This window comes from Kitasatospora sp. NPDC051914, assembly GCF_040680995.1.
GTDB lineage: Bacteria > Actinomycetota > Actinomycetes > Streptomycetales > Streptomycetaceae > Kitasatospora.
This window is the reverse complement of sequence record NZ_JBFAXX010000058.1, coordinates 1-54,339: the sequence shown is the minus strand read 5'-3', so window position 1 is coordinate 54,339 and position 54,339 is coordinate 1. Positions and strand designations below refer to the sequence as shown.

Here is a 54,339-nt window from a genome sequence, read left to right as displayed (position 1 = left end):
CCGGACGAACTCCGAGGCCTGCACCATCGACACGAAGGTGCCGGTGTCCAACCAGGCCGTACCGCGGTCGAGTCGGGTCACCTGGAGCTCACCGGTCTGCAGATAGGCGTCGTTGACCGCGGTGATCTCCAACTCGCCCCGGGCGCTGGGCTTCGGACCCCGAGCGATCTCCACCACGCGGTTGTCGTAGAAGTACAGCCCGGGCACCGCGTACCGGGACTTGTATGAAGCCGGCGGCCGGGCGTCAAGACGCGCTCGACGACCAGCTCATCGGGCAGCTGGTCGACCGGACGAGGGCCGAGGGTCCGAACCTGACCGGCACCGGCGGGCTGCTGCAGCAGCTCACGAAGAAGATCCTGGAGTCCGCCCTGGAGGGCGGGCTCACCGACCACCTCGGCCATGAGAAACACGACCCGGCCGGAACCGGCTCCGGGAACTCGCGCAACGGCGCCCGCTCGAAGACCGTGCTGCCGAGGTCGGCCCGGTCGAGATGGACGTGCCGCGCGATCGGGAGGGCACGTTCGAGCCGCAGATCGTGCGCAAGCGCCGGCGGCGGCCGAGGAAGCCGCGATGACCCGCGGGAAGGCGGCCCTCAACGCCTTCGAGATCGCCTTCGAAGGCCGCCTCTCCGCAGGCCGCTGACCATCAACTGACCAGGAGATTTGCACCATTGATTTGACACTCCCCGTGGGCGCGGGCTGCCCGGGGGGGCGGGAGGCGTGTTGCGCCACTGGAGGGCGCGCGGTCCTCGTGAGCGCGACTTTGGGAGCGTCCGAGTGTGATGGCATGTCCGGGACCGGAGACGATTCGGCCGGCGCCGCGAGGCGCGAGGGTGTGGCGGGCGATGACGGCTCCCCGGGTGGTGGAGATAGACAGGTAGGGCTCGTCCAGGCGCCAGCTGACTTCGACTCCGGCGCCCACGAGGCCGGGTGAGACGGCGTAGTGGTTACCGCGGAAGGGGACGAGGTCGTGGGAGGTGACGGTCCGGGCGACCTGGATCCAGGCGGGGAACGGGGCGGGAGGCAGTGCGAGGTCGCGCTTGTCGGCATCACGGATCTCGCTGACCACGTCACCTGCGCGGTCAGGGTGTTCGACTTCCGGGTGGCGTAGGTCGAGCCAGGCGGCAAGGTGGTCCAGGCTCCCCTGCGCAGTCTGAAGGCGAGTGTCCGGGTCGACGGTGCGCCACCAGAAGTCTTCGATGGGGCGCAGCGGGTCCAGGAGGGGAGAGGGCGGGATGCTGTGGCAGGGGCAGCCGTTACTGATGGCGGTGCCGTAGTACCGGGCGACCTTGAGGAGTTCGGGTTTGACCCTGCCGTTGGTCTGGCATTTCGCTGCGGGTAGGGAGTCGAACCGCCAGGAGCAGCCGGTCCGGCCCAGACGTCTGAGAACCAGGTCGATGGCCTCGATGACCTGGGGCAGGTTCTCGTTCTCAGCAAGGGCCGCACGCCAGCGGCCGCTCGGCAGAGAACCGACCAGGACGTGGGCGTGGCTGCCGGCTCCCCACCGCGGCGGGGGCTCGGGCAGCTTCAGCCAGGTGAAGCGCAGCTCGTCGCCGTCGGCCGGCGTATCGCCGGTGTCTTGGCCCGGAGCGGTGTATCGGCACTGCGTGCAGGCGGGCCGTAGATGGTTCCTGCGCAGTGCCCGGGTGAGCGTCGAGTACCCGCCCTGGTAGCCGAGTTCGGTGATCTCTTTGAGGAGGACGGTCGCCTCAAGGTGGGGGTCGTCGCGCAGACGCTGTTGGCAGTACGGGACGTACGGCCCGAACGGGTCCTGCGGGGAGTTCCTGACGCCCGGGGTGCGTCCCCCGACGAGGTAGGACCTCACAGTCTTGCGGTCGCGGCCCAGGGACCTGGCGATCGCCGACAGTGACCATCCCTCGCTGTACAGCCTCCGCGCGTCTGCGTATTCCTCTCGGGTAAGCACCCAGGCCTCACAATCCGACCCACGCCATGTGGACGCTGAATTGATGACATCTAAAGGAGGCCGGAAATATAACACGCAATGGGGGCATGCCACGCGGAGCCATGGTGTTTTATGGCGGGCTTCGCGCCCCTTGGGGAATTTTGCAGAGCGCCTTGAGCTGCCCCCGTCAAATTTTGGGGGGATTTGATTCAGGCGCCGGCTGAAGAAACCTTTCTTCACGCCGCGCCACTCATCGGGGAATTTCGTTTAGCGCCTGCTGCGACCTGGCCCCGACACTGGGCGCCTGGACTGCGGCAAGCGGACGAACGCCCGGGCAGCGGCGGCACGATGGTCGATCGCGGATGACAGATGGGGAGTTTCACGAAGCGTTCGATCGATATTTTCACGACGGGGACATGATCTTCGTTGGCCGAATCCCTCCCCTGGATGTGATCGATCCCCCACGACGCGCCGGCCTGCGCCATCACATGGGGAGTTTGGCATAGCACGAGCGATGCTGAATATCGAATGACGCCCGTATGCCGTATACACCTACCCCTGTGCACGATCGTTGATGGAGCATGAATTCAACTCATCAGCCCAGGGAGCCGCTGCCACGCCCGGGTTCGGGTGTGAATCCACCGCGGGATCCCGTGTGCACCTTGGGGAAGTGGCTCTTCGTGCCCGACCGCGTGAACGCAGCCGGTGACGTCCGGTTCGGTTACCTGTGCCGCAACGGTGAGCGGGTCGTCCTCCAGCACTGCTCTCGCCTGCTGGCCGACTTCGTGCGGACGTTGCGCGAGTTGGAGGCCGACCTCGCCGCCCGGCTTGGTGGGGGCGAGCTGAGGCCGTCGGTGGTGGTTGACAGCGAGGCGTGGCTACCGCCTGTGTGCGAGACCGAGATGATGAAAGCGAGGGGGACATGCACGACCCAGCAGGTGACTTCTTTCTTCAGTACGGGACCATCGTCGAGAACACCGACGGCGGCTTCCGGTATGACGATGCGGCGGGGCACTGCGGTGCGGCAGGACATGACGACCCGGCGGGGCACTACGACTGGTACGGCAGTGGCGCTGCCTTCGATGCCCTGAGGTCAACGTTCACCGTGCCCGAGGGGACGGCCGACTGGCAGCCAGGCGGCACATATGTGTTTCCCCGTTCGTCCCTGCTGCAAAAAAACCCGACGCCGATGGGAGCGGAGGCACGCTCCCGCTCGCCCCGGGCCCGACGTCGCCGGGATCCTGTGGCGGCATCGTGGCCGCGGACCGTGGGCCTGGCCTTTGGAACTCTGAGCACACTGGCATTCACCACCGTCTGCCTGCTGGGATGGATGTTCTCCTATGATCCACTGCAAGACCTGGCACTCTCCCGGGCGCCAGGGACGATGGCGCGGTTGTGGCCGATCGTCGTTCTCGGGCCGTGGTTTGTGGGCTGCCTGTCCGTCCTGCGCGCCGCCGTCGACGGCCGCCGTGTGGTCCACTCCTGGTTCGTGGTGATCCTGTTCTCTACCGTCTGTGCCGGATTGTGCATCGCCGATGCGTCCCGGACGGTTCTCGACATGGTGGTGGTGGGCCTTCCACCACTCACGGCCGCGGTCTGCCTGCATCAGCTGGTGCGCCAACTCAGCTGCCGCAAGCCACCGGGCCAGCCCGCCTCCCTGCGGGGCTCCCATAGGCTACCGCGCTGACGTGCCCGGAATCCCCGGAAAACAAATTCATGTGACGATATCAGAATTATGCGAGGGTGCTGGGATCTATCCCTGCACCGGTCAGCGCCAGACGCGGACATGGTCGGCTACATACGTGAACGGGATCAGGTCCACGGGCAGCTGGTGGTACCGGCCGGCCTCGACGGACAGATTGAGGATCAGGTAGGCCGTCCAGCCTCTGCCTGTACCAGTACCGTCGGAGAAGACCTTGGTCCCGTCGCGTACCAGTCGTTGCAGGCTTCCCCATAGCAGACTCCAATCGTGACCCAGCCACCCGGGCGGACGGCGGCCGGGTTGCGGTAGGAGAACGCCGCACGGCGGAGACCGTTGGTGAGCTCCAGGACGTCCGGATTATCGGGGCGGTATTCGAACAAGTCGATCTCGTTCGTGCCGTTGTACCAGGTCCACAAAGCAGGCCACGCGCCGGGGGCTTCCAGCAGCTTGACCCGTGCCTCGACGTAGTCCCCGACCCGGACCCTGAAATCCTCGGCGGACCCCTCGGTAGTCAGCAATCCGGTGGCCCAGGACTGTCTGCCGTTCTCGAGAGTCCGCGAGCCGGCCTCGTGGTAAAGTGGCCACGCCGTCCGCCACCGAGACCGCCGATGGGGTAAGGCCAGTCCAGCTTGTCGTCGCCCGGGTTGTGGTCGCCGCACCGGTACGCGCTGGTGGCATCGCCGATCCAGCGCTTCCCCCAGACGATGGGGCCGTCGAACTCCTCGTCGAACACGAGCGACCCACTCCCGGCGGAGGGCCCGGATCGTGCGGCCACGGCCACGGCGGCAGGGCCGCCATCGTGGGTGGCGCCGGCCAGCTCCGCGACCACAAGAGCGAGCAGCGCAGCCGAGAAGGTCACCAGGCGACGGCCCGGCCTTGATATCGAGGCATGAAGGACATAGGAACACTTCCTCAAGTGGCTGGTCCGGACCGGTAGTGGCCTCCGTGCCCCTGGCGGACAGAGCCGAGGACCGGGCCGTGGATTGTGCCGGACAACAAGGGCGCAGCGTTGCGTTCCGGGATCACCACCGCGCGGCCGGAACCTGAAAACCGTCCGGCAGTTCGCGATTCAGACATTCGTACCGGTTGCCCGGTGTTGTCAACTTGTCCGTGGCAGCGGGATGAGGGCCTGCATCGACGAGCCTTTTCAGAGCGGCCATCGATCGGGTGACGGCTGGGCGGTCGCGGACCGGGGGAAGAACGGACAGGGCTCCCAGGCAGTTGAGTGAGGTATCTGTCGTCTCAACTCTTCTGCCGGAGAGCACTGTCACGGCAGCTGTAGTTCGTGATCTGTAGCGCATCGCCGCTGGTCATCGGGGTGGAGATGGCGGCAGAGATGGAACGGCCGCCACGATCGTGATCGTTTGTGACGACGAATCAAGACTCGGCGGCCGTGGAGGCAACCGTAGCCCAAGAGGTCTGGCGGGACGCCTTCGGGGAGGTGACGGGCCTGGTGGCGGGGTGTTTCCGCGCCGGGAGACGCGGCGGACCTTCGCCGAGATGACCGAGGCACTGCTGATAGGCATCGAGCGGGCGAATTGCTGGACCCTCGCGGAAGCACTGGGCCACCCGGGCCCGCACCGCTGCAGCACTTCCTGGCCCGCGCGGTGTGGGACCACGACGCCGTGCGGGACCATTTGGCTCGCTGGGCGGTACGCAACTCGCCGATGACCGGGCGGTGCTGGTCGTGGACGAGACCGGCGACGAGAAGTCCTCCACGGACGCGGTCGGCGCCGCGCGCAGTACTCCGGCGCGCTGGGGGCTTGTATCTCAATTAATGCTTGTCCAGCATGAGTTGGTGGGAGGGTGGACCATGACAGTGCGTCCGCCCGTCATCGCGTTACGGGCCAAGTTCGATCGGATCCTGCCGCATCTTGATGAGCGGCGCCGTCGGCTCTATCTGGCCAGCGAGGCTGCGGCCATCGGCCACGGCGGGATCGCCCTGGTGGCTGCCGCCTCGGGGACCAGTGCTTCCACCATCTCGCGCGGCGTCACTGAGCTGGCCGGGGACCCGGTGCCGACGCGGAGAGTCCGGGCTGCGGGAGCCGGCCGGAAGCCGTTGACGGTCACCGACCCCAGCCTGCTGGCGGCGCTCGAGGCGCTGATCGAGCCGCACACTCGAGGTGATCCCGTCTCGCCGCTGCGATGGACCACCTTGTCGCTGCGGGCCCTGGCCTCGACCCTCACGTCGCAGGGCCACTCGGTCAGTGCCGCAACCGTCGGGCGCCTGCTGCACAGCCTGGGCTACAGCCTCCAGGGCACCGTCAAGACCACCGAGGGCGCCGGCCACCCGGACCGCGACGCCCAGTTTGCCCACCTGAACGCCACGGCCACCGCCTTCCTCGACGACCGGCAGCCGGTGATCAGCGTCGACACCAAGGCCAAGGAATGGCTCGGCAACCGCGACCGGCCCGGCCGCACCTGGCGGCCGGGCAAGGACCCGATCAAAGTCGACTGCCACACCTTCACCACCAGTGACCAGCCCGTCGCCATCCCATATGGGATCTACGACATCGCCACCAACACCGGCTGGGTCAACGTCGGAACCGACCACGACACCGCCGAGTTCGCGGTCGAGTCCATACGCCGCTGGTGGCGCAACCGCGGACAGGTGCACCACCCGAACGCCACCCGGCTGCTGATCACTGCCGACGCCGGCGGCTCCAACGATCCCCGCCGCTGGACCTGGAAGAAGCACCTGGCCGCCTTCGCCCTGGAGAGCGGCCTGGAGATCACGGTCTGCCACTTCCCGCCGGGCACGTCGAAATGGAACAAAATCGAACACCGAATGTTCTGCCACATCACCGCGAACTGGCGCGGCCGACCGCTGACCAGTTACCAGGTCGTCATCGAAACCATCGCCGCGACAACCACACGCACCGGGCTGACCATCGGCGCCGAGCTGGACACCGGCAGCTACCGCCTGGGCTCCACGGTGACCGCTGCCGAGTTCCAGGCCTTGCCGATCACGCCCGATGCGTTCCACGGCGACTGGAACTACACGCTGGCACCCGTTCCGCCGCGGACCCCAGATGCGCCGGTGGCCGCTCGGCGGATCGACCCCGCCCTGACCGAGATGCTCAGCAATCCGGCCCTGACCGGCATGCCGCGGTCCGACTTCGAACGCCTGGTGGCAGTCTCGGAGCCGTACTGGGACGCCCTCGCCGAGGCCGCCTTCCAACGACGCTTCCACCGTCCGCGCAGCTACCTCCACCCGCAGACCAGCAGTCTGGACCACTACCACCGCCTCCTGACGGCGCTGTTGCGCCGCCGCAGGGCGATCACCAGCACTCTCCTGGCGGAGCTGCTGGGCGTCACCCGCACCAACCTCTCCAACCAGTTCCAGGACGGACACCGGCTCCTGGACCTGCACCGCGTCATCGTCACACCCCTGCCTGGATCGCCCGCCCGGACCCTCGAACAGCTTCGAGTTCGCTTGCCTGACGAGAACCACCAGGAAGATCGAACCTGGCAGTTATTCAGATACAAGCCCTGGGCGGGATCGGCCTGTGCCAGGTCGCCGTCCACCTGACCTACGCGAGCCGGTTCGGGCACGCGCTGCTGGACCGGGCCCTGTACCTGACGAAGGACTGGGCGGCCGACGACGAGCGCCGCGAGCTGACCGGCGTGCCCGACGAGCTGGTGTTCGCGACCAAGCCGCAGCTGGCCGCCGCGATGCTTCAGCGCGTCCGCGAGGCGGGGCTGCCGGCCCGCTGGGTGGCCGCCGACGAGGTCTATGGTGGGCGCGAACTGCGGCTGGCCGTCCGGGAGCTGGGCTACGACTACGTGATCGCCGTCCCCAAGGACCACCGCGTGGCCACCCCGGCCGGGACCTTCACCGCCGCGGCACTGCTGACCCGACTGCCCCGACGAGCCTGGCAGCGGCTCCGGACCGGCCACGGCACCAAGGGCGACCGCCACTACGACTGGGCAATGATCGAGATCGTGCCGGACGACACGCCGCCCGGCCACGACGAAGGGCACGGCTTCCTGCTGGTCCGCCGCCACCGCTACACGCGCGAACTCTCCTTCTGCCGCTGCCACTCCATCACCCCCGTCGCCCTGGCCGACCTCGTGGCGACGGTCTGCGCCAGGTGGCGCGTCGAGGAGGACTTCGCCGCCGCGAAGTCCTTGACACGACTCGACGAAGGCCAGGTGACCTGCTGGAACTCATGGATGCGTTGGAGTCTGGTCAGCCTGGTCGCGGCTGCCCTGCTGGCCGTCGCCCTCGCCCGCACCCATTCCGCGGGCCCGACGCCCGAAGCCGAGCTGATCCCGCTCACCCGCCCTGGACTCCTCACCTTGCTGCGGGCCACCGTCCTGCCCGAGCCCCGCCGCGACCTGGCCCACGTCCTGCACTGGTCGTGCTGGCGCCGCCGCCACCAGCACCGCGCAGCGGCCTGCCACCGCCGCTGGAACGAGACCACCGCTACCGCGACTGCATAACCGGCGAACCGCCAAGATCACGAACTGCACCTGCCGTGTCAGTTCACTACCCTCGAGGAGGATTCAGGCCGCGGCCCCGGTGGTCGGAGCGGGGGAGCCGAGCGTGATGGCACCCGGGACGGTCGGAGGAACGCTCGGGAGGCCGAGCGAGGCTCTGACCGCGGCCTTCTTCGTGTTGCTGCTCATGGAATGCTGGGCGGCGGACACCTCACGCTGCAGTGTGGCCGTGTCAGCCGACTGCTGCGCCGCGCGGAGATGCTGGAGCAGCTCTCTCAACTCGCCCGCCCGGTCTGCCACCGGCTGCTGGGCCTTGCCGTCCCAGGGGCAGGACTCCAGGACCTGTACCGCCGAGGTCCCCGACTGGAGGAGGGTGCCGGCCCACGCGCGGTAGGCGTCCGGGGCACGCTCCACGGCTGTGGCCGGCACGAGGGCCGCATCCACGAGGAGACGGGCCTCGGCCTCCAGATAGGCGAGCTGTTGCGGCGTCAGTCGGGACCGGTCCTGGCGCAGCGACGACGTCATCCCGCCCGTGATGTCGAACGTGCAGATCGCAATGGACCTGCCGGGGCTCTGCATGCCCGTCCGGTCCGGGTCGATGTGGCTGGGCATGACGTTGTCAGGGATCGCCCAGTCGTCCAGCGCGTAGCCGGGACGCAGCTTCTCGCACTCCCGGTAGCTCTCCGACTCCCCGCCGGGGTAGGTCGCGCCGTGGAGTTCCGCGATCGCGTAGACCTCCCCGCGGTGCGGTCGGCCGCACGGGACCCGCCACACCACCGTGACCGGCCCGAACGAGGCCCGCGTCGTCTCCCCTTCGGAGGGCGCGAAGAAGCAGTCCCCGACCTTGAGATCGAGGACGGCCACCATCCTGGGCGACGCCTCCTGGCCCGGCGTAGGCGAGCTGATGCCCTCACTCCGGTGCCCGGAGGCGAACCAGATCCCGGCGATGACCATCATCGGCGTGGCCAGCAGCAGCCCGATGCCTGTTCTGCTGCGGCTGCCCCGGCGGTTGAAGTTCGACACGGCTGACCCCCCGTCGCGCTGCGTGCCCCCACACGAATCCTGCGCAGACTGTAGCGAACCGCCGGAAGCGACGGGCCCGGAGCGCACGTACCGCGCCCGTGCGTACGACACCTCGGACGGGTGGGCGCAGACTGGGGAGGAGCGACCTGCGGGAGGTGGTCGGTCATGCGGACCCGGATGGCCTGCGGCGCGGCAGGAGCCGCGGTGTTACTCTTCGCCACCGCCTGCGGATGCGGCACCGGGAGCAGGTGCTCCCCGGTCACCACACCGCCGGCACGGCCGCCGCGACCGTGACCGCGACGGCCACCGCCACGGTCACCGAGAGTGTCGCGCGCTGACCAGCGGCAACGCATCACAGATCACGAACTACAGCTGCCGTGACTGACCACCCTGTTCGCCGCCTTCGACACCAGCAGCGGGAAGGTCATCACCTCCCTGCACCGTCGGCACCGCGCGACGGAGTTCAAGAAGTTCCTCGTCAAGATCGACCAGGAGGTCCCGGACGGCCTCGGCATCCACCTGATCTGTGACAACTGTGAGGATCATGGGGTGCCGCAGGGAGCCGGAGCCTGACCCGTGCGACAACTGGCGTCAGCTGCCTTGGTGTAGATCTGTCGGCTCCGGCGCCCTGCGGCTCTCGCCGGCGCCAGCCCGGTGGACGTGTCCCGATAGGGGCTTTGCCGCACAAAGCACCGTCACAGTCCTGACCGCCCGCCGGACCGGCATCGGCCACCAGCCCCAGTCCGAGGAGCCCCGTGACCGTCACCAGCATGCCCCAGCCGAGCCTCCCCGTGCAGCGATCCTTTGTCTCGGAGGAGGTGGTCCTCGGAGTCGACACCCATAAGGACGTGCACGTCGCCGCGGTGATCACCTCGCTGGGAGCCTCGCTCGCGCACCAGGAGTTCCCGACCACGGCTCTGGGATACCGCCAACTGGTCGCCTGGGCAAGGTCCTTCGGCGCTCTCAACCGCGCAGGAGTCGAGTGCACCGGATCCTACGGAGCCGCACTGGCACGCGTCCTGCGTCGTGAAGGTATCGAGGTCATCGAGGTCAACCAGCCCGACCGCGCCACCCGGCGCAAGCGCGGAAAGACCGACGCGATCGACGCGGACGCCGCAGCCCGCGCAGTCCTGTCCGGGCGCGCCACGACCACGCCGAAGACCGCAGACGGACCCGCGGCGGACATGCGCGTCCTGCGGCTGGCCAAAGAGTCGGCAGTCAAGGCCCGCACGCAGGCGATGAACCAGCTCAAGGCCGTCCTCCTGGCCGTCGACCCCGACCTGCGCGAGTTGCTCGCCGGCCTGACCAACACGGCCTTGATCGCCACGTGCGCGGAGCTGGCGGGCGACCAAGGCGCAGCCGTCTTCACGTTGCGCATGCTCGCCCGCCGGGTTCAGAACCTGTCCGAGGAGGTCAAAGAGCTCACCCGGCGCACGACGAAGGCTGTCCGGACCTGCCGGCCGCAGCTGCTGGAGCTCGTGGGCGTAGGGCCCGACAGCGCAGCCGTTCTGCTCATCGCCGCAGGTGACAATCCCGACAGGCTTACCGATGAGGCGTCCTTCGCGGCTTTGTGCGGGGTCGGCCCGGTCGAGCAGTCCTCCGGCAAGACCCAACGCCGGCGCCTGAATCGAGGCGGAAACCGGCAGGCCAACGCCGCCCTCTACCGCATCGTGATGACCCGCATACGCTGGGATGAACGCACCCAGGCGTACCTTCAACGCCGCACCGCCCAAGGCCTCTCGAAGCGAGAGATCATCCGGTGCCTCAAGCGCTACGTCGCGCGCGAGCTCTACCGGCTCATCCAACCAACGAGCGGGACCACCACGACGGCCTCTGTAACTTGACGAAACAATAGGGGCATCTACGGAACCACAAGACCCCGGCCATCCGTACCTGGCTGGCACAACATCCCCGGTTCCACATGCACTTCACCCCGACCGAGGCCTCGTGGATCAACCAGGTGGAGCGCTGGTTCGGCTTCCTCACCGACCAGATGATCCGCCGCGGATCCCACAAGAACGTCCAAGCCCTCGAACGCGACATCCGTAACTGGGTCAGGAACTGGAACGAGGACCCCACACCGTTCACCTGGACCAAGACCGCCGACGAGATCCTCGACTCTCTCGCCCGATTCTGCCGACGGATCTCCGGCGCAGGGCACTAGACTTCCGGAGGCCGTGCAAGAGAACGAGGAGGTGGTACCCGTGAACGCAGTATCGACATGGGTGCTCCCCTCCGGGGTCACGGTCGGGCGATAGGTCGTCGTCCGGGAGCGCCGTCTCTGAGCCCTCCCGAAAGGCACGACCGTGCAATTCACTTCCGAACAGCGCCTCGACGACGGCGTCCTCGAGCGCGAATTCACCCTCGGTGAGATCCCCGGCATCCTGTGGACGCCCGGATCCACGTCCGCACCGGCGCCGCTGATCCTGCTCGGCCACCCTCCCCTCGGGCTTCGCAAGATGTACCCCCGACTGGTGGCCCGGGCCCGGCACTCCGCGGCGGAGGGCTTCGCCACGGCCACCATCGAGCTCCCCGGAAGCGGCGACCGGCCCCGCTGGCCCGCCGTCGAGCAGGCCCGCGCCGACCTGCGCCGGGCGATGGAGGCCGGCGAGCCGGTCAGTGACGCAATCGTCGACGCCCTCGTCCTCCCGCTGGTCGACAAGGCGGTCCCGGAATGGCAGGCCGCCCTGGACGCCCTCCTTTCGCTGCCCGAGATCGGCGGCCCGGTCGGGTACTCGGGGGGAGTGATCTCCATCGGCATCCGGCTGGCGGTGGTCGAGCCGCGCATCTCGGCCGCCGTTCTGTTCGCCGGGAGTTTCGTGCCTCGCGCCGTGTTCGAGGAGGCCCGGCAGGTCACCATTCCGCTGCACGTCCTGCTGCAGTGGGACGACGAAGGGAACGACCGGCAGGCGGCCCTGGACCTGTTCGACGCCTTCGGCTCCAAGGAGAAGTCCCTGCACGCGAATCTCGGCGGGCACACCGGCGTCCCGCAGTTCGAGGGGGACGCCGCGACCCAGTTCTTCACCCGGCATCTGCGCTAGCCACGGGCCGGCCCTGCCGCCGGGCCGGTAGGCGGTAGGCGGTACCGGACAGCACACCGCTCATCAAGGACAGGCTCAGGCCCTCCGCCCTGGCGGTGGTCAGCAGGTGCACAACCGCCCCGATCGAGGCGGTACCAGCCATCGGCGGCGGTACCGGCCGGTCGGGGCGGCGCTCGGCCACCAGCGGTACGGCGCCCGTGCCCGCCCGGGCGGGCACGGGCCGGGTCGGGGTGCGGTTCAGTAGGGCAGGACGCGGACCGGGCGACAGCCGAAGAAGCGGTGGGTGCGGCCGTCGGCGGGGTCGGTGCAGGAGTCCTTGACGCAGGCTTCGGTGTCGCCGGCCTGCAGGCCGGAGGTCTCGGTGTCGAAGTGCAGCAGCATGTCGAGGTCTCCGTCCTTCACCTCGGTGTCGGGGGTGTCGGTGTGTTCGACGACGTCGACCGGATGACCCTGGCCGTGCGGTTCGGTGCTGCCGCCCGGCCCGGCGAACACCACCCGGGGCGGGCCGAAGCGCACGGTGGGCACCTGGATGCGGGTCGCGTCGAAGGCGAGCGGCAGTCCGTACTCCCCTGCGGCGGTGGTCAGCACTCCGACGGTGACCAGTCCGCGCGGGACGGTCACCGGGCTGGGGAGGGCGCCCTGGGGCTCGATGTCGATCGCGACCGGAAGGACACAGTCCGCGGTGAACTCGGTCGGCCGGTGGTTGTTCGCCGGTTCGGGGTCGCTGTCGCCCTCCCGGGCGGGGGCGATCGTGGCCGTGAACCGCGCCCGGTCGTGGCCCTGGTGAACGAGATCCTCGCCCTCTGGGACCGTCCCCCGATCACCGAGGCCGTCATCGACGGCGACCTCGGCCCCCCTGCCATAGCACTCACGTCCGACAAGGGCATCTGCCAGCAGCCATCAACCACCCCGTCATAACAGGCGACAACCAAACTTCACCGGGCAACGACACCGTCTTTCACCACCACGCCACCAGCACCAACCAGCACACCGGGGCGCTGAAACAGGTGACGCACCACCACTGCAACCCACACGCCGCATATCAGAAAGGCGACGGCCTGCACCACACGGTGCAGGCCGCAGGCCACACGCACAACCTTGCCCTCAACCGATGAACCAGCAGATCAGAGCACACTCCGGCATGCCCACCCACGGCCTTCCGCACCAAGCTTCAGGTCAGCGGGTAGTCGTAGCGAATGAACCCCTTGAAGATCGCTACCTTGTCGTACAGCGCACGGGCGGCGATGTTGCCTTCCTGCGTGGTCCAGTAGAGACGTGAGACGCCACGTTCCCGCGCCACCCCGGCCACCTCCTCGATGAGCTTGCGCGCCACACCCTTGCCCCGCGCGGCTTCGTCGACGAAGAGGTCCTGGAGGTAGCAGCTGTCCCCCAACCAGAAAGTCGGGTGGAACAGATAGTGCGCGATGCCGACCAGCGTCCCGTCCGACCAGGCTCCGATGCCGTGGAACGCCGTACCGAGCCGCAGCTGCTGCCACGTCTCCTCGTACCCCTCGTCCGGCACCGGGGTGCGGTAGAAGTCCTTATAACCCCGCGCCAGCACCTCCCAGGTGCGGCGGTCCTCCTCGCGCAGGACACCGATGTCGATCACGGTCGCTCAACCTCCACTCGGGATCTCACCGCTGTCCTCGTTCGGCCCGCGAACGACCATAGAGACATGCCTCGGGCTTCCGCAGCAGTTTCCCCGGGCTCGAGCGCTTGGCGTGCACGGCCGTTCAAACGACCAAGGCGGTGAACTCGTTCCAGTCGTGGCCGTGCAACCGGTCGGAGGCAGGATCGACTCGGCGCTCGCTGACGCCGCACCCCGGTCCGCCGCGGACCCGGCAACCACGATTCAGAGCCTGTACCGGACCTCGCAGTGATGGCAGTGGAGGACGGCCACCGGTCCACCAGAACCGGAACGGGACTGCAATACGACCCACCCGAACGAGGCCGCGGACAGCGAGCCGAGGACGAACGCGACCGCCGCACCCGTCGTGCGGCCCGTCAGCAGCAATTCGCCGGCCAGGACGACGAGCACTCCGGCCGCCAGAAAACGCACGAGGCCACGGCTGCGGGCAACGGTTCGGTACCGCTCGCGGAACACGGTGAAATCCACCGTTTCCTCGCACCGCGGGCACCCCGACCCGAGAGCCTCGCAAGCCTGCGCCGTCTCGGCCCACGGCTCATCCGCCACCCGGCCGGCCTACGGTTGCGTCCGGGCCATTGGAACGGTGAGTGGGCGACCCGTTCAAGGACTGGCGATGCACCCCGTACACCGTGAACCGCCACGATCGACCGAACGCCGACCGCCCGCCGCACCCGACCCGGCGGCCGCAGTGTCGGACGCAGCCGTGGCGGGCCCGCCCAGCAGCGCTCCGGGTGCCGTCCCGGCGATCCATCTCCCTCGACTCGTTCGCCGGCTCGACGGGGCTCATCCGCAGCCACGCGCGCCCGGCGGCACGGCAGATCCGTCGCCGGTGCCGGCCGGCAGCACGGGAGTCTGCAGGGCGGCGCGGTCCACCTGGGAGGCACAGCGCAGCATCCACACCTGGCCGTGCACCGGCGGGGTGCCGTGGTTGGCGCGGGCAAGGTTCATCGGCGCCAGCGTCTCGACCGCGTCGTCGGGGGCGTCCGCGTAGGCCTCCGCCGACGGTGTCGGAGCGGCCGGGCCCGGTGGTGCCCTTCGGCATCTGGCGGTTTCCTCGATGGTCGGGGCGGGCGCTGCAGGCGGGACGGCCCGCCCTGAACGGCGGCGGGTCGGCACCGCCCAGAACCTGCAGACGAGCCCCACGACCCTGAATTCCAGTCTTGGCGCCCCGGTTCCCGGCAGGGACAAAACCCCTGATCTGCCGGAATTTCACTGCGCGGTGGGGACCCTGACGATCCACCGAGCCCACTGTCGATCCCTCGGATCCCCACGCCACGGCACGTGACCGTGCGCAACCTTGATCCACTTTTCGCAACAAACCCTAGTCCTCCTCGGAAGGTCGGCGGCGGCCCTTGCGGGGCGGACGGCTGTAGTGGAGTTCGAGGTCCGCCAGGGCCTTGGCCGCGCGGGCGGTCAGATCCGCGTGGCCGACCTCGTGGTGGGCGGCGGGGAACCAGACCGTGTCGGGCTTGTCCTCCCAGGTGTACACGGCCTGCGCGGCCCGGCGGACGTGGCAGATGGTGCCCACCGGGTTGGTGTGGAAGGCGAGTTCCAGCGCCGACAGGTCCCCCCGACCGCCGCCGGGGTCGGTGACGAAGACGGTCTGGGTAACGTGCAGATACTGCTCGGTGTCGGCGATGCGGCCGTCCATCACCTCGGAGTGCCGTTCCAGGTAGCCGAGTTCGGCGAACGCATCGAGCACGGCCTGGACCACGGGCAGCGGCTCCACATGAAGGAAGTCCAGGTCGACGAGCTCGGTCGGGCTGTCCTTCAGCTTGATTCGGGTCTGCAGCGAGAAGTCCACACCGAGGGCCTGACCGCCGACCTCGGTGAAGGAGCAGCCCCAGGGCAGTCGTCCGGCGAACGGCACCTGGCGCTCCGCACCGGCCGCGTGGTCGACTGCTATCCCGATCACCAGTGGTTCGAGGTGGCCCCGGGCGCCGAACGGCGGGTCGGGTTCCGGGTACGTCTGCCCTGGGAGTGCCCGATCACCGAACTGGGCGACCGCTCCACCGGCGCGAACCTCTCGCTGATCACCACGCTGAACACCGACGGGCACAGCGAGGTGCGGGACACCGACTTCCTGCACGTGGCCGCCGCACCGCTGCACGAGGCGGTGCTGGACGCCTTCCTCGCCGAGGGCTATCGGTGCACCGACGTCGAGGTGCACGGCGAAACCGTCCCGCACGCCGAACAGAGCCGCAACTTCGTGCAGACCTGGTTCCTCGAGGACACCACCCGGGGCGTCACCGCCCTCGCCCAGGTCGAGGCGACGATCCTCAACAGCCAGGTCGGCGCCCTGGTCTTCGTCCGCCGTGCCGACCGCGGCAGGATCACCTGGTACGACAAGCCCGCCGCGCTGTTCTTCCCGGTCGCTCACCACGAACTGGGCGACGCCGACCTGGGCGCCCGTCTTCGCGCCGCACTGGCGGACCTGCAGACCGTGGACCGCCTCGCCGGCTGACCCGCGCCCGACCTGCGCGACGGGCGGGCGGGCGTCCGTCAGCCTCGTTCGGCTGCGGCGGGCCAGATGCGGGCCAGGTGGGGGCGAGGGTCGCGGCGCCGGCCGAGGAGGCCGTCGTCGACATCGTGCCGGTCCCGATTCCCCACTGATCCCTGCCGCTTGCCGGCAACCCCGCTCTCTCTGCGGACCGGCCGAGGCCGGGCGCAGCGCCCGGCCTCGGCGGACCGTCGGCGGCACAGGAGCACCACCGCCCGGGACGGGGCTGGTGGCTGAAGGTGGGAACGTCGCCCCGGACTTGCCGGCTGCGCGACGCCTGCGTACCGGGATGTCGACGGCCAGGACCTCGCCGGCGACCCCTGACCCGCCGGAGCGCCGAACGCCCCGGCGGGTCCCCGACCGGACAGGATGAGACGCCCGGCCGGGGACCCGCAGCGCTCGGGGGTGCGGCGGGCGCAGCACTCACACGGCCGGCAGGACCGGGAGGTACGACCCCGCCCCGTGCACCGCCCGGTCGGCACGGCCGGATCCGCCCGACGAGAGCGGTCCCGCCCCGCACCTGCTCGTGGGGCGGGCCGATGCCTGTCCCGGTGCAGACCAGGCCGTACCCGTACCCGGCCCGGCGGCTACGGCTCGGCGGGAGCGCTGTCGTCCCCGGCCCGGACCGCGGCGCCGAATCGCCACGCCTCGATGTCTCGGTATCGGATCGGCCCGGGCCCACGGCCGATGTTGCTGCCGACCAGGTGGAGACGCTCGGCCCGCCACGGCCGGCCCACGAACCCGGCGAGCCCGGCCGCGGCACGCGGCACGCTGGTGGGATCGTCGCGACGGGACCGCGCCAGAGTCAGATGGGGGCGCAGCGGGCGATCCCTGAACCCGATCCCGCAGGACCTGACCAGCTCCCGGACGTCGGCGGCGAGCAGGTGCAGTCCCTCCAGGTCCCCGTCGATCCCGCCCCACAGCAGCCGCTCGTCGAAGTGGCCGCCCCCTCGCAGGCCCAGCTGCAGGGCGGAGTGCGACGCCGCCAGGCCGGCCAGTACCGGCCGCAGCAACGGCACTGCGGTGGCGGGCAGTTCACCGAGGAAGGCCAGGGTGATGTGCCAGTCCTCGATCCGGTTCCACCGCAGCCGCGGGTACTGGGCGTAAGCGGGCTGCAGGACCCGGGCCAGTTCGTCCTTGGCGTCGTCGGGCGGAGCCAGCGCCACGAACACGCGCAGGGTCGAGGGCTCGGAGGGAACGTCCACCAGGGATTTCTAGCACCTCACCGGCGTTCCCTGCCGGCGAGCAGGCCCGCGGGCGGCGCAGCCGCCGCCGGCAGCCGGGGGCGGTGTCCCTGCCCCGGACCGGACGGGCCCGTCGCAGCACCCCGCACCCCACTGCCCGGCCAGGCCGACGACTGTCGGTGTACCGGCACTTTGTCGGCCAGGACGGCGCCGCACAGGCCCGACCCCCGAGGACCGGCGCAACCGGTACGGATGGCACACCGTTGCCCCGGGGTGACGACCGGACAGATCCGGCCCATGGCTCGCCCTCCCGGCTCCGCCACCGCCTCGTACAGCCCTGCGCCGCCGGACGGCCGCGAACCTGCCCGGCGCACTGCGGCGGGCACTCGGCGACACCGCCGACGACGAGCCGCTCCCGCCAGCGGCCGTGCGGCCCGGCGGGCGGCCGCACCCACGCACCCCCGTCCGACCTCGGCAGATCGCCGCCGCCGAGCAGCTCGAAACCCCGGCACCCTGCCGGTGGACACCCATCGGCGCACCTGGACGAGCCCCGGCTGCCGCAGCTTCGACGAGGACACCAAGGACGCCGGCCCGCCGCAGGCGGTGGCCCGGACCGCAGCGGGGGCCGTTGTGCCGGGCGGCGGGACACCCCGGGGCAGGCCGTGCACAGCACCACGACCACCGGTCGGCCACGGCCCGGATCCCACCGCCCCGAAACCGGCCGGCACGACACGGCCCGGCCGCCAGGGGGGAGGACGGCCGGGCCGGGCACCAAGGGGGCGAAACGGACACCGCCCCGCTTGAGCGACGATACGGCCGACGGCTGCCCACAGCGGGAAGGCGCGCCCGCGTCCGGGCAGCCGCCTCCGGCACGGAACGCAGCACCCGTTCATGCGCCACCCCAAGGAGGGTTGGGCCCTCCCAACGAACGGACGCCGGACATCCCGGCGCCGTCGAAGGAAGGAACGACATGCGCGTCAAGAAGTTCGTCGCCGCGGCCGCCGTGGCCGGAAGCGTTCTCACCGTCGGGCTGGCCACCGCGGCGCCGGCGATGGCCGCACCCGCACAGGACTGCACCTTCGGTCAGGTCTGCCTGTACTACAACTCCAGCAGCTACGGCTACGGCGCGGTCTACATCCAGACCGGCGACGTCTCGAACTACGCCGGCAAGTACTTCAGCGGCGGCGCGAACGGCTCCAGCGGCTCCGGCGTCGAGGTGAAGAACCACGCGGCCGCGGTGGACAGCTGGATCGCCAGCAACTTCCGCGTCTACTACAACAGCGGCTACGACTGCAGCGTCGCCTGTCAGACCGTCGCACCGTACGCGAGCGTGAACCTCAACTCCTCGCTGAAGAACAACAACGCGTCCGGCCGGGTCGTCTGATCCAGCCCCGCACGAGAGTTCACGTCGGTCCCCGGCCCGCTGCACCCGGCCGGGGACCGGCACGGCCCACCCACCCGCCCAGCCCGCCTCGCCGACCCGGAAGGCCTCCGCCGCAGTGCCCAGTCGCCCTCGCCGCCGCCCCGCCGCCCTCACGCCACCGCGCCACCGCGCCACCGCGCCACCGCGCCACCGCGCCACCGCGCCTGCCACGCGTAGGCCGACTTGCGAGACACCCGCAACTGCTGGGCCACCTGCGGCGGGCGCATCCCCTGCTCGAACATCTCGGCAGCCTCCAGACGCACCCGCTCCCGCCGGGCCCGCTCCCGCGCGGTCAGACCACCACCATCCGGGTACCGCATACCACCGGCCTACACCCCGCCACCCCACCTGTCACCTCGAAAGCAAAAGATCAGTGGCCTGCCGCCCGAATCCGGTTCCGGAGCGTCTCCGGGTTGATACCGAGGTCCTCGGCGCCCTGCTTGATCGTCGATTCGGGCCGCAACTCGTACAGCGCGACCCGCGTCCGCCTCGAACTGCGGCGGGTAGCAGCACGGCGGAGTGCGGCAGCCCGAAATCCGCTTGCCCCGCTCTCCGCGTGCACTAAGGATCAGCACATGAGTCACGTCATACGAGCCGTAACCGTCGAGGACTGGCAGCACGTCAAGGAACTGCGTCTGGACGCGCTGCGGGACCCGGTCGCGGGAATCGCCTTCCTGGAGACGTACGACGACGCCGTCGCCAAGCCGGACGAGTTCTGGCAGGAGCGCGCGTCCGGCTCCCGCGGCGACATGATCGTCCAGCAGTTCGTCGCCGAGCGGACGGACGGCGGCTGGGACGGATCGGTGACGGTGCTGATCGAGCGGGCCGGCCGCGAGGACGTCTTCGGCGGGCCGGTCGACGTCGACCAGGCCCACCTGGTCGGTGTGTTCGTCCGCCCGGAGCAGCGTGGCACCGGCCTGGCCCGCGCCCTGTTCGACGCGGCGATCGTCTTCGCCCACGAACTCGACGAGCCCAAGGTCTCCCGTGTCCGCCTCTACGTGCACCAGGACAATCAGCGGGCCGAGGCCTTCTACCGGAAGATCGGCTTCGCCCGCAGCGGCCGCTCGGTCCCCGTTCCGGGCGACGAGTCGTCCGTCGAGCACGAACTCGTCCTCGGCTGAGCCCTGTCCGACGATTCCCGCCGAGCTCCGCGCGGGGGGCTGCAAGTAGGGTGCGGCGGTGCACGATCTGAACGACGATCCGGGGACGCCGGACATCCGCAGCGCCGCCCGCTACCTGCGCTGGCTGACCGCCAGGCAGAAGCGTCGGGTGGCCGCCGGGGCGGTGCTGAGCGTCGCGTGGATGCTCATGCTGACCCTGCAGCCGTACCTGCTGTCCCGCGCCGTCGACGACGGGCTCCGGGCCGGGCGCCCGCGCGCGCTGGTCGGCTGGACCGCCGCCATCCTGGTGGCCGGCCTGCTGAACGCCGGGATCAGCATGCTGCGCCACCGGACCATGACCAGGCTGCGGATGGACGCCACCTTCCGCACCGTCCGGGTGGTGGTCCGGCAGTCCGTCCGGCTCGGCGCGGCCCTGCCCCGGCTGGTCACCTCCGGCGAGGTGGTCACCATCGGTATCGGTGACGTGGGCCAGATCGCCCGGACCCTGACCTTCGTCGGCCCCGGTGTCGGCTCGCTGATCGCGATCGGTACGGTCGCCGTCCTGTTGCTGTCCGTCTCCCCGCTGCTCGCCGTCGTCGTGCTGCTCGGTGTACCGCTGATGGCGGTGCTGGTGGGGCCGCTGCTCGGCCGGCTGCGCGGCGCGGAGACCCGCTACCGCGAACGGCAGGGCCGGCTCGCCGCCCGGTTCGAGGACATGGCGGGCGGGCTGCGGGTGCTGAACGGCCTGGGCGGCAAGGAGACCTACGCCGAACGCTACCGGCGCGATTCGCAGGAGCTGCGCGCCGACGGCTACCGGGTCGGTGCCGTGACCAGTTGGCTGCAGTCCTTCGGGGTCGGCCTGCCCACGCTGTTCCTCGCCGCGGTGACGTGGCTGGCCGCCCGTCTCGCAGCCACCGGCGACATCACGGTGGGTCAGTTGATCGCGGTCTACGGGTACGTGGCGGTGCTGGTCTTCCCCGTCCAGTTCCTGGTCGAGAGCGGGCAGGACATCAGCCGCGGCCTGGTCGCCTCCGCCCGGGTGGTCCGCTTCCTGGCGCTGGACCCGGGCACCCGCCCGGACGGCGCCGACGCACCCGGTTCGCCCGCCGTGCTGCGCGACCCGGACTCCGGTGTCGAACTGCTCCCCGGCCGGCTGACCGTCCTGGCCTGCGCCCGGCCGCAGGACGCCGCCGCCGTGGTCGACCGGCTCGGCCGGTTCGCCGAGACCGCCGCCGAGTGGGGCACCGTCCGGCTCGACTCCCTCGCCCTGTCCGCCGTCCGGGACCGGATCCTGGTCGCGGACAACGAGGCCGCCCTCTTCGCCGGCCCGCTGCGCGAGGTGCTCTCCGGCCGCCACCGGCCCGACGACCGGGCACTACTGGCCGCACTGGAGGCCGCCGCCGCCCTCGACGTCCTGCGCGGGCTGCCGGACGGCCTGGACTCCCCGATCGAGGCCGACGGCCGCAACCTGTCCGGCGGCCAGCGGCAGCGTCTGCTGCTGGCCCGGGCGCTGGCCGCCGACCCCGAGGTGCTGCTCGCCGTCGAACCGACCTCCGCCGTCGACGCGCACACCGAGGCCGCGATGGTCGCCGGCCTGCGCCTGGCCCGCGCCGGACGGGCCACCCTGGTCACCGGGGTCTCGCCGCTCCTGCTGGACCAAGCCGACACCGTGCAGTACCTGGTCGACGGCCGGGTCGCCGCCACCGGCCGCCACCGCGACCTGCTCCGCGACCACCCCGGGTACCGCGCCCTGGTCTCCCGTGCCGAGGCCGAGGACACCGCCCTGTCGGCACCACGCCGTGCCGAGGCCGGGGACACCGCCGTACCGACCTCCCTCCGCGCCGAGGAGACCGTCCGATGAGCGCCCGTCTCCCCGTCGCCGGCCCCGCCGCGGTCCGCCGGGCCGCCCTGACGCTGATCCGCCGGGACGTCCGCGGCTTCACCGCCCTGCTCGCCCTCAACGCGCTGGCCGCCCTCGCCGGGCTGGCCGGCCCGTGGCTGCTCGGCCGGATCATCGACGAGGTTTCGGCCGGCGCCGGCACCCGCACCGTCGACCTGCTGGCGCTCGCCATTGTGGCCGGCGCGCTCGCCCAGCTGCTGCTGTCCCGGCAGGCCCGCTACGTCGCCCACCGGTTCGGAGAACGCACCTCGGCGCGGGTCCGCGAGCAGTTCGCCGACCGCGCCCTGGCCCTGCCCCCGGCGACCGTCGAACGGGCGGGGACCGGCGACCTGACCACGCGCGGCACCACCGATGTCGCCGCCGTCGGCACCGCACTGCGGGACGCCGCCCCGGACGTGTTCGTCGCCCTGGTGCAGATCGTCTTCGTCGTCGGCGCGATCATCGCCGTCCAGCCGCTGCTCGGCGCCTGCGGGATGATCGGAATGGCCGGGGTCTGGTCCGGCGCCCGCTGGTACCTGCGCCGGGCCCGCTCCGGCTACCTCGACGAGGGCGCCGCCAACTCCGCACTGGCCGAGGTCCTCGCCGCCACCGCCTCCGGCGCCCGGACGGTCGAGGCGCTCGGCCTGCAGGAGCGCCGGATCGCGGCGGGCGAGGCCGCCGTCGAGGAGTGCCGCCGCACCCGCGAGCGGACCCTGTTCCTGCGCAACGTCTTCTTCCCGATCGTCAGCGCCTCCTACACCGTTCCGGTGGTGGTGGTCCTGCTGACCGGCGGCCTCCTGCACGCGCACGGCATGGTCACCCTCGGTTCGGCGGTCGCCGCCGCGCTCTTCGTCCGCCAGCTGGAGCCGCCGCTCGACAACATCGTGATCTGGATCGACCAGTTGCAGAGCAGCGGCGCCGCCTTCGCCCGGGTCGAAGGACTGGCCGACGCCCCGCAGATCCCGTCGGCCCGCTCGGCCGCACCGGTCGACGACCGGATCGAGGCGACCGGCGTCCACTACGCCTACGACGGCCGGGACGACGTACTGCACGGGGTCGACCTGACGATCCGTCCGGGCGAGCGGCTGGCCGTGGTCGGCCCGTCCGGCTCGGGCAAGACCACGCTCGGCCGGCTGCTGGCCGGCATGGACGAGCCGCGCACCGGTACGGTGACCGTCGGCGACGTCCCGATCGCCGGCCTCGACCCGGACCAACTGAGGCGCCAGGTCGTCCTGGTCACCCAGGAGCACCACGTCTTCCTCGGCACCCTGCGCGACAACCTGCAGATCGCCGCGCCGGACGCCGGCGACAGCGAACTGCTCGCCGCCCTGGCCGCCGTCGGCTGGTCGCACGAGCTGCCGGACGGCCTGGACACCGAACTGGGCGCCGGCGGTCACCGGCTGGACGGCGCCCGGGCACAGCAACTCGCCCTGGCCCGGGTGGTCCTGGCCGACCCGCACACGGTGATCCTGGACGAGGCCACCGCGCTGCTCGACCCGACGGCCGCCCGCCGGACCGAACGCGCCCTGGCCGCCGTCCTGAAGGGCCGCACCGTCATCGCGATCGCCCACCGCCTGCACACCGCCCACGACGCCGACCGCGTCGCCGTGATGGAGAACGGCCGCCTCACCGAGGTGGGCCCGCACGAGGACCTGGTCGCCGACAACGGCCCCTACGCGGCCCTCTGGCATTCGTGGAACCGATAGGGCGCGAGAGGGACCGCGCGACCGGCGCCCCACCCGCCTGAATGCACGGTCGGTGGCGCGGTCCCCTCCTGCCCCGGTGACCCGAGTCGGAGATCGGCGTCGGTCGGGCGTGAGTCATCCCGCTCCGAAGGTCCTGCCGCATCGACGGTTCGCGCGGAGAACGGCCGACAGATCGGGGCCGAACGGGGAACCGACCGGGACCTTCGGCCCGCCATGCCGACGATTCCCTCCTGATAGACAAGGAGTGCCCTGCGACAAGGCAGTCAGAAGCCTTCGAAACCTCTACTTCCGGGGGAGACTCATGCTTTCCGATGACTCGGCCGTCGTGATCCGCGCCACCCTGCCCGCCGTCGGAGCAGCCCTGGACGACATCACCACCCGCTTCTACGCCACCATGTTCGGCGACCACCCGGAGCTGCTGGACGGGATGTTCAACCGTGGCAACCAGGCCAGCGGCGCCCAGCGACAGGCACTGGCCGGCTCCATCGCTGCATTCGCCGCCGCTCTCGTGGCACATCCCGACACCTACCCGCAGGCAGTGCTGGACCGTATCGCGCACAAGCACGTCTCGGTGGGTGTGACCGAGGACCAGTACGTGATCGTCCACAAGTACCTGTTCGCGGCCATAGCCCACGTGCTCGGCGACGCGGTCACCCCCGAGGTCGCAGCCGCCTGGGACGAGGTCTACTGGCTGATGGCGGGAGCCCTCATCGCCCAGGAGGCGCGCCTGTACCAGGGGGCCCAGGTCGAGCCGGGCGACACCTGGCGCCGGTGGACGGTGGTCGAACGCGTCCAGGAGACCCCGGACACGGCGTCCTTCCTGCTCCGTCCCGCCGACGGCGCTCCCGCGCCGGCCGCCAAGGCGGGCCAGTACGTCAGCGTACGCGTGCGCATGTCCGACGGCGTACGCCAGTTGCGCCAGTACAGCCTCTCCTCGGCGCCGGGCGACGACCTGCGCCGGATCACGGTCAAGCGTGTCGACGGCCAGGGCGCGCCCGACGGCGAGGTGTCCGCTTTGCTGCACGACACGGTGCACATCGGCGACGAGCTCACCCTGTCCGCTCCGTTCGGCGATGTGGTCCTCGACGACACGGACGACCCGCTGGTCCTGGTTTCCGCGGGGATCGGCTGCACGCCGATGGTCGGCATGCTCGAGCACCTCGTGGCGTCCCGCTCCACCCGCCCGGTCACGGTCCTCCACGCCGACCGCTCCCCCGGCGCGCACGCACTGCGCACCCGGACGCGGCAGCTCCTCCGCCGACTGCCCGACTGCCGAGCCGAGTTCTGGTACGAGAAGCCCGGCGCCGACGAGCCGGACGCCCACCCGGGTCTGATGGACCTGACCGGTTCGGAACTGCCCGAGGACGCCCGGGTCTACCTGTGCGGTCCCCTGCCCTTCATGCGCGAGGCCCGCGCACAACTGCTCCGCGCCGGGGTGCCCGCCCTCCGCATCCGGTACGAGGTGTTCGGCCCCGATCTGTGGCTGGCGGACGCCACCGCCTGAAAGGGAACGGCAGGCTGCGCCGGCAGCCGGCACCCCGCCGGCGCAGCCTGCCCGGCTCACGCCGGGGCCGCTCGGGTTCCACTGCTAGTGGGTGGTATCGGCTGTTAGCATCTTCGCATGGCGAAGCAGACGAACATCCGGCTGGACGACGGGCTCCGCGCCGCGGCCGAGGAACGTGCCAAGCGACGGGGGCTGAGCCTGCAGGGCTACCTCGCCGACCTGATCGAGCAGGACGTGAACGAGTCCCGGGCCGCGTTCATGGCCGGCGCGCAGGCGTTCATCGCCTCCTACGCGGACGCCTTCGAGGCGGAGTTCGGCGAGGACCGCTACCCCGGCCTGCCGGCAGCCGCCGACGAGGCTTCGCGGAACGCCGCGTGAATCTGAAGATCGACCTCGCGTGGATCCTCGCGGTCGCCCAGCAGATCCCGGGGGATCCGCAGGTGGTGGACTACGGGGTGCCGATCGCCGCCGAGGCGCGGCACCGGGCCGAGCTGCTGGACCAGGAGGTGTATCCGCAGGCGCACCACAAGGCTGCGGCCCTGCTGTGCGAGCTCGCCCGCAACCCGAGCCTGGAGGCCCGCAACCTCCTGTACGCGGCCACGGTGACCGCCGCCTACCTCGCGGCATGCGGCCTCCCGGTGAGGCCGGGGCTCGAAGGTGTTCTTCCGTTGGCGCGCGCGGCCAGGGAAGGGCTGCCGGTTCGTGAGGTCGCCGTGCGGCTCAAGGCCTGGACGGCCTGATGCCCCGGCCCCCGGCGGACATCTCCTGCCACGCGCTTGCGGCGGGTGGCGGGGAAGCGAGGGTGCAGGCGAGGACGGGAGGCGCGGTGGGTGGTGCACCGCGGGCGTGCCGGACGGTGGGAAAACCGGTTGGGCTCGGCGGGGCCTGCTGGTAACGTCTGCGCAGCCGTGAGAAGACCGGAGGAGGTGACACCCGTGAAGGCTGTATCCGTGTGGGTGCTCCCCATCTCCGTTGCGGCGGGCGACTGATCGAGGTGTCGCCGGGAGCGCCTGGTGAAAGGCACTCCCGAAAGGCAACACCGATGAATCCTTTGCACTCCACCCCGGCCGGGGACGACCCTGCGGTCCGGGTCGCCCGGATCTCCGAGACGCAGTGGCAGGCCGTCGCGGACGACCTGCCGGTCGGCAGCGGCGACGCGGCGCGCCGGCCCGACGGACGGCTGTTCGTCAGCATCGACGCGTGGCACGGCTCCGCGTTCGACCGCATCGCCGACGCCATGCTGGCCGACCTGCCGGAACCGCTCCACACCCTGGTCGACGAAGCCGATCGTGATACGGCGTCCGCCTGGGAGCGGCTCGGCTTCACACCGGCCCGCCGCGAGTGGGACCACCTCGTGCCCACCGATCCGCAGATCACCGGACTGGGCCCGGTACGGTGCCCGGAAGGCGTGACGATCCTCCCGGCCGGCTCCGCGGAGGAGGGCCCGCTGCGCGCCCTGGACCGCATCGTCCGCGACGAGGTCGAGGCCACGCTCGGCTGGCGGAGGATGCCGGCCGAGATCCTGCCCCGCCCCGTGGGGGACACCGTGGTCGACCCGTCGAAGTACGCGGTGGCGCAGGAGGCGGGCCGGTACGTGGGCCTCGTCCGGGTGGCGCCGTTGCGGCTGCCGCGGATCGGGCTGATCGCCGTCCGGGCGGACCGGCAGCGCCGCGGCATCGGCCGGGCCCTGCTGGCCCACGCGCTCGGCGCACTCCACGAGGCCGGAACGGCCTGGGCCCGGACCGAGGTGGACGCGTCCAACACGGCCGCCGCCGCGCTCCTCGCGGGCATCGGCGCCCGGCGCCGGGGCAGCACCCTGGAGCTCGTCCGCCGCTGACCCGCGGCCGCACCACAGGGCGCCGGCGACCGCCCCAGCACGTCGCCCACACCATCACCGACGCAGAAGTGAGGACCAATGACCAAAGCAGCAGGGGGCATAGAAGTCGAGGGCACCGTCGTCGAGTGCCTGCGCAACGCCACCTTCACCGTGCAGCTGGAGAACGGGCACAAGGTGCTCGCCCACATCAGCGGAAAGATCCGCAAGAACTACATCAAGATCCTTCCTGAGGACCGGGTGCTCGTGGAGCTCAGCCCCTACGACCTCACCCGTGGCCGCATCCGCTACCGCTACCGGTCATGACCTGAGGGGCGGCCCGTCCGCGACAGCGCGGGGAGCGACGTGAAGCGTGCGGAGCGACGGCCCTGCCGAACCGGAGGTTCGGCAGGGCCGTTGTCGTGAGCGCGGACCACCGGACGAGCCGAGGTGTTCCTGCACCGGGCCGGCCGGACCCGGGACCAGGTGGTCGGCCGGTACCTGTTCGGTGTCGCTCGGCCGCGGGGAGCGGGTCATGCCGAGCGGGACACCGCCGTGACGCCGCGCCCGGCGTCGGTGGTGACGGCCCGGCGGGCCTCGGCGAAGGCGACCACCTGGCGCGCGACGAGTTCCAGCCTGGCCTCCAGCTCGCGGTCGGCCGGCGCGCGGAGTACGGGGCCGTCCACGGTGACGCCCAGCGGGGTGGGCCAGCCGCGCAGCGCGTGCACGATGTCGCGCAGCGCCCGCAGGGCGTTCGCCGGACCCTGGGCGCCCTGGCCGACCACCAGGCAGCCCACCGCCCGGCCGTCCAGGTACGGGGCGGAGCGGTCGCGCAGCTCCTCCAGGTGGTCGAACGCGTTCTTCAACAGCCCGGACACCGAGCCGTGGTAGCAGGGCGATCCCACCAGCAGGCCGTCGGCCGCGGCGACGGACGCGACCAGGTCCAGTGCCGCACCGTCCGACGCCGCGCCCGGGGTCCCGTACAGGGGGAGCCGGAGGCGCTCACCGGCGAAGAAGTCCACCCGCGCGCCCAGCGACTCGGTGTACGTCGCCGCGCGGCGCAGCAGGCGCTCGGTGGACGAGGGAGTGGCCGCGCTGCCGCACAGCACGGCGAGTCTGACCGGGCCTGTCATGGCGGCTGCCCTCTTTCTGGTCGTCGGTTCGGTCTCGGCGTGCCCGGTCGCCGTCAGCCGGCGGCGGCGCATTCGGCGCTCCGGGCCTCCAGTTCCGGCCGGTCCGCGCCGGGCAGCGCGAGGGCGCGCCCGTAGTCGGCCAGGGCGAGGTCGGGGCGGCCACCGGCCTGGTGCGCCATGCCGCGGTTGAGCAGCACGTCGGGGTCGTCGCCGATCAGGTCGAGGAGCGCGGTCAGGTCGGCCACCGCGGCCGGGTGCCGGCCCTGTTCGTAGTGGACGACGGCGCGGTTGAGCAGCGCGGCCGGGTACTCGGGGTCGAGGACGAGGGCGGCGTCGAGCGCTTCGCGCGCCTGCGCGAGTTCGCCGCGCTGCAGGGCGACGGTGCCGCGCATGCACAGCAGCCGGGGGTCCTGCGGGCGCAGCGCCAGGCCGGCTGTCACATCGTCGTCGGCGGCCTCCAACTCCTCAAGTTCGAGCAGGAGTTCGGCGCGGGCGAGCCGGGTGTCGAGGTCGTCGGGTTCCATCTCCAGGACGTATCCGAAGTCGGCGAGCGCGCCCTTGGTGTCGCCGGCCTCGGCCCGGGCCGTGCCGCGGTTGTAGTACAGCTCGGGGAACGGAGGCGCGAGTTCGACCGCGCGGTCGTAGTCGGCGAGGGCGGCCGCGAAGTCGCCGCGGGTGCGGTGGATCCGGGCCCGCTCGGAGAGGTAGTCGGTGTAGTAGGGGTCGAGCTCGACGAGCGTCGAATAGTCGGCGAACGCCTCGTCCAGCCGGTCGGTGGCGGTGAGCAGCCGGGCCCGGTTGTACAGCAGTTGGGAGCGGTGCAGCTGCCACTGCGAGTCGGTGAGTTTCGCGTCGAGCCGGGCGATGCAGGACTCGACCAGGTCCAGCGCGCGGTCCGGGTTGCCGCGGTGCATCTCCACCAGGGCGAGGCCGTTGTCGTGGAAGACGCTGAAGGTGAGCCGCTCGGCGGGGTCGGGGAGGATGCTCGCGATCGCGGCGGCGTTGTTCTGCCAGCGCAGCGCCAGGTCGTGGTCGCGGGGCCGCAGGAACCGGGTGTGCAGCATCGCGATGGAGTAACTGGTCATCATGTGGACCTTGGGGTCCGTGAACCGCTGGACGACGTCGAGGTACAGGTCCATCGACTGCTCGTGGCGGCCGAGCGGGATGCAGGCCGCCGCCGCCTGGTGCGTGAACTCCCAGAAGTCGTGCGGGTGGGCGTCCGGGTCGGTGACGGCGCGCCCGCGCAGGCCGAGGTCGATCACCGCCGCTGAGAACCCGACCTCGACGCAGTACCGCTGGGCCGCCAGGAGCGCGATCCGGCCCGCCCCGGACGGGTCGCTGCCGTGCTCACGGTGGTACGTCAGCGCGCCGACCCGCACGCTCCGGTCGGGCCCGGCGTCCTCCAGTTCCTCGGCACGCCGGTCGTGCAGCCGGGCCCGCAGCTCGGACGGTGCTTCCCGGTAGGCGCGCAGCTCGGCGGGGTCGCCGGAGGCGCAGTCGCCCTGGACGTACGCCTGCGCCAGCTCCTCGTCCGTACGCGCCTGCCGGTCTCCGCTCACCTCGGCTTCCCCGTCCGGGCGGTCGGCTTCCCCGTCCAGGCGTTCCGCGCGTCGTTCGAGGGCCCGGTGCAGTTCCTCGGGCAGTTCGCCGGTGCCGGTGCGGACGGTCAGCCGCAGGTGCGCGGGATCGGCCCTGCGCAGCAGGAGGGCGATCAGTTCCTGGGTGGTCGGTTCGGCCTGGTCCGCCTGGTCGAGGACGAGATGCGGCGCAGGCTCGCCGGCCGACCGCAGCCGGTGGGCGTGTTCGACCAGGAAGGAGACCACGCCCTGGCTCATGCACCGGATCATCCCGGCCCCGAAGAACCGGGTGCGTTCCTCGAACGAGGACTCGACCGCCAGGGTCCGCGGCGCCGGGCCGATCAGGTCCGCCAACCCGGGCATCCCGTACAGCAGTTCCACTCGGTGGAAGTCCACCAGTTCGGGCCACCGGCGGACCGCCTCGGGCAGCACGGCGCGCAGTACGGTGTCCACGCCCGTGTAGGGCCCGCGCAGGCGCCGGTGGCAGCGGGCGACGACTTCGCCGGCGGCCGGTCGTGGCGGCGCCGGCGGAAGCTCGCTGACGATCCAGCGGTGACTGGGCATGTCGGGTCACCCTTCCATCGGAACGGTCGGAGTCGGGACGCCCGCGGACGCGGGGGCCGTCGCGGACGCGGTGGTGGTCGCGGGCGCAGCGAGGGCCGTGGACGCGGGAACGGTCGCCGGTGCGAGGGCGGTCCGGCGCTGTTCGCGGCGCTTGCGGCGGGCGAGGACGATCAGTACGGCGGCCTGGGCCGCGTTCAGGACCAGGGACAGCAGCGAGTCCCAGAAGTGCGCGTCGACGCGTCCGGAGCCGAGGGCGCGGGCGGCGATCCGCAGGTATTCGAGGGTGACCGGGATGCTGGCGAAGACGGTGATCCCCACCAGGACGCAGAACCCGAGCACGATGAACGGCCCGTAGAAGGCGCCGACCCGGCGGTCCTGCTCGGTCCACCGGTTCTCGTCGACCTGCCGCTCCGGGCGGCCCAGCAGCCGCCAGATCCGGTTCCTCAGCACGGCCTTGGCGGCGTCGTGCAGGTCGTAGCAGTGCAGTGCGGTGGCGAAGACGTAGTACAGGTCGGTGCGCAGGTACAGCTGGAACTGCCAGCAGAACCGCATCACCACCGTGAAGCCGAGGGCGAGGCAGACCCGGCCGGTGGTCGAGAAGGTGCCGTCGGCGTGGCGGCCGGCCTCGGCGATCAGGCCGAGCACGGCCAGCACCACGGCGTCGCAGAGCATGCCGGCCAGGAACGGCAGGTAGCGCTTGCGGCGCTCCACGCTGAGCAGCCCGTTGGTCTCGGTCTCGGCCACGATGTAGGTCAGCCGGTTGCTCAGCCGCAGCTTGGTCGGCAGCCCCAGCCGGCGGCCGGCCAGGATGTGGAAGCCCTCGTGGGCGAGCAGCAGGGGCACCTGCCCGAAGGTGATCACCAGTTGGACCACCAGCAGCGACTTGACGAAGAAGATCTGCGACGGGTGGGGGCGCAGGTCGCCGTGCCCGGCGAGGGCCAGCAGCCACAGCGCCACGACCGCCAGGTAGCAGAGCCACGCCACCGGCGAGAACGCCGCGCGGGCCAGCCGCCGGAACCGGACGGGCGCCGCAGGGGCGGCCCGCTCGGCCCCGGTCTCGCGGACGAATCCCAACTCGCGGATCGTGTCGAGGAAATCCTCGACGTCGACCGGTTCCTCGAAGGTCTCCTCGTACCACTCGGCCGCCCGGTCCAGGGGCATTCCCTCGGTGAGCCGCTGGAGCAGCTCCGCGCCGTCCGCCGGAAACACCGCGTACGAGCCGGTGTCGAGTCGGCCGACCAGCACCTCGTCGCCCTCCGGGACAAAACTCAGCTCGTACAAAGCAATGGTCGATTCGCTCACGGCGCTCCAAAACCTCGAATGAACCGATCTGCCCGGCATTCGGCCGAACCCGGGCGCACCGGACGGATCCGGCGCGCCCGGGCGGGACTCACAGGGTCACCGTCAGGCGTTGACGTGGTACGGGCACTGACACGCGGCCGAGGTCAGACGCACATCGCCGGTCCGACGGACGGTGATCTTCTTGGCCGTCTTCTTCAGTGCAGCAGTCGACTTCACAAAGAACCTCCCTGCTCGCTGTTTCCCCGACCGGACGGCCGGGCGGGAGCAACCCTGCCCTTCCTGAACGTGACACGTCAATAGAGTCGATGCGAACCGCCGAGAGCCCCTGCCGGCCGAATTCCGGACCGCTGCCGACTGAGCTGCTGCGTTTCGTCACCGAACCGTCAAAAATTCATTACAACCCGCCGGGAAGCCGCCATGAAGTGGAGTGATAATCCTTTCTGGAGATACCGGAAAGAATTTCTGAGCAGCTCGGCAATCCGTGGTGCGGGTGGTGCCGGAACGCATCGTGAGCCGACGGGCGGCAGGGCTGCTTCAAAGTCCGGCCGCTCTCGTGTCCGGCCGGGACGCCGGGAACGCGTGGCGCGCTCCGTCGAGGCGTAGCGTCGAAAGGGTGGGGACGGACGAGAGCGGCGGTGAAGAGCACCCGTGCACCCCGGCGACTGGCTGCTGACCGCCGGCGAGCGCGGCAACCCGGCGACGGCACTCGACCGCCGTCGGCCCGGCGGAACCGCCTGGTCCACCGGGAACCTCGTGCGGCCTCTGGTGCACGGCGCCGAGTACTTCGCCGAGCTCCTCGCCGCCGTCCGGCGGCAGCGCGCCGGCGACCTCCTGCTGTTCACCGACTGGCGCGGCGACCCGGACGAGCGGCTGGCCGGCCCCGGCACGGAGGTCGGGGACGTGCTGGCCGCGGCCGCCTGTCGCGGGGTCGTCGTCAAGGGTCTGGTCTGGCGCTCCCACCTCGACCGCCTGCAGTTCAGCGAACGCGAGAACCGCCACCTCGGCGAGGAGATCGAGCAGGCCGGCGGCGAGTGCCTGCTGGACATGCGGGTCCGTCCCGGCGGCTCGCACCACCAGAAGCTCGTCGTCCTGCGCCACCCCGGCCGTACCGGCCTCGACACGGCGTTCGTCGGCGGCATCGACCTGTGCCGCAACCGCCGTGACGACGCCCGTCACCACGGCGACCCGAACGCCCAGCCGATCGCGGACGCCTACGGTCCGCACCCGCCCTGGCACGACGTCCAGCTCGCCGTCCGCGGCCCCGCCGTGGGCGACCTGGAGACGTGCTTCCGGGAACGCTGGGACGACCCGGCACCGCTCAGCCGCAGCCCGCTCACCCGGCTGCGCAGCCTGCTCCACCACGAGGACGAGAGCGCCGGACGGCTGCCGCCGCAGCTGCCCGACCCGCCCGCCTGCGGCCCGCACACCGTCCAGGTGCTGCGCACCTACCCGAACCGGCTGCTCCGCGGGTACCCCTTCGCGCCGGACGGCGAGCGCAGCGTCGCCCGCAGCTACCTGAAGGCCCTGCGGCACGCCCGGGCGCTCGTCCACCTGGAGGACCAGTATCTGTGGTCGCCGAGGGTCGTGGAGTGCTTCGCCCGCGCGCTGGCCGACAACCCGGAGCTGCGCCTGGTCGCGGTGATCCCGTCCGTCCCCGAGCAGGACGGCCGGCTGACCCTGCCGATGAACCTCGTCGGCCGGATCGGCGCACTGCAGGAGCTGCGCCGCGCCGGTGGCGACCGGGTCGCCGTGTACGGCGTCGAGAACCACGCGGGCACCCCGGTCTACGTGCACGCCAAGGTCTGCATCGTCGACGACGTGTGGGCCTCGGTCGGCTCCGACAACATCAACCTGCGCTCCTGGACGCACGACTCGGAGCTCAACTGCGCCGTCCTGGACGGCACGCCCGACGGGCGGCCGCCCGCCGACCCGGGAGGGCGGGGTGACGGCGCCCGCCGGTTCGCCCGGGAGCTTCGGCTGCGGCTGGCCCGGGAACACCTGGACGCCGACGACGGGCCCGCCACCACCGCCGAGCTGTCCGACCCGCTCGGCGCCTTCGCGGCCTTCGCCCGGTCCGCGGCCGCGCTCGACGCATGGCACGACGGCGGCCGCCTCGGCCCGCGGCCACCCGGACGGCTGCGGACCTACCGGCCGCCGGTCCTCTCCCGCACCACCACCGCCGTCGCCCGCCCGCTCAACCGGCTCCTGGTCGACCCGGACGGCCGACCGGTGCGCCTGCGGCGGCACAACGCGTACTGACACCCCGGCCGGGCGAACCTGCTCCTCCGACCGGGCCGGGCCCGCGTCCAGCCCGTGGTGCGGTCGTCCGGCCGTCCCGGTCGGCGTCGACGGTGCCGTGCGGCGGCGTAGGCTGGCACGCATGGCCGTGGTCGAGGTGGTGCAGCTCCTGGTGTCGCCGGCGCACCGGTACACCGGGCGCCCGTCCGAGGGGCCGTCCCCGGCCCACCCGGGCGAGCTCGTCCGCACCGCCGAGGTGCGGGAGGGCCTCGGACTCGTCGGGGACCGCTACTACGCCCGTCCGGCCCACCGGGATGCCGCGGTCACGCTGATGGCCGCCGAGAACCTCCCGCTCGGCATCCGTCCGGACGCGGACCTGCGTCATGCCCGCCGCAACGTGCTGCTCCGCGGTGTCAACATCGACGCGTACCTCGGCCGGACCGTCTCGCTCGACTGCGGCACCGGGCCCGTGCTGCTCGCCGTCCGCCGTGCCGCCCGCCCCTGCGCCTGGATGGACGCCGTCATCGGCCCCGGCGCCCAGCGGGCCCTGCGGGACAAGGGCGGTGTCCGCTGCACCCCGCTGAGCGACGGCGTGCTCACCCTCGGGCCCGCGGAGTTCGAGGTCCTGCCGGGCTGACGGGCCGTCCGGGCGGTCACAGATCGACCACCGTGCCGAGGCCGAGGGTGCGGGCCGCGTGGTACGCCACGGAGGCGGCGGCGACGTCCAGGGCGGCGTGGCCGGTGGACTTGAAGACGGTCAGCTCGTCGCGGGAGCGGCGGCCGGCGCTGCGCGCGCTGACCCCGAACCCCAGTTGGTGCGGCCCCGGTCGTGCTCCCGGCCCTCGGTGGTCACGTAGTAGCGCGAACCCTCCAGCTCCAGGGCGGGGTTGATCTCGCGGACGTTCACCGCCGGCGGCACGTACCCGTGCTTGAGGACCAGGGCCGCCTTGATCAGGCCGACGATGCCGGCGGCGATGTTGAGGCGGCCGAAGTTGCCCTTGAGCGAGCCGATGCCGCAGGGAGCGCCCTCGGTGCCGAACGCCTGCTTGATCGCCTCGATCTCGATCGGGTCGCCGAGCGCGGTGCCGGTGCCGTGCGCCTCGAGGTAGCCGAGGTCGCCCGGCTCGGCGCCCGAGATCTCCAGGGTCTCGCGCAGCACCGCGACCCGCCCGGAGACGCTCGGGGCGGTGAAACTCACCTTCTGCGCACCGTCGTTGTTGACCGCGGAGCCGGCGATCACCGCGTACACCCGGTCGCCGTCGGCGATCGCGTCACCGAGCCGCTTCAGCAGCACCAGGCCCAGTCCGTTGGTGAACAGCGTCCCGTTGGCTCAGGCGTCGAACGGCCGGCAGACGCCGTCGGACGACAGCACGCCGCCGACCTGGTACTGGTAGCCGGACTCCTGGGGGACGCGGATGTACACCGCGCCCGCGACGGCCGCGTCGCACTCGTTCAGCAGCAGGCTCTGTACGGCCGAGTGGACCGCGACCAGCCCGGTCGAGCAGGCGGTCTGCACGTTCAGGCTGGGCCCGCGCAGGTTCAGCTTGTACGAGATCCGGGTGGCCGGGAAGTCCTTGTCGTTGCCGTGCCGGACCAGCATCTCGCCGAGCGACTCCACCGGGTCGGGCCGGATCCGCTCGCAGTGAACGGCCGTGTACGGGCCACCCGCCGCGGAGAGGCTGTCCGACATGAAGATCCTCATGCTCGGCGGCTCGAAGTTCCTCGGGCGTGCCTACGTCGCAGAAGCCCTCTCGCGTGGCCATCAGGTCACCACCTTCAACCGCGGGGTCAGCGGTGCCGACCTCGACCGGACCGAGGCCGTGCACGGTGACCGCACCCGCCTGGAGGACCTGGAGCGCCTGGTCGACGGAAGGAGCTGGGACGCCGTCGTCGACACCTCGGGCCAGCAGCCGTACGACGTGGCGCAGACCGCCCGGCTGCTGCGCGACCGCGCCGGCCACTACAGCTTCGTCTCCTCCGTCCACGCCTTCGCCGACTGGCCCGCCAAGCCCGTCGACGAGACCTCCGAGACCCTCGACTGCCCGGCCGACGTCCCGCAGGACCAGCCCTTCGCCAACGCACTCAAGGCGGGCTGCGAGCGCGCCCTGGCCGAACAGTTCGGCGAGCGCTCGTCCGTCCTCAACTGCGGGCTGCTCTACGGCCCGTACGAACCTATCGGACGCATGCCCTGGTGGCTGGAGCGAATCGCCCGCGGCGGCCGGGTTCTCGCCCCCGGCGACCCGGACCGGCCGATGCAGCTGATCGACGCCAGGGACTTCGCCGCCTTCGGCCTCGACCTGATCGACCGGGGCCTGACCGGACGGTTCGTCACCACCGCGCCGATCGGCCAGACCACCTACGGCGAGTTCCTGGACGCCTGCGCCCGCGCCACCGGATCGGACGCCGAACTGGTCTGGACGGACGACGCCACCCTGCTCGCCGCCGAGGTCCGGCCCTGGACCGAACTGCCCCTGTGGACCCCGGACACCCCGGACTGGCGGGGAACCTGGCGTGCCGACAGCTCCAAGGCGGCCGCCGCCGGGCTGCGCTGCCGACCGGTCGCCGAGACCGCCAGGGACACCTGGGCCTGGCTGCAGAACGGCGGATCGGCCAAGGTCACCTACACCCAGGGGCTGACCGGAATCCCGATCGGCATCGAGGCCGGGAAGGAGCAGCGGATCCTGGCCGGCTGAACCACCGGGCGGTCCTCTGCCGCGTCGAGGACCGGTCGGCAGCCGCGGAGGAGGACAATCGGGGCGGGAAGGAGAACGTGTGAGCACAGCATCGCAGCACCCCGAGGACTACAGCACCGTGGCCGACCCGGAACGGGCGCTCAAGTACGCGTTGCGCCACGTCGCCGGCGACCGGGCCGAGATCGTCGAAGGAGTCATCACCCCCATGTCGCCGAGTTGGGCACACGAGTCCGCCGCCGACGTGGTCCGCCGCCAGCTCACCGTGCGGCTGGCCGAGCTCGACCTGGTGTCCGGCTCCGGCAACCTGGACCTGCCCGGCAGTGAGAACTGGTACATCCCGGACCTGGCGGTGGTGCCCGCGGAACTCGCGATGAAGACCGAGGGTCCACTGGTGCCGGACCAGACCCTGCTGATCGTCGAGGTCGGCTCCCCGTCCAACGCGGAGACCGACCGGGTCACCAAGCGACGCCGCTACGGGCAGTACGGTGCGCCGCTGTACCTCCTGGTGGACCGGCAGAACCGCGAGTGCACGCTCTTCAGCGAGCCGACCCGCCTCGGCTACGCGACCGCCGACGGCCCCCACCCCTTCGGCACCTCCGTCCGGCTGCCCGCCCCGTTCGACCTCGCTCTCGACACCGGCCTGCTCTGACGGCGATCGGGGCGAGTGCCCCGGGCCCGGGGCCACCATCGACCGAGGCGGGGCCCTCAGGCGTCCCGGGCGGTGGCGGCACGTGACGGTGGTGGTGCCGCGGGGAGTTCGAAGGGGTCTTCGGCGGGCACGTCCCGGCGGGGGCGGGGTGCGCCGTTCGGCTGTGCCGCCGCAGCGTCCCGCACCTGCCCGGCGGCTCCCTGGCCACCCGGCCCGCCCTGGTGCGGGCCCCCGCCCGTCTGGCCGTGCGGGGCCGGGCCGGGCATCCCGGGTGTCTGCACGGCCGGCCCGCGGTCGAGGGGGCCGGGTCCGTCTCCCCGGTGGCCGGCGCCGGATCCGGCCTCGCTCCTCGGCGGCACCTGGCCGGTGCCGTGGTGGGGGGCGGCGGGGTGCGGGCCGCCCGCCAGGGCCCGCGGTTGCTGCGGCGGAACACCGGCGCGACCGGCGTCCCCCACGGGCCTGTCTCCCCCTGGCCTGTCCCCCACGGGCCGGTCCGCCGTGTACGGCCCGGGGGGCCGGCCCGTGCTCGCCCCGGCGCCGACGAGCGGTCCGGCAGCGTCGGCGTGGTGCGGCCCGGGGTGTGCCCCGCCGGTCGCGGCCGGGCCCGCACGGTGTGCGCTGCCCGCGGCCGTCTCGCCTGCCCCGCCCGCGAGTTGGAGCGGGCGGGACGATGACGGGGATTCCTGTCCGGACAGGATGCCGTGCATCTGCCGGGTGTGCGAGTCCTCGTTCTCGGTGAGGTTCCGGGCCACCTGGTCCATCCGGTCGGCGGTGCCCCGGAACCAGCCGAGGAGCCGCTCGAGCACCTCCACACCGATGGTGGTGGCGATCTGCTCGGCGGCGGCGATCACCAGCCTGCCGAACGCGTCACCGGGAGCGCCCACGTCCAGGCCCTCGACGACCTGCCGGAACGAACTGCCGTGGGAGTCGATGTCGTCGGCGTGGCGCCGCAGTTCGAGCGCGCAGGAGGCCAGCTGGGCCAGGTCCACCCCGAACCCGGCACCGGCACCGGCCGCCGGCCCCGGCCCGCCGCCGGGCACCAGCTGCTTGACCACGGTCTCCACCAGATCGGCCACCGGCTGGGCCAGCGCCTGCCCGAGCGCCGACACCGCCTCGTCCAGGAGGGCGGACAGGAGCTGCCGACCGACCGCGACGACGGCCGCGGAGCCCTCCGGCCCGATCAGCGCGGAGGCCGCCAGTTCACCCTGGGTGGCCACCAGCTGGACCACGGTCGCACCCTTGCAGCCCTCGATCACCAGGGCCGCCGCGTTGAGCGCGTTCGCGGCGACCCCGCAGGCCTCCACCACCAGGCCGGAGTACTTCGAAACGGTTCCCCACAGCTCGGCCAGCCTGTCCGCCGAGGCACCGTGGTAGACCTCCCCCAGCACGGTCACGGCCTTGTCCGCGGTCATCTGGACCGAGTCGATCGCCGAGGCGACTCCTCTGAGTCCGTCCGCGAGCCTGACCAGTTCGTCCTCGTCCGCCCGGGGCCAGTCCAGCCCGAGGAGGTCGAGCACCGCGGCGAGCTCCGGCGGCAGCTCCAGTGCCATGCTTCCCCCAAAATCTGTCGTACGGCTGCGAACACGGGCGCAACGGATGCCCCCGGAAGCCGTCCCGGTAGGACGGCCGGCAGTACTGACAGTGGTGTTCCGCGCCGTCCCGGAACAGGCCAGGACACCGGCCACACATGGCCGGTTCGCCGGACACGCCCGCCGGCGCCCGCATCCACGGGCGCTCGACGGTGCCCGCGCCGGGTGAATCAGCGCCCCGCTCGGCGGAACCTCGCCGTCCGCCCTGCACCGGCTACAGCTCGGCCAGGCCCTTCACGGCCGTGACCACCCCACCGGCCAGCGCCAGCAACAGGACGATCCGGCGGGCCGGGCGCTCCGGCGTCCGCGCGGCCAGCGCCGCCCCGACCACCGTCCCCGCCACGACCCCCGCCCCGGCCAGCGCCCACGCCGGACCGGACAGCTGCGGCAGCCCCTTGACACTCACCGAGAACACGTTCACCAGCACCCCGTAGAACTGCGCGTTCGGCACGAACTCGCGGACCGTCCAGCCGGCGTTCACCGCGTACAGCGAGATCGCCGGGCCACCCACACCCGCCGAAGCGTTCATGAACCCGCTGGCCGCGCCCGCGGCGAACGCCCCGCCCCTGCCGCCCAGCGCCGGCACCCGGGTGCCCAGCAGCACCAGCAGCACCGCCGCGGTCACCAGCGCCCCCATGCCGACCAGCAGCGTCGGCTCCGGCAGCCGGGCCGCCACCCACGCCCCCAGCGGCACCGTCACCGCGGCCGCGAACACCAACGGCAGCATCGCCCCCAGCCGCACCCGCCGCCACGCGGTGGCCAGCCCGATCAGGCTGATCACCCCGGCCGCGCAGTTCGCCAGTGCCACCCCGGTCGCCGGGGCCAGCAGCAGCACCAGCACCGGCGCCGACACCAGCGCGAACCCGATCCCCGCCATCCGCTGCACCGACGAACCGACCAGCACCACCAGGCCCAGCACCAGCGCCGCCGTCCACTCCCCGGCCATCGCGCAACCTCCTCCACCAGTACGGGCCGACCTGCCGGTCACCCCCAGCTTGCCCCACCCCACCACCCGGGCGGGCCGCACCCGCCCACCGTCTCCGGCCCGATCTCCGAGGTCGGGCACTGCCGGGGGAGAGAACGGCCTCGCGGCCGCGGGCCCGGCCGGGCCTGTGTCGCCGGGCGCCCGGGGCACAGCCGGAACCGTGCGAGGTAGCCGCTGGTCACGGGAGGCGATGCGCACAAGCACAGATCCCGCCCGGCCGCGTGGGCCGGACGGGATCTCGTGGACCGTTCCCGAGCGGGCTCGAGAACGAATGTCTTCGGGGGACGGGGTGCCGGGTGCTCAGGCCTTGCGGGCCTTGGCCTGGGCGGTGGTGCGGTTCTTGCGCTGGGCCGCGCGGGCGAGTCGGTGCTGCTCGGCCTGACGCAGCCGCTCGTCCATCGTCGCGCGTGCCGCGTCGAGCTGGTAGCCCATGGTGGTCTCCCCCTTGGTGGGCAGCTGTGGGCATCACGTTGATGCCGGTCCTGGAGGCCGCCCTCATGTCTCTGATTCTACACCCACATCAGCTTGATTGCTTTCAATTAGTTGGCACTTCCCTGATATCGCCTTGCTATCGAAGGTCTACTGGACCTCGGTGGCTCAGGGAGCAGGCCCGCCCTCCGCTGGCGCCGAAGGCGGGCCCTCACCTGGGCAAACGGTCAACCGGCAAGCCAGGTGACGGGTTCAGCACGGCCCCGTGCCCGGCCTTCCCCGGTTTCGCCCGGGACGGGCGCGACGCCGGAGCACGGCCGAACGGGACCTCGCCGACGCCGCTCACGACTGCACCGATCCGGGCGGGATCTTCACCGCCCGGCGGCGGACACGGGTGCCCGCGACGTGCTTCCCCGGCGAGGCAGGGGGCCACTCACGTCAGGCCCGGGTCCTGGGTGTTCCTCGGGTCCCCGGCCTGGCCGCCGGGCTGGTTCAGATCGGCGAGGAGGTCGTCGAGGGCCCGGCGGAGGGCTTCGGAGTTGGCGGGGTCGAACCAGGTGGTGCGGATGCGGTGGTTGATGCCGTTCGGGGTCTCGTGGTCGGCCGCGAGCCGCTGCAGGGAACGGGTCCCGCGGGCTCCTCTCACCCGTCGAAGGTCCCCGGCGCCCGGAGCGTGGCCACCGGCAGCCTGCGCCCGACACGATCACCACTTCGCGTCGAGCAGGGGTCAGGCCGGGTCCCCCACCCGGCCCAGGGCCTCGATCCGGGTTTCCGGCACGTGCGCGGGCGGGACCTCACGCCTGCGGCCCAGGTGGTTGAAGAGCAGGTTCAGCGTGACCGCGAGCAGGCAGCCCGCCGAGATGCCCGAGTGCAGCACGGTGGCGACCTGCTCCGGGAACGCCCGGTAGAAGGCCGGGTAGGCGATCGGGAAGATGCCGAAGGCGAGGCTGACCGCGACGATGATCGCGTTCGAGCCCGCGCCCAGGTCCGCCTTGCCGAGGGTGCGGATGCCCGCCACCGCCACCGACCCGAACAGGACCACGCCAGCTCCCCCGAGCACCGGCTGCGGCACCAGCGAGACCAGCCCGCCGACGACCGGCAGCAGGCCCATCACCACGAGGAACATCCCGGCCAGGGCCACCACGAAGCGGCTGCGGATCCTGGTCAGCGCCACCAGCCCGATGTTCTGGGCGAAGGCCGAGCAGATGAAGCCGTTGAACACTCCCCCGAAGGCCGTCGCGAGCCCGTCCGCCCGCAGGCCGCCGGCGATCGTGCGGTCGTCGGCCGGCTTCTCCACCACCTCGCCCAGCGCGATCATGTCGGCGGTGGACTCGGTCATTGAGACCACCATCACCACCAGCATCGAGATGATCGCCGCGGCCTCGAACCGCGGCGCGCCGAAGGCGAACGGGTGCGGCAACTCGAACAGCGGCAGGCTGCCGAGCGCATGGGCGTCCACCTTGCCGAACGGGATCGCCGCCAGGGTGCCCACGAGCAGCCCGAGGAGGATCGCGATCCGCTGCAGGAAGCCGCGCAGGAAGCGGTGGAAGAGCAGCACGGACACCAGGGTGAGCCCTGCCAGGCCCAGGTTGGTCAGGGAGCCGTACTCCGGCGCCCGGGAGTTGCCGCCCTGGGCCCAGTTCCCGGCGACCGGCAGCAGGGAGATGCCGATCAGCGTGATCACCGTGCCGCTGACGACCGGGGGGAAGAATCCGACGAGCCGACAGAAGACGGGTGCCAGCAGGAAGCAGAACAGGCCCGCGACCAGCGTGGAGCCGAAGATCAGCGGCAGCGCCGCACCCTGCTTCGCCTCGACCACCGCGAGGATCGGCGAGACGGTGGCGAAGGAGACGCCGTTCACGAACGGCAGCCGCGAGCCGATCCGCCAGAAGCCCAGGGTCTGCAGCAGGGTGGCGATACCGGCGATGAACAGACTGGCGGCCAGCAGCGTGGTGAGCTGGGCCGGAGTCAGCCCGGCTGCAGCGCCGATGATCAGCGGCGGCGCGGCGACACCGGCGTACATGCTGGCGACGTGCTGGAGGGCGACGGTCGCCATCCGGCCGGGCGGCAGCATCTCGTCGACGGGGTGCGGCGGCGTTGCGGGCTTCAGGGGCGTTGTGCGACGTCCCATGTACTGTCCCTCCACATCCGAGGTGGTTTCGGGCCCGGGAACGGCGACCGGAGCGGGACCCGGCGGCGTCGGGACGACCCTGGCGGACGGCGGTGCCGTCGCCCACCTGCCGGCACCCGCGGCGAACGGGCCCGACCCTTGAGTGGATCTCCACGATGCAGAACTGATGTTCCGCAATTCGGTTTCCACAGAATGTAGAAAGCACTGCCCGGATGGTCAATAGCCCCGGCTCGATTGCCGCCCCACGGCGGGATCCGCGACCTCCTCCAGCCGGCCGGGACGTTCTCCCCGAATCGGTGCGGCGGACCCGCTCCGGCAGCCCGTCGTATCCGGTCCCGTCTGCAGGACAGCCGTGCCGGGTCGTGGAGCCGTCCGTCGTCGGTCATCTCCGACGGCGGACGCCTGGCACGGATGTCGCCGGAGCGCGAGAGGTCGTTCGAACAGTTCGCCGCAGCCCGGCACGGGAGGTCGGCGCCGCCCTCGTGGAGGAAGTCACGGATCCGGGTACCGATGCCGTGCCGCGTGCTGAGCAGGCCCGCCCGCTCGGGGCGGGACAGGGCGTGCTTGAGCGCGGTACGGGTGACCCCGTAGCCGGCGGCACACCCGTCCAGGGGTCCCCGTCAATGGGTGACCGCGGCGCTCTGGTTACGGCCCGCCTCCGATCCACCGATCCCCCACCCGCGCAGTCGGCCGATTGACGCCCGGACGGGCCGCCGACCGCACCCGCCCGCGAGCGGATGCGGGCGCCCGACGCGTGGTCAGTCGGCCCGCTTCACCCGGAGTGAGTCGAGCATGATCTTTTCGGTGGTGCGGAGGTACTGCTCGGCGGCCTGCCCGGCCTGCTCCTCCTGGCCCTCGGCCACCGCCCGGACGATCGGGGCCAGCCGGTCGGCGGCGGCGGTCGGGTCGTCGAACGGGGCGCGCAGGGCGGCGCGGACGGGCAGGTAGGCGTTGAAGAGAGTGTTGGTGAGCAGGAGGTAGACGCGGTTGCCGGTGGCGCGGGCCAGTTCGCGGTGCACTTCGATGTCGGCGAGCTGGGCGGCGTCCCCGTCCGGTGCGTCCCGGACCGCCTGCAGGAGTTCGTCGAGGCGCCGGGCCTGGCGGGTGGTGCGGCGGGCGGCGGCGCGGCGGGCGACGAGGGCGCCGATGTGGCGGCGTACCTCGAAGACCTCGGTGAGCCAGCCGGGGTCGTGGGCGGCGAGCATCGGCAGGAGGTCGGCGCCGCCCTCGTGGAGGAAGTCACGGATCCGGGTGCCGATGCCGTGCCGCGTGCTGAGCAGGCCCGCCTGCTCGAGGCGGGACAGGGCGTGCTTGAGCGTGGTACGGGTGACCCCGTAGCCGGCGGCGAGATCCCGCTCGGGCGGCAGCAGTGCACCGGGGCGGTGGGTGCCGTCCAGGATGTCCTGGCGCAGCCGGTGGGCCAGCAGGTCGACCACGGACTGGCGCGGGATGATCTCGGGGGGCACCGGTATCGGTCTCCTTGCTCCTCGATTGCCGTGGCTGAACGGCTCGGCCTCTGCCCGGGAGTCAAGCCGGTGGCGGACGGGCCGTCAAGGCCGGCTCCCGGCCGCCGCAGTGGACGACCTGTGCCGTGCCGGGCCGTCGCCGGGCCGGCTCACGGGCGCTCGACGGCGTTCTCGGAGACCGCCAGCGCGAGGGCCATGACGGTCAGTTGGGGGTTCACTTCCGGGCAGGTGGGCAGTGCCGAGGCGTCGGCGACCAGGACGCCGTGGATGCCGCGCAGCCGGCCGAGCTCGTCGGCGGGGGCGGTCTGCGGGTCGCGTCCCAGGGCGACGGTGCCGGTGGGGTGGAAGGCGGACAGGTGCAGGCCTGCGGGTGTGGTGCCGGCGAGCACCTGGTGCAGTTCGGCGGGGGTGCGCACTCTCGGGTGGCGGGGCAGGCCGGTGAGCACCTCGGTCGCACCGGCGGCGAACAGCAGCTCGCCCATCGCGGCGACCGCGCGCAGCAGGGTACGGCCGTCGCGCGGGTCCAGGCGGTAGTGCACGAGTCGTCCGGTGCGGCCGACGACGCGGCCGCCGGGCCGGTCGGCGATCATCGCGCCCAGGGTGGCCAGGTGGTCGGCGGCGTCGAGCTCGGCCCGTAGCTCCCGGCCGAGGCCAGGGAGGACGAAGGATCCCATACCGGGTGGTGGGGCGGTGGCCTCGATCAGGATGCCCTGGTGGTGGAGTTCCTCCACGCCGGTGCTCTGCAGCACCGCCGGGCCTCCGGTGACCGGCCGGTCGAAGCGGCCGGCGACGCTGGTGGCGGGGTGGACGGCGAGGTTTCGGCCGACACCCGGGTGCCGGCCCAGGCCGGAGCGTCGCAGCAGTGCCGGGGATTGCAGGGCCCCGGCGGCGAGGACGACCAGGGGGCTGAGGATGTCGAGGGTGGTGCCGTCGGGGCGGCGGGCGGTGATGCCGGCGGCGCGCGGGCCGCCGGGGCGGTCGGGGTCGGTGAGGATCCGGGTGACGCGGGCGCCGGTCACGATCCTGGCGCCGGCGGCGCCGGCGTCGGGCAGCACGGAGAGCTGGACGCTCTGCTTGGCACCGGTGGGACAGCCCACCACGCACTGGGTGGATCCCCGGCAGCCGGGGGCGTTGCGGCGCAGCGGCCCGGCCTGCCATCCGAGGTGTTCGGCGCCTTCGAGGGTGAGCAGGCCGCCCCGGCCGAGGACGTCGAGGGGTTGGGTGGCGACGCGCAGGGTGCGTTCGATCTCGTCCAGCCGGTCGGCGAAGGCCTTCGGTTCGGCGAGGTCGAGCCCGTGGTGGTGGTGCCAGCGGTGCAGGACGCGGTCGGGGGTGCGGTAGCAGGTGCCGGCGTTGACCACGGTGGTGCCGCCGACGGCGCGGCCGGTGGGCAGCAGGATCGGTGGCCGTCCGGCGGTGACGGTGGCGCCGCCGTCCCGGTACAGGTCGGTGAACCTGTCCAGTGGCGGGCGCCGCCCGAAGTCGGCGGTGGTGTGGTGGCGGCCCTCCTCGACGACGATGACGCGCAGCCCGGCGCGGGCCAGGGTGCGGGCGGCGATCGCACCGCCGGCGCCGGAGCCGATCACCACGGCGTCGGCGGTGGCCCGGTCGGGCCATCGGGCGGAGGGCACGCAGTCCAGCGGCGGGTCCTCGGGCGCGACGGGCGGGGTCGGCGGGTCGGTCTCGTGGAGGAGGCGTTCGGTGCCTGCGGCCAGGACGACCGGGACCTTCAGTGCGTCCAGCAGCGACAGGAGGGCCGGTCGGGCGGCCAGGGCGCCGATGACGCTTTCGCGTCCGGCCGGGGTGAGCCGGTCGAGCCGTGCTCCGGTCTGCAGCAAGGTGTAGGCGTCGAGGGCGGCGGCAGCGCCGTGGAACGAGACCCGGGCCGGGCGCGGGAGGTGCGCGAGGAGGGCGTCCAGCCGGGCGGGAACGTCCGCCGGCCAGGGTGTGCGGCCGTCGTCGGCGAGCAGGGCCGCGACCAGGCCCCGCAGGCTGCGGCTCATCGGTCGCCCACCTCCGCGTGCGCGGTCCCGGCCAGGGTCCAGGACGCCTCCGGGCGCCAGCGGCCCCACCAGCGTTCGAGCACGACCGTGGCGTCGGCGGCCTCGCTGTTGCGGCACACCGCCCGGCTGCCGTCCGGGTCGGTGTACTCCAGTGCCAAGGTGCGCTCCTGCGGCTGGGTGACCGTGACGCGGATACGGCGCAGCGGGGTGCGGCCGGTCAGCGTCCAGACCGGCAGTGCGATGTTCGCCGTGAACCGGCCCGGGCCCGCCCAGCCGACGGCCGGGCGCAGCGCGCTTCGCGGCCAGGTGCGTCCGCGGTGGCGCAGTCGGAGGAACACCAGGGGTGGCAGCCGGTCGAGTCCGGGCTTCCTGGACACGGCGGCGACGGCCTCGAGGACGTCGCCGTGGCCGAGGTCGGCGTGCAGCCAGGCCCACCGCCGGGCGTTGCCGTGGCCGTAGATCCGGGCGGTCGCCCCGGGGGCGTCGTCCAGGTGCAGCACGCCGCCGGGGTGGTTGATCGTGCCGGTGTAGCGGGAGGCGGCGGCCGGCAGCATCTGTGCCGCGGGCAGGAGCCCGTGGCGCCAGGCCCAGCGGGGGAAGGTGTAGAGCGGCTCGCCCACGGGGTGTTCGGTCAGGTTCCAGGTGTACGGGCCGGCGGTTCCGCGCAGCTGCCGCGCGCCTTCCCCGGTCTGCGGTGGGGACGGTGAGGAGAAGGGCGGGCTGGACGGCCGGGGGGCGGGGCCGAACCGGGCGTGCTCCACCGGGCCCTCGGACGGGAAGAGGGCGATCCAGCCGTGCACCCGGGCGGGCGAGCCGTCGGTGGGGGCCACCATTTCGTGGTGCAGCCAGAGGCCGGTCCCGTCGGTGGGGTCGGTGAGGGTGGCGTACCAGACCTCGGTGCGGCCCGGTGTACCGTCCCAGCGCGGCGCCAGTTGCCGCGCTCCTTCCCCGTGCCGGGGAAAGCGCCAGCCGGTAAGGCACGGCAGCAGCCCGGTGGCCAGGGGGAATCGCAGGGTTCCCCGGCCGATCTCGCGGCCGTCCGCGGACAGGGTGTACGGGAGGAGGGTGAGCGACCGCACGGGTCGCCGGAGCGAGACGGACTTCCAGCCGTCCAGGGTGCAGCGGCGGCCGTCGGCGGTGAACTCCAGCCGGTACCGGATTCGCCTGCGGGCCAGCGGCGAGATCTCCAACTCCCCCGTGGCCTGCGGATCGTCGGTGATGCCCCGGATCCGCACCCGGCCGGTCACCGCGGCCGTGGTGGTGCGGTGCGGCAGCACCAGTACGTCCGAGCGCACCGCGAGGTCCAGGCGCACGGGGCGCGCCTCGGCCTCCCCGGTCAGGCGGACGGTGCCCAGCATCGTTTCGGCGAAGGCCGTTCCGCGGGATCCCATCGCCCGCCCCCTTTGCGATCCGCACAGTCAGTGGCTGAGCCACTGAACCACTGGCCTGACATCCCGTCAATAGCGCGACGGTGAAGCGCTGCAAAGGCCGCGCACGCCACCCGGTCGGGAACAGGCTGAGTGGATGAGTCACCGTCACACCTCTTGTACTCGCCGGTAGTCGTGCCGCATCCTCGTCCGTGCCGGCCCCGCCCGCCGACCACGGCTGTGGCGGCGTGCCGCTTCCCCGCGCGACACCCCCGTCCTGCTCCGTTTCCAGGAGGTCCCGTGTCCCGTCCACGTCTGCGTACCGCCCTGCTCGCCGCCGCCCTGGCCTTCGGGGCGGCCACCACCACCGCCGCCACCCCGGCCGCCGCCGTGTCCCCGGCCGCTCCGGGGCCGTTCGCCGAACCGGACTTCGCCGCCACGTGCGCCTGGCACCACTACGGCGAGGGCGAGCAGCCGCCGTGGTGGCTGGCGTTCGCCGACCCGCTGTGCGTGGAGTACAGCAAGCGCGACATCACCGTGGACAACGGCGGCGCGCTGCGCTTCCTGCTCGCCGAGCCCGCCCGGATCGCGGCCTCCCTGCTCACCTGCCGCTACTACCAGAAGGACCACTGGAGCGTGCAGTCCACCACCGGGGCGGTGCCGTGGGTGGCATGGGACGGCCAGTACTGGTGGGACAAGGCCGGCCGGCGCGCCGGAGTGCGGCTGACCGGCTTCCGCATCGACGGTGTCCCGGTCGGCATCGGCGACGCCGTCATCGCCCTGCGGCCGCGGTACCCCGAACTGGCGGACGCGCTCGCCGCCTACGGCACCGCCTCCGGGGAGAGCGGCTTCAGCACGGAGCTGCCGTTCGACCTGCGCTGCGCGCTGGCCGGGTGAACCGGCCGTGCCCCCTGCCCCGCTGGACCGCCGCGGCCTGCTCAAGGCCCTCGCCGCCACCGCCACGCTCCTCGCCGCGGGACCGCTGACCACGGCCCCGGCCGAGGCCACCACGTCGCTGACCGCCTGGACCACGCAGAGCCTGGAGGCGTTCGCCGACACCCTGATCCCCGGACAGCGCCGCCATGCCGGCGATCTGCCGATCGTCGGCGTCGTGACCGGCCCCGGCGCCGTCCAGGCCGGCGCCGTCCAGGTCCTCGCCTCCCCCGACCTGCCGCTCGGCCCGTGGCTGCCGGGGATCGCCGGCCTGCTCGACGCCCGAGCGCTGGCCCGGGCCGCCGCCCACCTGCTCTGGCTCCCGCCCGGTTGGCCGCCGTTCGTCGGCCTGCCCTTCCAACATCGCACCGCCCTCGTCACCGGCCTGTTCGACCCGGACGACCCGGACCGCCCGATCTGGCAGGTGCTCGCGCTGCTGGTCGGCCTCGCCTTCGACACCGCCGCCCACCGGCACACCACCGACGCCCTGGCCGCCGGCCATCCGGGGCTGGCCTGGATCGGCTTCCCCGCCCCCGACCCGGACGGGCTGTGGCGCTTCCCCGAGCACTCCTACGACCGGCCCCTGGCCGCCCTGCATCCGAACACCACCGCCTCGGGGAGCCCGGCATGAGCGCGCAGACCACCGACGTCCTGGTGATCGGTTCCGGCTTCGGCGGCGCCATTCCCGCCTACCACCTCGCCGCCGGCGGCGCCCGCGTCACCGTCCTCGAACGCGGCCCCCGCCTCGCCGCCGCCGACTTCGTCCACGACCTGCGCCTCGGCACCTACACCAGGGCCGTGGACGTCATCAAGGGCGACGGCATCTCGGTGGTGGCCGGCAACTGCGTCGGCGGCGGCAGCGTGGTCTACTTCGCCGCCTCCCTGCGCGCCCCCTCCTTCGTCTTCGAACGCCGGGGAAGCCTCGCGCGCCGCCTCTGGCCCGCCGCACTGACCCGCGCCGCCCTCGACCCCTGGTACGACCGGGCCGAACAGGCCCTGCCGACCACCCGCCTGGACTGGGACGGCATCTCCTACGCCGGCGGCGTCCTCGCCGCGGCCTGCCACCGGGCCGGACGCACCTGCAACCCGGTGCCGGTCGCCGTCGACCCGGCCCGCTGCACGGACTGCAACTGGATGCTGTCGGGCTGCCGCTTCGACGCCAAACGCTCGATGCTGCTGAACTACCTGCCCGCCGCCGAGGCCCACGGCGCCGACATCCGGCCGCTGCACGAAGTCCAGACCGTCGTCCCGTCCTGGCTGGACGGCCACCGGTACGCCGTCCGCTACACCGTGCTCGACCCCACCGACTACGGCTGCACCCTGGAGACGGGCACCATCCACGCCAGGATCGTGGTCCTGGCGGCCGGCGCGGTCGGCACCCCGGTCATCCTGCAACGCTCCGCCCTCGCCCTGGGCGGCATCCCCCCGGCCGTCGGCCGCCACTTCTCCGGCAACGGCGACCGGGTCTCCGTCGCCCTCATGGACGAGGCCAAGGTCCGGGACCTCCTGGGCCTGTCCCGCCCGGACGGCTCCGCGTACGCCGCGCTGCCGATCGGCAAACCCATCACCACCGCCACCTTCGACCACCTCGACGGCAGCGCACCCGAGTTCAGCCGGTTCACGCTCCAGCAGATCTACTTCCCGCCGGTCACCAACACCCTCGCCCGAGCCGCCCTCGCCCCGGGATGGTTCGGCACCGGCAAGCGCGAGCTGCGCCGCTCGTGGCGGTCCTGGCTGACCCTGCTCGCCATGACCGAGGACGACAACGAGGGCACCTTCGGACCCCCGCCGCTCACCGGCGGCTTCACCCGCCTCGCCCCCGGCCTGGGACTCGGCACCATGGCCTACTCCCCCACCGCCGACACCCGGGCCGGCTGGGACGCCGCCGACGCCGAACTGCGCGCCGTCCTGGAGAAGGACCGACTGGCCACCGTCCACCCCTGGACCGACCAGGTCGGCGGCACGGTCACCGCCCACCCGCTGGGATCCTGCCGGATCGGCGACGACCCCCGCACCTCCGCCCTCACCGACCAGCACGAACTCCGCGGCCATGTGGGCCTGTTCGTCACCGACGGCGCAGCCGTCCCCACCTCCCTCACCGTCAACCCCTCCCTCACCATCGCCGCCCTCGCCGAACGCGCCACCCCCGCCGTCGTCACCCGCGCCAACCAGACCGGTGTCCCCGTGCGCCACGGCACCCCGCTGCCCTGAACCCCGCGGGCGACGTCGGTACCGGTAGCGTGGCCGGCATGGTTCGCGGTGACGCTCTTCTGATCCGGTTGCAGGCGCTCGCCGAGCGCGTCCCCTTCGACCTGGCGATCCGGCCCGGTGTGCCGGCCGACGAGGTGGACCGCTGGCCGGTGCCCGTTCCGACAGCGGTCCGCGGACTGCTCACCCGGCTGGGCGGATTCGCGGTGGGGCCGTGGGAGTTCACGCTGACCGGGCACCCGAGGCAGGGCGGCGGCCACGGAGTGCCCCACCCCCACTGGCTGGTCACCGACGACGGCGGCGGCGGGGTGACCTGGGTCGATGTCGCCCCCGGCGGCAGTTGGGGCCAAGTGCTGATGCAGTATCGCGAGGGCGGCCTCTTCGTCGAGGCCGACTCGCTCCCGGCATGGCTGGACCGCCTGATCACCACGGCCGAGGACCTGGTCGACGAGACCGGCTTCGAGGACGGCGACCAGCCCTGGCTGGACGACTTCTGGGACGCCCTGAACCTGTCCGGCCCCGAACTGCCGCTGCACTCCGCCGCCCGGCTGCAGGCCGACGGCGGGGACCCGGTGGTCGCCGAACTGGCCGCCCGGGTGCCGGGCACGGCGCTGCTGGCCGACCTGCGCGGTGCCGTACCCGGCAGCCGGGCACGCTTCGACAGGGAGTTCCGCTCCTACCGATTGGTCAGAGCCGCCGACGGCCCGGTGTTCGCCGCCGTCCCGCGGGACACCGACTCCGTGTGACCGGGGTCGTCGATGAGGGGCAGCAGCAGACGGAGGTCCGAGGCCGTCGTGGTTGAACTGCTCGACCATCACTCCCGTCGGGCGGGCCGGGGCGCGCCGGGACGACGGCCGCACCTGGGCTACGGCGGGGGCTCTCGCTGTGGCGCAGGTGCCTGGCTGACCTGACACTGGGCCGGACAGGAGCGGCACGGATCGAGTTCAGTGGGAGCGGGTCATGCGGACGAACATGGTGCTCCGCGGCGTCGGCGTCGTGGTCGGTCTGGTCCTGATCGCCTGCGCGTTCCTCCTCGCGTTCTTCGTCACGCCCACCTATGTGGCCCGGCTGCCCGACGACACCGACGTCACGCGCTCCTACACCGGCACCTTCAAGACCCTGCTCGACGCCCAGGAGGTGGCGAAGGGCAACCTGCTGTCGGCCGTCAAGCGGAACGTTCCGCTGACCGTCGAACGGACCGTCAAGGTGCTGGACACCTCGGACGACACCGCCCTGGTCAGCGACAGCCGGACGACGGCCGCCGCAGGCCGCGCGGTCGAGAAGACCACCTGGCAGTACGCCGTCGACCGCAAGACCCTCGAACCGGCCACCGATCACCCGTCGAGCTGGAAGGTGGTCGACGCCGAGGGCCTGACGGTGAGCTGGCCGCTCGGCGCGGAGAAGCAGACGTACACCGGCTGGCGGCCGGAGACCGGGACCACGACCCCCCTGACGTACTCGCGCACCGAGAGCAGGTCCGGCGTCAGCACCTACGTGTACGAGGCGAGCCTGCCCGCCACCCGGATCACCGACACCCAGGTGCTCGCCGGGCTCCCGCCGGCCGTCCCGAAGAGCACCCTGGCGCTGGTCGCCCAGGTCGGGACGCTCTCGGAGGAGACGAAGCAGAAACTGGCCGTACTGCTGCCGACGCTGCCCGATCCGGTTCCGCTGAGCTACACGCTTCAGAGCGCCGACACGTTCTGGATCGAGCCCGAGACCGGCATCGTGGTCGACACACAGCGCTCCCAGCAGCGCACGGCCGGGGTCGTCGCCCCGAGCGACGGCGCCTTCCTTCCGCTGCTGCCGGTCTCCGACGTCTCGTACCGGCAGACGGCCGACTCCGTGAAGGACGCCGCGAACGACGCCAAGGACGGCCGTGACGCCATCTCGCTCGTCGGCACCATCCTGCCCGTCGTGCTGGGCGTGGTCGGCGCGGTCCTGGTGGCCGTCTCCCTCCTCGTCCGACGCCGGGGCAACCGCGGTGGCGCAGCACCGACCGGACCGACCGCACCGAACGCTCCGAGCGCACCCGGCGGCCCGAGCGCACCGCCCGAACCCACCGGGCCGACCCCGCCGGCCGGGCCGGGTCCCGACGCGTGACGCGACGCCCTGCGGCGGGCCGAACGTCGTACCCGTGCATCGACAAGGGCCCGCCCGGGGAACTTCCCCCTGCCCCTCCCCCGAACGGCCGCACGGGCGTGCCTCCCGGGCCGGGCGCGGGCAGCGTGGCCGGGGGGCCGGCGTGGGGCGGCAACAGCCGCCCGGTCCCGCGTTCGGAGTCCACCGTCCACCGCTCGTTCCCTGCAGGAGTGTCCCGTGCTCTCGGACAAGTCCCGGCCCGTCATCGTCGCCACGCTGCCGGTCGTCGCCGACCACATCGGCGAGATCGCCAAGCGCTTCTACACCCACATGTTCAGCGAGCATCCCGAGCTGTTGGACGGTGTCTTCAACCGCGGCAACCAGGTCCACGGCCACCAGCAGCAGGCACTGGCCGGCTCGGTGGCCTCGTTCGCCACCACGCTCGTGGAGACGCCGGAGCGGGTGCCCGAGCAGCTGCTCCGCCGGATCGCCCACAAGCACGCCTCGCTCGGGATACGCCCCGACCAGTACGGGGTCGTGCACGACAACCTGATGTGGGCGATCGTCGACGTGCTGGGCGACGCGGTCACCCCGGAGGTCGCCGCGGCCTGGGAGGAGGTCTACTGGCTGATGGCCAATGCCCTGATCAACCAGGAGCGCGGACTGTACAGCGCCCGCGGGGTCCGGCCGGAGACGGTCTGGCGGGACTGGGAGGTGATCCGGAAGGTCAGGGAGACCGACGACGTGGTGACCTTCGTGGTCAAGCGGATCGACGACCGCCTGGTGAAGACCTCGCTGCCCGGCCAGTACGTCACCGTGCGGATGCGGATGCCCGACGGGAAGCTCCAGCCGCGCCAGTACAGCCTGACCCGGGCCGACGACGGGGAGCACCGCCAGTTCTCGGTCAAGCGGGTGCGCGGCGAGGGCGGCGAGCCCGACGGCGAGATGTCGACGCTGCTGCACGATTCGGTCAAGGTCGGCGACACCCTGACGCTCTCGCTCCCCTACGGCGACGTGGTGCTGGACGACGCGGGACGGCCGGTGGTGTTCGCCAGTGCGGGCATCGGGATCGCCCCCATGGCGGGGATGCTCTCGCACCTGGTCGCGGCCGAGTCCGGGCTGCCGGTCACCTTGCTCCACGCCGACGTCGACGACGCGTCCTTCCCCCTGCGCCGTCAGGTGGTCGGCGACATCCTGGCCCTGAAGAACGCCCGGATGTACCTGTGGTTCGAGAAGAACGCGCAGAGCCACGAGCCGGTGGACGGGGTCTTCCACGGGCTGATGGACCCCACCGCGGTCGACCTGCCCGCCGACGCCCTGTACTACCTGTGCGGGCCTTTGCCGTTCATGCAGGCCGTGCGCAGCAGCCTGATCGACCACGGCGTCGCCCCGCGCGACATCCAGTACGAGGTGTTCGGCCCCGACCTGTGGCAGGCCGACCTGGACTAGCCGAGGTGCGGGCGGTGGCGGAGGTCGCGAACTCGAGCGGGCGGTGCGACCGGGGACCACATGCCGAGCCACTGCTCGGCGCCCCAGGCCTCGAACCGCTCCACCTCGGTGAACCCCAGCTTCGCCGCGAGACGCATCGAGCCGACGTTGGCGGTCTGGGTGGTGAGCACCACCGGCTCGCCGGGAAGCGCGCCGGCGAGCCAGCCGAGTGCCGCCGTGCACGCCTCGGCGGCGTACCCGGATCCCCACGCACGCGGCAGGAACAGGTAGCCGAGATCGACCTTCCCCGCAGCGGCCGGGCGACGGTGCCCCGTTGCCCTCCTGAGCAGGATCTGGCCGATCATCGACCCGTCGAGGTCGACGACCAAGCTCCCGGGCCACCGCTCGGGCACCCCGGACATCTCGCGCTCGAGCTCGTCCCGCGGCCGGGGGCCGCCGAGGTAGGTGTGCACCTCCGGCGAGGCGAGCAGCTCGATGAACGCCGCGCGGTCCCGGATCTCGGGCTCACGGAGCACGAGCCTCTCGGTGCTGATCGGCTCGGGCGGCCAAGCCACGGGGCCCAGATCTTCCATCCGCGCACACTATGGCGTGTTGTGGAAATGATCGAGCTCGCTGCCTGGCAGCTCACAACCCGCGGATGGCTTCGGCCAGGTCAGGGCCGTAGGAAGCCCAGCAG

48 protein-coding genes and 7 pseudogenes are annotated in these 54,339 nt (G+C 72.2%); 29 read left to right on the top strand and 26 right to left on the bottom strand.

The genetic code is table 11. The annotated features are described in order from the left end of the window. Positions 1 to 222 (bottom strand): annotated as a pseudogene (locus AB0M03_RS30795) (sugar phosphate nucleotidyltransferase); the annotation flags it as partial. 2 nt (positions 223 to 224) lie between these two features. On the opposite strand from AB0M03_RS30795, the pseudogene AB0M03_RS30790 reads away from it, so the two are divergent. Then, a pseudogene (locus AB0M03_RS30790) lies at positions 225 to 556 on the top strand (transposase); the annotation flags it as partial. Positions 557 to 645: 89 nt separating this feature from the next. Here the strand turns inward: AB0M03_RS30790 and AB0M03_RS30785 are convergent. Continuing rightward, positions 646 to 1,824, bottom strand: a complete 1,179-nt coding sequence (locus tag AB0M03_RS30785; RefSeq protein WP_363497306.1) for an IS21 family transposase — start codon at positions 1,822 to 1,824, stop codon at positions 646 to 648. After that, positions 1,825 to 1,923, bottom strand: a pseudogene (locus AB0M03_RS30780) (helix-turn-helix domain-containing protein); the annotation flags it as partial. It abuts the gene before it with no gap. Positions 1,924 to 2,824: 901 nt separating this feature from the next. Here AB0M03_RS30780 and AB0M03_RS30775 point away from each other — a divergent pair. The 4 genes and pseudogenes from AB0M03_RS30775 (at position 2,825) to AB0M03_RS30760 (ending at position 8,050) form a co-directional block, all read left to right on the top strand. Continuing rightward, positions 2,825 to 3,589, top strand: coding sequence for a DUF2637 domain-containing protein (locus AB0M03_RS30775; protein WP_363497301.1), 765 nt, complete (start codon positions 2,825 to 2,827; stop codon positions 3,587 to 3,589). Between the two features lie 1,542 nt (positions 3,590 to 5,131). Then, positions 5,132 to 5,306: pseudogene (locus AB0M03_RS30770) on the top strand (transposase); the annotation flags it as partial. 111 nt (positions 5,307 to 5,417) lie between these two features. Further along, a pseudogene (locus AB0M03_RS30765) lies at positions 5,418 to 6,979 on the top strand (ISAzo13 family transposase); the annotation flags it as partial. Positions 6,980 to 7,072: 93 nt separating this feature from the next. Further along, positions 7,073 to 8,050 (top strand): IS701 family transposase, encoded by a 978-nt coding sequence (locus AB0M03_RS30760; protein WP_363497304.1) that lies wholly within the window; start codon positions 7,073 to 7,075, stop codon positions 8,048 to 8,050. A gap of 63 nt (positions 8,051 to 8,113) precedes the next feature. On the opposite strand, the gene AB0M03_RS30755 is transcribed toward AB0M03_RS30760, so the two are convergent. After that, positions 8,114 to 9,070 carry a hypothetical protein gene (locus tag AB0M03_RS30755; RefSeq protein WP_363497298.1) on the bottom strand — a complete coding sequence of 319 codons (957 nt, stop codon included), beginning with the start codon at positions 9,068 to 9,070 and terminating at the stop codon, positions 8,114 to 8,116. Between the two features lie 384 nt (positions 9,071 to 9,454). Here AB0M03_RS30755 and AB0M03_RS30750 point away from each other — a divergent pair. The 4 genes and pseudogenes from AB0M03_RS30750 to AB0M03_RS30735 form a co-directional block, all read left to right on the top strand. Beyond that, positions 9,455 to 9,604 (top strand): annotated as a pseudogene (locus AB0M03_RS30750) (IS630 family transposase); the annotation flags it as partial. A 221-nt stretch (positions 9,605 to 9,825) separates the two neighbouring features. Then, positions 9,826 to 10,914 (top strand): IS110 family transposase, encoded by a 1,089-nt coding sequence (locus tag AB0M03_RS30745; protein WP_363497296.1) that lies wholly within the window; start codon positions 9,826 to 9,828, stop codon positions 10,912 to 10,914. 26 nt (positions 10,915 to 10,940) lie between these two features. Next, positions 10,941 to 11,234: pseudogene (locus tag AB0M03_RS30740) on the top strand (transposase); the annotation flags it as partial. A 142-nt stretch (positions 11,235 to 11,376) separates the two neighbouring features. Next, positions 11,377 to 12,111 carry an alpha/beta hydrolase gene (locus AB0M03_RS30735; RefSeq protein WP_363497294.1) on the top strand — a complete coding sequence of 245 codons (735 nt, stop codon included), beginning with the start codon at positions 11,377 to 11,379 and terminating at the stop codon, positions 12,109 to 12,111. Positions 12,112 to 12,348: 237 nt separating this feature from the next. Here the strand turns inward: AB0M03_RS30735 and AB0M03_RS30730 are convergent, their stop codons facing one another. The 6 genes from AB0M03_RS30730 to AB0M03_RS30705 all read right to left on the bottom strand — a co-directional run bounded on the left by AB0M03_RS30730 (position 12,349) and on the right by AB0M03_RS30705 (position 15,674). Beyond that, complete coding sequence (locus AB0M03_RS30730) at positions 12,349 to 12,732, bottom strand: hypothetical protein (RefSeq protein WP_363497292.1); 384 nt, start codon at positions 12,730 to 12,732, stop codon at positions 12,349 to 12,351. 314 nt (positions 12,733 to 13,046) lie between these two features. Next, positions 13,047 to 13,199, bottom strand: coding sequence for a hypothetical protein (locus AB0M03_RS30725; RefSeq protein ID WP_363497291.1), 153 nt, complete (start codon positions 13,197 to 13,199; stop codon positions 13,047 to 13,049). 83 nt (positions 13,200 to 13,282) lie between these two features. Further along, the gene (locus AB0M03_RS30720) at positions 13,283 to 13,720 is read right to left on the bottom strand and encodes a GNAT family N-acetyltransferase (RefSeq protein ID WP_363497288.1); all 438 of its coding nucleotides are present in this window, start codon (positions 13,718 to 13,720) and stop codon (positions 13,283 to 13,285) included. A gap of 243 nt (positions 13,721 to 13,963) precedes the next feature. Further along, the gene (locus AB0M03_RS30715; RefSeq protein WP_363497285.1) at positions 13,964 to 14,227 is read right to left on the bottom strand and encodes a hypothetical protein; all 264 of its coding nucleotides are present in this window, start codon (positions 14,225 to 14,227) and stop codon (positions 13,964 to 13,966) included. Positions 14,228 to 14,542: 315 nt separating this feature from the next. After that, positions 14,543 to 14,707 (bottom strand): hypothetical protein, encoded by a 165-nt coding sequence (locus AB0M03_RS30710; protein WP_363497283.1) that lies wholly within the window; start codon positions 14,705 to 14,707, stop codon positions 14,543 to 14,545. Between the two features lie 373 nt (positions 14,708 to 15,080). Further along, positions 15,081 to 15,674 carry a sporulation protein gene (locus AB0M03_RS30705; RefSeq protein ID WP_363497280.1) on the bottom strand — a complete coding sequence of 198 codons (594 nt, stop codon included), beginning with the start codon at positions 15,672 to 15,674 and terminating at the stop codon, positions 15,081 to 15,083. Between AB0M03_RS30705 and AB0M03_RS30700 the strand changes: the two genes are divergently transcribed. Beyond that, entirely contained in the window at positions 15,651 to 16,223 is a 573-nt protein-coding gene (locus AB0M03_RS30700; RefSeq protein WP_363497277.1) for a sporulation protein, read from the top strand. The two genes, AB0M03_RS30705 and AB0M03_RS30700, sit on opposite strands and share 24 nt — an antisense overlap. A 623-nt stretch (positions 16,224 to 16,846) precedes the next feature. Here AB0M03_RS30700 and thpR read toward each other — a convergent pair. Beyond that, positions 16,847 to 17,464, bottom strand: coding sequence for an RNA 2',3'-cyclic phosphodiesterase (gene thpR, locus AB0M03_RS30695; RefSeq protein WP_363497274.1), 618 nt, complete (start codon positions 17,462 to 17,464; stop codon positions 16,847 to 16,849). 949 nt (positions 17,465 to 18,413) lie between these two features. On the opposite strand from thpR, the gene AB0M03_RS30690 reads away from it, so the two are divergent. Continuing rightward, positions 18,414 to 18,827, top strand: a complete 414-nt coding sequence (locus AB0M03_RS30690; protein ID WP_363497271.1) for a hypothetical protein — start codon at positions 18,414 to 18,416, stop codon at positions 18,825 to 18,827. A gap of 149 nt (positions 18,828 to 18,976) precedes the next feature. Here the strand turns inward: AB0M03_RS30690 and AB0M03_RS30685 are convergent, their stop codons facing one another. Beyond that, positions 18,977 to 19,186, bottom strand: a complete 210-nt coding sequence (locus AB0M03_RS30685; protein WP_363497268.1) for a helix-turn-helix domain-containing protein — start codon at positions 19,184 to 19,186, stop codon at positions 18,977 to 18,979. 255 nt (positions 19,187 to 19,441) lie between these two features. Here AB0M03_RS30685 and AB0M03_RS30680 point away from each other — a divergent pair, with 255 nt between their 5' ends. The 8 genes from AB0M03_RS30680 (at position 19,442) to infA (ending at position 27,195) form a co-directional block, all read left to right on the top strand. Then, positions 19,442 to 19,987, top strand: a complete 546-nt coding sequence (locus AB0M03_RS30680) for a GNAT family N-acetyltransferase (RefSeq protein WP_363497265.1) — start codon at positions 19,442 to 19,444, stop codon at positions 19,985 to 19,987. Positions 19,988 to 20,045: 58 nt separating this feature from the next. Next, complete coding sequence (locus AB0M03_RS30675; RefSeq protein WP_363497262.1) at positions 20,046 to 21,827, top strand: ABC transporter ATP-binding protein; 1,782 nt, start codon at positions 20,046 to 20,048, stop codon at positions 21,825 to 21,827. Continuing rightward, positions 21,824 to 23,551: an ABC transporter ATP-binding protein gene (locus AB0M03_RS30670; RefSeq protein ID WP_363497259.1), complete on the top strand. Its 1,728-nt coding sequence runs from the start codon at positions 21,824 to 21,826 to the stop codon at positions 23,549 to 23,551. The genes AB0M03_RS30675 and AB0M03_RS30670 overlap by 4 nt, the downstream gene beginning before the upstream one ends. Before the next feature lie 301 nt (positions 23,552 to 23,852). After that, on the top strand, positions 23,853 to 25,055 hold the full coding sequence (locus tag AB0M03_RS30665) for a globin domain-containing protein (protein WP_363497256.1): 1,203 nt from the start codon (positions 23,853 to 23,855) through the stop codon (positions 25,053 to 25,055). Positions 25,056 to 25,172: 117 nt separating this feature from the next. Continuing rightward, positions 25,173 to 25,433 (top strand): hypothetical protein, encoded by a 261-nt coding sequence (locus AB0M03_RS30660; RefSeq protein ID WP_363497253.1) that lies wholly within the window; start codon positions 25,173 to 25,175, stop codon positions 25,431 to 25,433. Continuing rightward, positions 25,430 to 25,795, top strand: a complete 366-nt coding sequence (locus tag AB0M03_RS30655; RefSeq protein ID WP_363497251.1) for a hypothetical protein — start codon at positions 25,430 to 25,432, stop codon at positions 25,793 to 25,795. The genes AB0M03_RS30660 and AB0M03_RS30655 overlap by 4 nt, the downstream gene beginning before the upstream one ends. Positions 25,796 to 26,097: 302 nt before the next feature. Further along, the gene (locus AB0M03_RS30650) at positions 26,098 to 26,892 is read left to right on the top strand and encodes a GNAT family N-acetyltransferase (RefSeq protein WP_363497248.1); all 795 of its coding nucleotides are present in this window, start codon (positions 26,098 to 26,100) and stop codon (positions 26,890 to 26,892) included. A 78-nt stretch (positions 26,893 to 26,970) separates the two neighbouring features. Beyond that, on the top strand, positions 26,971 to 27,195 hold the full coding sequence (infA, locus tag AB0M03_RS30645; protein WP_363497245.1) for a translation initiation factor IF-1: 225 nt from the start codon (positions 26,971 to 26,973) through the stop codon (positions 27,193 to 27,195). 206 nt (positions 27,196 to 27,401) lie between these two features. Here infA and AB0M03_RS30640 read toward each other — a convergent pair whose 3' ends face one another. Genes AB0M03_RS30640 through AB0M03_RS30630 form a run of 3 tightly spaced genes read right to left on the bottom strand, consistent with a single transcriptional unit; the run spans position 27,402 to position 31,444 of the window. Next, positions 27,402 to 28,001, bottom strand: a complete 600-nt coding sequence (locus AB0M03_RS30640; protein ID WP_363497242.1) for an NAD(P)H-dependent oxidoreductase — start codon at positions 27,999 to 28,001, stop codon at positions 27,402 to 27,404. 53 nt (positions 28,002 to 28,054) lie between these two features. Then, entirely contained in the window at positions 28,055 to 30,142 is a 2,088-nt protein-coding gene (locus AB0M03_RS30635; protein WP_363497239.1) for a tetratricopeptide repeat protein, read from the bottom strand. Positions 30,143 to 30,148: 6 nt separating this feature from the next. After that, complete coding sequence (locus AB0M03_RS30630) at positions 30,149 to 31,444, bottom strand: hypothetical protein (RefSeq protein WP_363497237.1); 1,296 nt, start codon at positions 31,442 to 31,444, stop codon at positions 30,149 to 30,151. Between the two features lie 648 nt (positions 31,445 to 32,092). Here AB0M03_RS30630 and AB0M03_RS30625 point away from each other — a divergent pair. Then, entirely contained in the window at positions 32,093 to 33,703 is a 1,611-nt protein-coding gene (locus tag AB0M03_RS30625) for a phospholipase D family protein (protein WP_363497234.1), read from the top strand. 121 nt (positions 33,704 to 33,824) lie between these two features. Beyond that, a complete protein-coding gene (locus tag AB0M03_RS30620; protein WP_363497232.1) occupies positions 33,825 to 34,319 on the top strand; it encodes a molybdenum cofactor biosysynthesis protein in 495 nt (164 codons plus the stop codon). Between the two features lie 120 nt (positions 34,320 to 34,439). Here AB0M03_RS30620 and AB0M03_RS30615 read toward each other — a convergent pair whose 3' ends face one another. Both AB0M03_RS30615 and AB0M03_RS30610 read right to left on the bottom strand, forming a co-directional pair. After that, positions 34,440 to 34,976, bottom strand: coding sequence for a polyketide synthase (locus AB0M03_RS30615; protein WP_363497229.1), 537 nt, complete (start codon positions 34,974 to 34,976; stop codon positions 34,440 to 34,442). A 36-nt stretch (positions 34,977 to 35,012) separates the two neighbouring features. Next, entirely contained in the window at positions 35,013 to 35,372 is a 360-nt protein-coding gene (locus AB0M03_RS30610; protein WP_363497226.1) for a beta-ketoacyl synthase N-terminal-like domain-containing protein, read from the bottom strand. Between AB0M03_RS30610 and AB0M03_RS30605 the strand changes: the two genes are divergently transcribed. Together AB0M03_RS30605 and AB0M03_RS30600 are read left to right on the top strand one after the other, a co-directional pair. Next, positions 35,371 to 36,375 (top strand): NAD-dependent epimerase/dehydratase family protein, encoded by a 1,005-nt coding sequence (locus AB0M03_RS30605; protein ID WP_363497223.1) that lies wholly within the window; start codon positions 35,371 to 35,373, stop codon positions 36,373 to 36,375. The two genes, AB0M03_RS30610 and AB0M03_RS30605, sit on opposite strands and share 2 nt — an antisense overlap. Before the next feature lie 79 nt (positions 36,376 to 36,454). Further along, positions 36,455 to 37,024 (top strand): Uma2 family endonuclease, encoded by a 570-nt coding sequence (locus tag AB0M03_RS30600; RefSeq protein ID WP_363497220.1) that lies wholly within the window; start codon positions 36,455 to 36,457, stop codon positions 37,022 to 37,024. A 56-nt stretch (positions 37,025 to 37,080) separates the two neighbouring features. Here the strand turns inward: AB0M03_RS30600 and AB0M03_RS30595 are convergent, their stop codons facing one another. From AB0M03_RS30595 to AB0M03_RS30560, 8 genes are all read right to left on the bottom strand, one after another. Then, positions 37,081 to 38,574: a hypothetical protein gene (locus AB0M03_RS30595; protein WP_363497217.1), complete on the bottom strand. Its 1,494-nt coding sequence runs from the start codon at positions 38,572 to 38,574 to the stop codon at positions 37,081 to 37,083. A gap of 253 nt (positions 38,575 to 38,827) precedes the next feature. Next, positions 38,828 to 39,559, bottom strand: coding sequence for a sulfite exporter TauE/SafE family protein (locus AB0M03_RS30590; protein ID WP_363497214.1), 732 nt, complete (start codon positions 39,557 to 39,559; stop codon positions 38,828 to 38,830). A 339-nt stretch (positions 39,560 to 39,898) separates the two neighbouring features. Next, positions 39,899 to 40,030 carry a hypothetical protein gene (locus tag AB0M03_RS30585; protein ID WP_363497211.1) on the bottom strand — a complete coding sequence of 44 codons (132 nt, stop codon included), beginning with the start codon at positions 40,028 to 40,030 and terminating at the stop codon, positions 39,899 to 39,901. 430 nt (positions 40,031 to 40,460) lie between these two features. Then, entirely contained in the window at positions 40,461 to 40,673 is a 213-nt protein-coding gene (locus AB0M03_RS30580; RefSeq protein ID WP_363497208.1) for a hypothetical protein, read from the bottom strand. Positions 40,674 to 40,754: 81 nt separating this feature from the next. After that, positions 40,755 to 42,158 carry a nucleobase:cation symporter-2 family protein gene (locus AB0M03_RS30575; RefSeq protein WP_363497205.1) on the bottom strand — a complete coding sequence of 468 codons (1,404 nt, stop codon included), beginning with the start codon at positions 42,156 to 42,158 and terminating at the stop codon, positions 40,755 to 40,757. Between the two features lie 758 nt (positions 42,159 to 42,916). Continuing rightward, complete coding sequence (locus AB0M03_RS30570; protein WP_363497202.1) at positions 42,917 to 43,624, bottom strand: GntR family transcriptional regulator; 708 nt, start codon at positions 43,622 to 43,624, stop codon at positions 42,917 to 42,919. Positions 43,625 to 43,773: 149 nt separating this feature from the next. Next, on the bottom strand, positions 43,774 to 45,627 hold the full coding sequence (locus tag AB0M03_RS30565) for a GMC family oxidoreductase (protein WP_363497200.1): 1,854 nt from the start codon (positions 45,625 to 45,627) through the stop codon (positions 43,774 to 43,776). Beyond that, the gene (locus AB0M03_RS30560; RefSeq protein WP_363497197.1) at positions 45,624 to 47,018 is read right to left on the bottom strand and encodes a hypothetical protein; all 1,395 of its coding nucleotides are present in this window, start codon (positions 47,016 to 47,018) and stop codon (positions 45,624 to 45,626) included. Before AB0M03_RS30560 ends, AB0M03_RS30565 begins: the two co-directional genes overlap by 4 nt. Before the next feature lie 276 nt (positions 47,019 to 47,294). On the opposite strand from AB0M03_RS30560, the gene AB0M03_RS30555 reads away from it, so the two are divergent. The 6 genes from AB0M03_RS30555 to AB0M03_RS30530 all read left to right on the top strand — a co-directional run bounded on the left by AB0M03_RS30555 (position 47,295) and on the right by AB0M03_RS30530 (position 53,663). Then, positions 47,295 to 47,891: a hypothetical protein gene (locus AB0M03_RS30555; RefSeq protein ID WP_363497194.1), complete on the top strand. Its 597-nt coding sequence runs from the start codon at positions 47,295 to 47,297 to the stop codon at positions 47,889 to 47,891. A 7-nt stretch (positions 47,892 to 47,898) separates the two neighbouring features. Further along, positions 47,899 to 48,558 carry a DUF5987 family protein gene (locus AB0M03_RS30550; RefSeq protein ID WP_363497192.1) on the top strand — a complete coding sequence of 220 codons (660 nt, stop codon included), beginning with the start codon at positions 47,899 to 47,901 and terminating at the stop codon, positions 48,556 to 48,558. Then, the gene (locus AB0M03_RS30545; protein ID WP_363497190.1) at positions 48,555 to 50,138 is read left to right on the top strand and encodes a GMC family oxidoreductase; all 1,584 of its coding nucleotides are present in this window, start codon (positions 48,555 to 48,557) and stop codon (positions 50,136 to 50,138) included. The genes AB0M03_RS30550 and AB0M03_RS30545 overlap by 4 nt, the downstream gene beginning before the upstream one ends. Positions 50,139 to 50,176: 38 nt before the next feature. Further along, entirely contained in the window at positions 50,177 to 50,881 is a 705-nt protein-coding gene (locus AB0M03_RS30540; protein WP_363497188.1) for a hypothetical protein, read from the top strand. A gap of 214 nt (positions 50,882 to 51,095) precedes the next feature. After that, positions 51,096 to 52,235, top strand: coding sequence for a porin PorA family protein (locus AB0M03_RS30535; protein ID WP_363497185.1), 1,140 nt, complete (start codon positions 51,096 to 51,098; stop codon positions 52,233 to 52,235). A 216-nt stretch (positions 52,236 to 52,451) separates the two neighbouring features. Next, positions 52,452 to 53,663: a globin domain-containing protein gene (locus AB0M03_RS30530; RefSeq protein WP_363497184.1), complete on the top strand. Its 1,212-nt coding sequence runs from the start codon at positions 52,452 to 52,454 to the stop codon at positions 53,661 to 53,663. Here the strand turns inward: AB0M03_RS30530 and AB0M03_RS30525 are convergent. Beyond that, on the bottom strand, positions 53,660 to 54,235 hold the full coding sequence (locus AB0M03_RS30525) for a GNAT family N-acetyltransferase (RefSeq protein ID WP_363497181.1): 576 nt from the start codon (positions 54,233 to 54,235) through the stop codon (positions 53,660 to 53,662). The genes AB0M03_RS30530 and AB0M03_RS30525 overlap by 4 nt on opposite strands. Positions 54,236 to 54,339 lie beyond the last annotated feature (104 nt).

Bases quoted from the DNA above. Each gene is read 5' to 3' on its own strand.
- AB0M03_RS30665 (WP_363497256.1), top strand. From the start codon at position 23,853: ATGCTTTCCGATGACTCGGCCGTCGTGATCCGCGCCACCCTGCCCGCC.
- AB0M03_RS30775 (WP_363497301.1), top strand. From the start codon at position 2,825: ATGCACGACCCAGCAGGTGACTTCTTTCTTCAGTACGGGACCATCGTC.
- AB0M03_RS30640 (WP_363497242.1), bottom strand. From the start codon at position 28,001: ATGACAGGCCCGGTCAGACTCGCCGTGCTGTGCGGCAGCGCGGCCACT.
- AB0M03_RS30620 (WP_363497232.1), top strand. From the start codon at position 33,825: ATGGCCGTGGTCGAGGTGGTGCAGCTCCTGGTGTCGCCGGCGCACCGG.
- AB0M03_RS30660 (WP_363497253.1), top strand. From the start codon at position 25,173: ATGGCGAAGCAGACGAACATCCGGCTGGACGACGGGCTCCGCGCCGCG.
- AB0M03_RS30560 (WP_363497197.1), bottom strand. From the start codon at position 47,018: ATGGGATCCCGCGGAACGGCCTTCGCCGAAACGATGCTGGGCACCGTC.
- AB0M03_RS30545 (WP_363497190.1), top strand. From the start codon at position 48,555: ATGAGCGCGCAGACCACCGACGTCCTGGTGATCGGTTCCGGCTTCGGC.
- AB0M03_RS30585 (WP_363497211.1), bottom strand. From the start codon at position 40,030: ATGGGCTACCAGCTCGACGCGGCACGCGCGACGATGGACGAGCGGCTG.
- AB0M03_RS30635 (WP_363497239.1), bottom strand. From the start codon at position 30,142: ATGCCCAGTCACCGCTGGATCGTCAGCGAGCTTCCGCCGGCGCCGCCA.
- AB0M03_RS30540 (WP_363497188.1), top strand. From the start codon at position 50,177: ATGGTTCGCGGTGACGCTCTTCTGATCCGGTTGCAGGCGCTCGCCGAG.
- AB0M03_RS30575 (WP_363497205.1), bottom strand. From the start codon at position 42,158: ATGGGACGTCGCACAACGCCCCTGAAGCCCGCAACGCCGCCGCACCCC.
- AB0M03_RS30650 (WP_363497248.1), top strand. From the start codon at position 26,098: ATGAATCCTTTGCACTCCACCCCGGCCGGGGACGACCCTGCGGTCCGG.
- AB0M03_RS30535 (WP_363497185.1), top strand. From the start codon at position 51,096: ATGCGGACGAACATGGTGCTCCGCGGCGTCGGCGTCGTGGTCGGTCTG.
- infA (WP_363497245.1), top strand. From the start codon at position 26,971: ATGACCAAAGCAGCAGGGGGCATAGAAGTCGAGGGCACCGTCGTCGAG.
- AB0M03_RS30670 (WP_363497259.1), top strand. From the start codon at position 21,824: ATGAGCGCCCGTCTCCCCGTCGCCGGCCCCGCCGCGGTCCGCCGGGCC.
- AB0M03_RS30685 (WP_363497268.1), bottom strand. From the start codon at position 19,186: ATGCGGTACCCGGATGGTGGTGGTCTGACCGCGCGGGAGCGGGCCCGG.
- AB0M03_RS30680 (WP_363497265.1), top strand. From the start codon at position 19,442: ATGAGTCACGTCATACGAGCCGTAACCGTCGAGGACTGGCAGCACGTC.
- AB0M03_RS30605 (WP_363497223.1), top strand. From the start codon at position 35,371: ATGAAGATCCTCATGCTCGGCGGCTCGAAGTTCCTCGGGCGTGCCTAC.
- AB0M03_RS30565 (WP_363497200.1), bottom strand. From the start codon at position 45,627: ATGAGCCGCAGCCTGCGGGGCCTGGTCGCGGCCCTGCTCGCCGACGAC.
- AB0M03_RS30595 (WP_363497217.1), bottom strand. From the start codon at position 38,574: ATGGCACTGGAGCTGCCGCCGGAGCTCGCCGCGGTGCTCGACCTCCTC.
- AB0M03_RS30690 (WP_363497271.1), top strand. From the start codon at position 18,414: ATGCGCGTCAAGAAGTTCGTCGCCGCGGCCGCCGTGGCCGGAAGCGTT.
- AB0M03_RS30590 (WP_363497214.1), bottom strand. From the start codon at position 39,559: ATGGCCGGGGAGTGGACGGCGGCGCTGGTGCTGGGCCTGGTGGTGCTG.
- AB0M03_RS30525 (WP_363497181.1), bottom strand. From the start codon at position 54,235: ATGGAAGATCTGGGCCCCGTGGCTTGGCCGCCCGAGCCGATCAGCACC.
- AB0M03_RS30710 (WP_363497283.1), bottom strand. From the start codon at position 14,707: ATGAACCTTGCCCGCGCCAACCACGGCACCCCGCCGGTGCACGGCCAG.
- AB0M03_RS30610 (WP_363497226.1), bottom strand. From the start codon at position 35,372: ATGTCGGACAGCCTCTCCGCGGCGGGTGGCCCGTACACGGCCGTTCAC.